Genomic DNA, 57,671 nt, shown 5'->3' with positions numbered 1-57,671 from the left:
TAATTTGGATTATAGGAGGTGTATCTGCTATAATTTCAACCGTAGTTATGAATCTTTTTGTAAGAAATGGTAAGGTAGCATATACGTTTCCATTTGTAGTAACGTGTTGGGTAACGTGTTGGGGGTTTAGCCACTTTGGGGTTATGGGGCTCGTTCAAACTACACCAGCACTTCCAGATTACACATCAACTATAGCTGCTATTCAATCGCCATTTTTTGCTTGGGCCGAAGTTAATTTTGGTGCCCACTTTATAACTGGTATTTTAATCTTTTTAGGTATTGCTATTGCTAATCCGCCAGCTGCAATGTATGCTACTGTTGCGGCTACCGTGGGAGCATTGTTTGCACATTATATCTTAGGTATAGACGCCAATACCCTTGCCAATGGTATCTATGGCTTTTCTCCAATATTGGTAGCTTGTGCATTTGTAGGTCCCAAAATTGCTGACTTTCTCTATGTTATCATAGGTACCCTGCTAGCGGTTTTAATTCACTATGCATTTAGCCAATTTATTGCGACCTATACCATAGGTTTTATTATTGCAAGTTGGATTATGCTTGTGGTAAGAGCAAATGTAGACAAATCGAATCCGGATACCACAAAATTAGTTAGAATGATGAATCCCTGATAGGGATTGTTGTAAAAACTGTAGTAACGCTACTTATTGAATTTATTAATTAACGAATTATTAATCATTTAAATTTTAGAATTATGCACTTAGTACCAAGAGAACAAGAGAAATTACTGCTTTATTTAGCTGGCACTGTAGCCGAAGACAGAAAAGCTAAAGGTTTAAAATTGAACCATCCTGAAGCTATTGCTTTTATAGCAAAAAGGCTTATTGAAGGCGCACGGGAAGGTAAAAAAGTGGCCGTCTTAATGAAAGAAGGAACTACTTATCTAAAACGTGCAGACGTTATGGACGGTGTTGCAGAAATGGTACATGATGTACAAATTGAAGCAACATTCCCTGACGGAACAAAATTAGTTACTGTACATAATCCTATTGCTTAACCATAAAAAAAAGAAATTATGAGCGCAAAAAAAAATTACATAATTCCTGGCGAAATTATTTTCGCGAAAGGGGACATTGAATTAAATGCCGGAAAAAAAGTTACTAAAATTAAAGTAACCAATACTGGGGACAGACCTATACAGGTAGGTTCTCACTACCATTTTGCTGAAACAAATTCTGCTTTAGAATTTGATAGAGCCGCTGCAGAAGAAAAAAGGTTAAACATACCTGCCGGTCTATCGATTAGATTTGAACCAGGAGAGACTAATGCTGACGTAGAGTTGATCAGATTTGGGGGTTCTTGTGTGATTAGAGGATTTAGTCTGAGACACGAACAACAGAAATTGAAATCTTTAAAATTAAAAAAATAATATTATGAGCAAAATAGATAGAAAAAAGTATGCGTCAATGTATGGCCCTACAACGGGAGATAAAGTTCGTTTAGGAGATAGTCACCTATTTGCAGAAGTTGAAAAAGATTATACAGTTTATGGTGAAGAAAATAAATTTGGTGGGGGTAAAACCTTAAGAGATGGTATGGCTCAGTCTGCTACGCACACAAGAGATGAAGGCGTATTGGATTTAGTAATTACCAATGCCTTAATTATTGATTTTTGGGGTATCGTAAAAGCAGATATCGGTATTAAGGATGGTAAAATTTCAGGTATTGGTAAAGCTGGTAACCCAAATACAATGGATGGTGTGACTCACGGTATGAATATCGGAGCCTCAACTGAAGCTTTAGGTGGTGAAGGTCATATTTTTACTGCTGGTGCGATAGATGCGCATATCCACTTTATTTGTCCACAGTTGATTGATACTGCTTTATATAGCGGTATTACAACTATGATTGGCGGTGGTACAGGACCTAACCATGGTACATTGGCTACTACGGTAACTCCTGGAGCTTGGCATATTCAGAAAATGCTGGAATCATTGGATGAATTACCATTGAACTTTGGTTTGTTCGGTAAAGGTAACTCTTCTTCTGAGGCTGCGATAATCGAACAAGTTGAAGCAGGTGTTTTAGGATTAAAATTGCACGAAGATTGGGGTTCTACGCCTTCTGCTATTGATTGTTGTTTAACCGTTGCGGATAAATATGATGTTCAAGTAGCAATTCATACAGATACGTTAAACGAATCTGGTTTTGTTGAAGACACTATTAAAGCTATTAATGGTAGAACTATCCATACTTTCCATACAGAAGGTGCTGGTGGAGGACATGCTCCTGATATTCTTACCGTTTCTGCTTTGCCAAATGTTTTACCTTCTTCTACAAACCCAACTAGACCATTTACTGTAAATACAGCAGATGAGCATTTAGATATGTTAATGGTATGTCACCATTTAGATAAAAACGTAAAAGAAGATGTATCATTTGCAGATTCCCGTATTCGTCCAGAAACTATTGCTGCAGAAGATATTTTACATGATTTGGGCGTGTTCTCCATGATGAGTTCAGATTCTCAAGCCATGGGTAGGGTTGGTGAAGTAATTTGTCGTACTTGGCAAACTGCCGATAAGATGAAGCAACAATTTGGTGAACTAAAGGAAGATAAGGGTACTGATAATGATAACTACAGGATAAAAAGGTATATTTCCAAATACACCATTAACCCGGCAATTTCTCACGGGATATCCAAATATGTAGGTTCTATAGAAGTTGGAAAAATGGCCGATTTGGTAATGTGGAGAGCAGACATGTTTGGTGCTAAACCGGAATTGATTATTAAAGGTGGGATGGTGTTGGCATCTAAGATGGGTGATGCCAATGCATCTATTCCAACCCCACAGCCTGTGATCAACAAGCCGATGTTTGGTTATTATGGTAAGGCAATGAAGAATACTTCTGCATTGTTTGTTTCACAAGTTTCTATAGATAAAGGGATCACTCCTGGATATGGTTTAGGAAAGAAAATCTTACCGGTAGTAAACTGTAGGGACATTAGTAAAGCTGATATGGTTCATAACCATGAAACTCCTAAGCTTGAGGTTAATCCTCAAACATATGAGGTAAAGGTTGATGGTAAAGCAATTACTTGTCCGCCTATTGATGTAGTGCCAATGGCACAGAGATATTTCATGTTCTAATAAATCCTTAATTGGATTATCGTGTAGCGTGCTGAATACGTGGAGTAGCGTATTCAGCATTGTTACACTATAGGAATTAATGATATTTTCTTATAGAGAAAGGAACAAGTTGTGTTGATCGCCATTTTGTAATACCAGAAACAATTGAAAAGATGGATTTTCACAAAAGACCCTATCATGATGGTAAGTGGAATTTTGTCACTGATGGAGATAAATTTTTCATTTAAGAAAAAATTAAAAATAGTCAAATGAAGCTTGAAACAGGCTCGTTTTAAACAGAAAAAAGGTATGGCTTACACTATCCTGCCAAAGTGATAATTTGGGTAAATAGCTATCGAATATTTAGTAATGGCGAATTTTCATGATACCTCTCAGGGGTAAGATTAGACGACATAAAACGCACCATTACAATGAGTTACAGGGCGTGTAGGTGTAAACCATCCAAAGTGGATTTATTTGCAATAAAACAATTTTTATACGTGAATGATAGACTAGCAATTGAAGATAATAGTAGTAGGGCGGAGCATCAACGTTGATGGCTTTAAATACGGGGTCTAAGTAGCTTAAAATCACCTTGGTCATTGGGATATGAAACGTATTGAATATAAAAAGAAATGAAACTCAATTTGCAACAGAAATTCCGTTTTATATGAAAGCATCGGTCTCCTATAGTTTTTAACAAAAACATTGAAAGCAATACGCTTTATATATAAATAGATATGAAAATTATTTCTGAAATATTAGGGAATTTAAAAAGTAGGAAGAGCATCTCAAAAGAAATAGATTTCTTTGATTTAGAGTGGTTCGAGACGACTCGAAAAATTTTGAGAAAAGAAACCAGGAATGGAGAAGAAGTGGCAATACGGATATTAAAGGAAAAATTTAGAATCAAGCATTTGGATATTTTCTTTGAAGACGACACTAAAGTTATTGTAGCCAATGTGCTACCTGCTGATGCAGTTGTTGTACAACCTGTTAATATGCGTGAGATGGGCACTATTTGCTATGAAATAGGAAATCAACACATTCCTATTTTTATTGAAAACAACGAGATCATCATACCATTTGAGAATCCCATTTATAATTTATTAAAGAGAGCGGGATATTCACCCCTAAAAGAAAAACGAATTTTTGAAAATATGCTAAAAGCTGCTCCAGTTCATTCAATTAATAATAACACAAAAATAGATATGGATAGCTTATTTAGTAAGGTCTTGCCAAAAACAAAATAAAGATATGAAGATAAATGCATTATTAAGTCTATTGCACGTGGCTGATCCTAATTTACCTATAGGTGGGTTTTCTCACTCAAATGGTTTAGAAACCTACGTTCAAAATAACCTAGTAACTGATCAGGAAAGTACCCTGTTATTTTTACAAAAAATGATGAAGAACAATATTTTACATAACGATGCTTCCTATGTAAAACTGGTGTACCATGCTTTGGAAGCCAACGATTTTAATCAAGTAATATTCTTGGACTCTGAGTGTACCGCTTTAAAAAGTCCAAAAGAAATTAGAGAAGGGAGTCATAAGTTAGGAACACGATTATTTAAAATCTTTAGATCTAAGAATGAACATCCTCTATTAAAAGAATTGGAAAGTTATATAGCTTCAAATAAAGAGGTTGCAAATTACGCGGTTATCTATAGTATAGTTTGTTTTATAAGCGAAATTTCCTTGGAAGAAACCTTAACAGCATTTTATTTCTCTACGGCATCTGGGATTATTACCAATGCGGTGAAGTTGGTACCATTGGGACAATTACAAGGACAGGAGATATTATTTAAAATTCAAGAAGAAATAGAAGATTGGGTACATCAAACTATTGCGTTGGATAGGGACCTTGTAGGGATTTCCAATGTAGGATTTGATTTGCGTTCCATGCAGCATGAACGCTTGTATTCTAGGTTATATATGAGTTAAATAATAAGATATTAATTAAAATATTCAATGATTATAATATGAGAAAATATGTAAAAATAGGGGTTGCTGGTCCAGTAGGAGCTGGAAAAACAGCATTGATAGAAACCCTGTCAAGAAAAATGGCTAAAGATTATTATATAGGTGTGGTCACCAATGATATTTTTACTAGTGAGGATGAAAAATTCTTACAAAAGAATAGTCTTTTAGATGCCGATCGAATTATTGGTGTAGAAACTGGAGGTTGTCCTCATACCGCCATTCGAGAAGACGCAAGCATGAATTTGGAAGCTGTAGATGAGTTGGCCGAGAGGCATCCTGATATGGAACTGTTATTTATTGAAAGTGGTGGCGATAACTTAGCTGCTACTTTTAGCCCTGAGCTAGTAGACTTTACAATATTTGTTACAGATACTGCCGCCGGAGAAGATATTCCTAGAAAAGGTGGACCTGGAAATACACGGTCAGACTTATTATTGATCAACAAATTTGATCTTGCTCCTTACGTGGGTGTCAATTTAGATAATATGAAAAGGGATGCCTTAAAAATGCGTAACGGTAAACCATTTGTTTTCACCAATATAAAAACAGGTGAAGGTGTAGATGCAGTAATTGGTTGGATTAAGAAGTACGCTCTTTTAGAAGATATCAACGAGCCTGCTTTTGCAAAATAATTTTTAACAATAGAATATTTCTACGTACGTCCATTTTTAAGACTAATAATAGGTGGCGTGGAAGTGATTTATAAATTTCCAATAACTAGTTGGAATAATAATAAAATAGGCACATGAAAAACATATGCGAATTGAAAATAACAACAGGGATTGTTGATGGATTCCATCGGTTGATGGAACCTTACTTTACAGTGCCTTTTGGATTGTTGCGTTTTGACGCTAGAACACCTCATGATCCGTGGTTAAGGTATATGATACGAAGTTCTTCTCCGGGAATATTGGCTGGCGATTTTTACGATATGGAATTTTACGTAGAAAAGGATACAGCTTTAGGATTGGAAACCCAAGCGTATCAAAGAATTTACGAAATGGACGAAGGTGGTAAAGCCAAACAAAGTATGAAAGTAACGGTTGAAGAAAATGGATTCTTGCATTTTATTCCGCATCCACTAGTACCTCACAAGAATTCAGATTATTCAGCTAAAAACACCATTCATTTAAAAAAATCATCACAATTAATCTGGGGAGAAATAATTACCTGTGGGAGGAAAGGATCAGGAGAAATCTTTGATTATAAAAGATTAATGAACCACACAGAGATCTTTGTGGATGATCAACTTATTTTTAAAGATAAGGTACTGTTTGAACCAAAGAAAATAGATGTATTAGGGATGGGTCAACTTGAGGGGTATACACATCAGGCCACATTGTTCTCGTATACTAATAAGATAGAGTCCGAAGAATTGTACTATTATTTATTGGAGCGTCTTAAAGGTGAAGAAAACATAGAATTTGGGTTGAGTACAACTTTAGGTGATGGTGTGATCATTAGAATAGTGGGGAATAGTGGCGAACAACTTTTTCATATTTTGAAAAGTATTGAAGAGCGTATTCTCGACACTGTTATTGCTGAATTAGTATAAATCAGTTATGATGAACATGTCCCTTCCATTTATTGCTGGCACTGTGGCTGCTACCTTACACGTTCTTTCTGGTCCAGACCATCTTGCAGCAGTGGCTCCATTTGCTATAGAGAGGGTTAAGAAGGCCTGGAAGGTTGGTATGCTGTGGGGTGTTGGACATTTATCAGGAATGCTTTTAATAGGAGTATTATTTCTCTTATTTAAAGATTTGATTCCTATTGAGGAAATTTCTAAATATAGCGAGAAGCTTGTTGGTTTTGTGCTTATTTTATTAGGAATATGGATTTTTGTAAAAATTCTGAGATCTAACAAGAAACGTCGTGATAAGCATATACCTGTCCATTCTAATGACAACCCATTGATACATGGCCATGAACACTCACATGAGGCCGATAAAGGTCATTTTCATGATCATAAAGAGGTTAGGAAAGGGAATGTAACCACCTATTTTGTCGGATTAGTACATGGTTTGGCAGGGATAGCCCATTTTTTATTGTTTCTACCTGTTATCGGGTTTGCCTCAAAAACTGAGTCTGTAAAGTACATCTTTGGGTTTGGTGTGGGTACATTATTAACAATGACCATTTTTGCTGTTGTTATGGGGCGGATAGTGGCGTTTTCAAAAAGAAATTATAATCAACACCTTTTTCAAGGTATTCACATGGGGAGCGCTGTATTTGCGTTTCTATTCGGAATATATTGGGTAATGGTAAATTAATTCTTTTTAAACGCTTTATTGAGAATATATAAATTCCCAGTCCAATTGATACATAAAAAAGAACATTATAAATCGAATAAATACTCTTGAAATTACCATTTAAATATCATTATAAAATTAGATTAATTATAAAATTAGAAGATTAAACTTATGAAAAAACAATTATTAACACTAGTGGCATTAACACTTTCTATTGTTCAATTTGGTTATAGCCAAGAAGCAGAAAAAGAAAAACAATTTGAAGTAAAATGGGGTGGTTACGTAAAAGGTGACTATATTTTGGACACACGTAGACTAAGTGATTCTAGAGAAGGTCAATACCTTGTAATACCTTTGGGAGAAAAACTTGATGCCAACGGAGATGACCTTAATAAAGAGGTTGGTTACAACAGTTTTGCTATTGAAACACGTTTAAAAGCTAGTTTTACAGGACCAGAGTTTTTGGGTATGCAAACTGCAGGTGTTATTGAGGCTCACTTCTTTGGTTCTAAAAGTTCAAACATAAATGGCCTTGGGTTAAGACATGCTTTCTTTACATTATCTAACGATAAAGTAGAATGGTTATTCGGTCAATACTGGCACCCTACTTTTGTTACAAACGTTTCTCCAGGTACTCATGCATTTAATGCAGGTGTTCCCTACCAACCATTTAGCCGTACTCCACAAATACGTTTTTCTACTAAAGGAGATGTGCGTTTTACAGCCGCTATTTTAACAGAAAGAGATTTTACTACAGCTAGTGGGAGAGGAGATGGTTATGGTGGAGCAGCAGTAAGATTTGCTGGGATACCTACTGTTCACGCACAATTACAGTTTGGTGATGATGACAATATTGTAGGGGGTATTGGAGCTACCGCTAAAACTGTTGATTTAAATGATAGGTTAGGCACTTCAGCTTTAGCTCAAAATGACAATAAGACAAGTTTATCTTTTATGGGGTATGCTAAAGCTAATTTAGGTGGTGTGGTAACTTGGAAACTATATGGTCAATATGGAGGTAACACCACTGAACAATTAATGTTTGGCGGTTATGGTAGAGAGTCTAATGGTGATATTTTAGATAGTAAAGTATTATCTGCTTGGACAGAATTTAGTGGTAAATTTGATGACAATTTAGGTTGGGGCCTCTTTGTAGGTTATACTAAAGATGCTGGTTTTGGGGATGATTATGATTCACTTATCACTTCTTCTGAGGTTGAGAATTCCTATAGAATTTCTCCACGTTTGGATTATACTGTTGGTAAAGTAAGATTTGGTGCTGAGTTAGGTTATACAACTGCCCAATATGCCAATGGTATTGATGCTACTAACGGAGATCTTATTACAGCGGGCGTAAAGGAAGTGGGTAACTTTAGATCTGCTTTTTCTGCAACTTATTTCTTTTAAAAGATTAAAATTTAAATACTAAAAATCGGAACCCATGGGTTCCGATTTTTAATTATTGGTTTAAAACGGGGATCAGAATTAAAAAGTTAGCGTGCAATACCATATTGCGTTTGAATACACTGCAAAAAGTATTTAAGTGAAATGAGTATAGTATAACAATTTTAAAAATTCTAAATAACAGTTAGAAACTTAAATAATTGGATCATGTGCCACGAAATAGATAAACCCCTAAGGCTTGGTTTTAGAAATCCGAAAATTTCCGATGATCTGGTTTCCAAAATTAAACCCTTACAGGGCTTATTTTAAGTGTCTGAGCAAGCTCTCTGAAGACTGAAAATTTTGTGTAATTCTAAAGTACAGTGATTTATTCCAGTAGAATGTTCAAAGGGATTTGTATTATTAAATTTTATGCCAATTATTAACAGTTGCGGTAAAAGAACAGGGGCTGAAGAAATTACAGATAAAAGGTTTTGCTCCACAAAAAATTAGAGATATTCCGGTGATAAATAACATGCATTAATCCCTAGCCATAAAGGAACTTTACCATATACAGAAGGTATTGTGATCTGTAAGCTACTAAAAAGGATTTAAATATTGTTAAGAAAAATTGATCAGGATTTTGGGGAAGTTCCTTTTTGGCGATCAGATCTGTTATGACTCTTGCTTTTTTTGATGGTTTATACACCAAAAATTAAACACCCATCCTAATGCCTATCAGTGGGATTAAAGGGAAATGAGAGATTCTTTAAGCAATGAGGTGTTGCGTTATGAAACGCGCCATTCAAAATTTGTATCAGCCATAACACGGTCTATAGCATCGTATTTTAATTGGGTGTATGAAAAAACTCAAATCCAAAACACGGGTAAAGTCAGGTCTTTTCAAGGTTTAATTGTGCATGCTTTTGTAAACTGACTGTTTGTTTTTTAAAGCCAATTTTAAACCTTAATTTGGATTAATACCAAAAGAAAATTAGAAATTGAACATAGCTAAAATTTTCGAAAACAAAAAAAAATGGGTTGTTGAGAAACTCAAAATTCACCCATATTATTTTAAAAATTTATTGAAAGATCAAAATCCGCAAATTTTATACATTGCTTGTCCGAATAGTCGCGTTTTGGACGGAAGAATCATTGTGTTCAGCCAGGTGACGTGTTGTTCATAGAAATGTTGCGAACATGATACCTACCACAAATTTAAATGTGATGTCTGTTATACATACAAATAATGAGTTAACTCTAAAAAAAATAACTTAGTAAACATGAAAAAGGGAGAATTTACGCCAAAATTTTTCACGCTTTTAAAAGCAGGAATTACCAGAAAACAATTGTCTAAGGATGTGATGGCTGGAATTATTGTGGGAATTGTTGCTTTGCCTTTAGCCATTGCTTTTGCCATTGCGTCAGGAGTTTCCCCTGAAAAAGGAATTATAACCGCTGTTATTGCAGGGATAGTTGTTTCTGTTTTAGGAGGTAGCCGCGTTCAAATAGGTGGCCCTACCGGCGCATTTATTGTGATACTTTATGCAATAGTTCAGGAACATGGCGTTAACGGTCTTACCATCGCCACAATTATGGCTGGATTTATAATCATGGGAATGGGTTTTATAAAACTTGGCAATTATTTAAAATTTATTCCATATCCTTTAATTATCGGATTTACAAGCGGCATTTCGCTCATCATTTTTTCCTCCCAAATCAAGGATTTATTTGGAATGCCAATTGAATCCTTGCCCGCAGATTTTGTTGATCAATGGGTAGTTTATGGACGTCATTTTACCCAAATTAATTGGGTTGCATTTACCGTTGCCGTGGCTACCATCTTAATTTCTCTCTTTTTTATTAGGATTACCGCTAAACTTCCCGGTTCTATAATTGCCATTATTTTAAGCACCGCCGTGGTTTACTATTTTGATCTTCCCGTGGAAACAATTGAAACTAAATTTGGTGAGATTCCTAATAGTATTTCCATGCCTGCCTTTCCGCATATTGATTTTGCGATCATCAAATCGCTTATACAACCTGCCATTGCCATTGCTTTATTAGGAAGTATTGAATCCCTTCTGTCTGCTGTGGTTGCAGACGGTATGATTGGCGGTCGGCATCGCTCTAATATGGAATTGGTAGCACAGGGTACCGCAAATATTTTCTCAGGACTTTTGGGGGGTATTCCTGCTACAGGAGCCATTGCCAGAACGGCTACCAACATAAAAAATGGCGGTAGAACACCAATTTCAGGAATTGTTCATGCGATAGTTCTATTATTGATCATGTTATTGATGGCACCTGTTGCAAAGTTAATTCCGCTTTCCTGCTTGGCTGGAATATTAATTGTTGTTGCTTGGCATATGGGAGAATGGCACCATTTTATTGCCTTATTTAAAAGTAACAAAATGGATGTCGTTGTGCTACTTACCACTTTCTTTCTTACTGTATTTTTCGATCTAATTTTAGCGATAGAAATAGGTGTGATTTTATCCAGTTTTATTTTTATGAAACGCATGAGTGAGGCCACATCCATAAAAAACACATCAAATTTTCTTGCTTCAAATGATAGTTTTGGCGATAGACTTTTTGAGGAAGAATTGTCCGAAATTCCTAAGGACGTCCTTTTGTACGAAATTAACGGCCCGTTGTTTTTTGGGGCTTCACAAAAATTTCAGGAGGTAATTACCGATTTAAACCAACAACCCAAAATATTGATTTTAAGAATGAGAAATGTCCCCTTTATTGATGCCACGGGTATACATAGGCTGAAAGAAATCTGTCGTCAGTTGCAGTCAAAAGGAACAACAATAATAATATCGGGTGCAAATCATGAAGTTAAAATGGAATTGCTAAAAGCTAATATGTATACAATGCTCAATAAATACAATATATATGATGATATTAACCGTGCCATAGAGCGTGCCAAAAATATTTTAGAAGCGGAAAGTCAGGGCAAACGCACCAGTTAAAATTAAAAAACACCTCTAATCATCTATAAATAAATTGTTTCGGCTCTATCATAAGTAAGCCTGATTTGACTATACTGATACAAAACAAAATGCCCTTACGTTAAATTCATGGACAATTTTACTTTGTTCTAGTGGGTCCTAAATTTCTCTCTTTGATACTCGTTGACCTTAGCACCTGACTCAATAATCTTGGCCTCCTTGTCACTAACAATCGGGTGGAGATTGTCCTTATAGAGGCTTACAATTCAATCTTTTTTCTCCGATGAGACAAAAACTGGCGTTGTGCTCAAGGATGTTTTTTATCGCTACATTTAGAACACCTTTTTGGTGTCTTAAGTTGATGCTCTTTTTCTAATCTGTAAAGTTGCCACATGTTGGGCTAGCTTTGGGGAATTTGATTGAAACGAGCGCCTAAAATCCATAGCCAATTGCTAAACCATAATTAACTGCCTCAGTTTTGCCAAAATCAAAATTGACAGCTGGTCCATAGGATAACTTCCAAATATGAAAGTCATAACCCACGCCTATCCGAAATAAAAAACTAGCCTCCTTTTTAGCCTCATGTCCTGTGGCAGTATGTTCCTCCGCAAAGGCAACTAAGGGTGCCGTAATAAATTTTAGTCCTTTATAAGGATGAACAAATGCCGCAACCCCTGCCAGAATTTCTTCTGATTCCGCTAGAATAAGCTCTCCTAGAACACCCAGTCCAATGAGTTTGGAAACTCTGTATTCGTAATCTAATCCAAGGGTATATGATGTTGATTGGTGGGTAAAATTTGTTGTGGCGCCATTGAATATAGCAAGATGATGTTTACCGGTGTGAGTTTGAGATTTTGTTCTTTTTTGTTCATCAATTTGTTGTGCATAACTAAAGGGACTCACTAAAGTAAGACAAAACAATAAAAATTGTGAGTATTTAAATTTCAATTTCATAGTGTTTGGATTTAATAAAAGTTATAGTATCCTTGGCGCATTCTAGGTCTTAACGCAACAAAGGGTGCTAATTGGTTATGATGCAATTTAATTTTTTGCTTCCAAAAAACCTAGTCTTTTTCAAGGCATTTTGGACAGAAAAAATTAGATAAAGTTTTGTTCTAAACTTGACTGGGTCTGTTATTGAGTTTATTTTGTATACTTTTTTTAAGTACATGACAAAAAACTAAAGAGGCTGAATTCTAGCGGCTTATTGCCCGTTAATAGGAATTTTTACAAACAATCCAATCCATATTTTGAATATGCTCACAGCTCTTCGTCCATGTTTTTTTATTGTTATTTTTTTTACGTTCTGATCCACAAAGTCACCGATTTTGTAACACCAGACAAAAGCAATTATGTTAACAGGAAGAGTTTTTCCAACCTGTCCAAATCGGTTACATGGGTGTCCCCAATATTGAAACCACTACTTTTCAGTCCCCTAAAAAGTGTTTCTATTTGCCATCTCTGCTTGTAATGAACCATTGCCATCTCGGGTTTATTGAATGAGACGATGATCAGGAATTCCATTTTACCATCTCTGTCAAAAGTTTTACTTCCGGTTAGATAACATTTCTGGCCATGGAGTGATACGATTTTTGGATAGTGATAAAACTCGCCAATTCTTAAATTGTTGAACAGCCAGAACGCTTTAATCTCTTTTTGTTTTTGATAAGAATAAATTTTGAAATTATTCCTGAGCCCAATGTAATATCTAATATTGTTCTCATTTAAAAATTCCAGCCATTTGTCCCCAACAAACTCTCTATCGGCCAGCAAACAATCTATGCTTTGTTTTCCAAACCATTCTACATATTGCCTGACCAGATCGATTCGTTCTTGCGTATCGGAATTTCCCCGCTTATCCAACATTTTAAACATCAAGGGAAATGCAACATTTTTATAACTGATTCCCAGCATTAAAATGTTGATGTTCTTGGTTCCGAACTTCCAGTTGGTCCTGTCCAGCACCAAAACCAAATTAGTTCTTACGGGCAACAAATTGAATATCAGTGATGAAACCAGCTTCATGGGGAAATCAAACTCCTTCATGAATCTTTGTATCCTTCTATAAGAACTGCCCTTATCTACTTCGGTATCGAATTCGGAGGCCAGTCTGTCATAATTAATTCTCTTTACCTTGCACAGGGCAGTTATAAATAAACAAATGGGCTTGAACCTGGCCAAATTGAATTCTCCCTTAAAATGGCCTTGTAAAACCGAAATTAACAGTGTACCTTTATCTTTAGGACTGGTGTTCTTCAATAGAAAATTATGTGGTAATAATCTTATAATGTAATGGACATGAGTCTTTTATGCAAATGTCTGACCAGCTATTTTATTGATTTATTAATGGATATATATATTTTTGTCATGTGCTAAATCAAAGTTTTTTAAATGGATTTTAGCTATAGCAACTTGTGCCAGTAATTCATTGTTTAGGCCAGTCACATATGATTCTGAATTGTTTTTTACGGTATTTATTGGAAATATAGCAGGAGAGAAAACCTTCCAGTTTTTATTTTTTATCAAGCTATTTTTAAATGCTGCTATAATTTCTGAGTCGTCTGTAGCGACATCAAAATTTTTAAAATCGGTATCAGTTTTGAAAAGTGACACCAAATTGACAACTGTTTTTAAAATACCTGTTGCTACGTAACCCGCCAAGAGTGGGTCAGTAAGAGTTTCGGGTTCCGACTGATAATCAAATGGTGGTTTCGGAACCGTTATAGCATCCTGATTGGCCTTTTTAAAGGTTTTGGACAAGACCTCCAGATCCATTTTAAATGCAACAAACTATTCCAGCCCTTGTATACCGACGTCATCGTATATAACAAATTGCAGCGTTTTATTGTGAAAGAAATCATCATCATTGAGTTTTTTATATAACTGTTCAAAGGCGATGTTTAAACTTCGAAGTGACAATATGTTGCTCTCAATAAAATCACCACTACTTGTAATATTACCCTCTAATGAATTAACTTCAGGTCCCTTAAAAAGTTCTCTTTTAGCAGTGATTGCAGCTGCTTGTGCTTCAGATTTTGCCTTTTCACTCTCGGATTTAGCTTTTTCATTTGCTGCGGCTATTGAAGTTTGAATAGTATTGTAAGCTTGAGCCGCAGCTAATTCTGATTGCGCGATTTGGTCTTTTAACGCTGCAATTACCGCTTCTTGTTCGAGTTTTATTTCTTCAGGAGTTTTCTCTTGATCTTGTGCTTTTCCATCTGTTGTCATAAAAACTGTAATTAATAATATGAACGAGAAAATAATTGATACCCTGAATTTCATACTTAAGATTTTGACTAGTTTTTGAAAAATAATCGCTAATAGTATTTGAATTTGTAATGAACTTTAAGCTATTAAATAGCGACATCTCAATGATATTTTTATTTTAAAAACAAAATTATATGATCAGGGGGAATTGTTCGGGGATATTATAAATATATAAAACACACTTTATAAGTATCTATATTACAGTTGTTTATTGTGAAAATTATTTTTTAAGTTCTGAAAAAAATTAATCTTTTTAGACTAAGGTTTGATAGGGAGATTAAAAATTCTGATTCGATGTCCTCGATGGTTGTGCAGTTATATGAAGTAATCTGGGATGATCAAAAAGAATGGAAATAGAACCATCTAAAAGTTGAACAATATTTGATTGAATTACTATTTGTTCATCTAAATGACACAAGGGCTTCGACCAGTCTGGGGGCTAAAGTACTGGGTATTTGTGAGGTTAAGCAAAAATTGTTGATAGAAAACAAGAACAATGGCTAAATATAGAAAGGGCACTTTTTAAAAAATGTAAAAAGTTTTTGTTGCCTTTTGAGGGTTAGGGTGCTTGAGGGTTTACCTCCAGCTTTGTTTTGGGGGCTTAGCTCGTGATAGGAAACTGGAACATAGGCCATAGCAGGGGAGTGAGAAAACAGGCCATAGAGAAGAATATTAATGATTGGATAAAAATTATAAATCAATATCAAAAGGTTGATCCTGCTTCCTCGCCCTTTTATTTCTACTGCTTCTGAAATTTCTGCTACGCTTGGTTAAGTAACTTACAAAAGTCATTGCAACAGAAATTAAAATGACTGCAATAATTATCTCGTATGCTTCGCTTGGAATGTTCATAGAATTAATATACGAAAAATATTTAACTCTTACGCCGATGTTGATGTTTTCCACCAACAGCTTTTCCAACTCCTTTATTTGATCTATAACCGTTTTTTAGTTGAAGTACTCTTTGTTTTGTTTTCGAGAAATAATTGGTTCCAAACAGCAGTGATTGAATGGCTCTTTTTGTATTCTAAGATTAAGTCAAGATTGTTGGTGAAAAACACCAACAATGGCGAATGTACCCTACAGTTAAGTGAAAATTGTTGGTGAAAAACACCAACAATGGCCAAAACTCTTACGCCGCTGTTGGTGTTTTCCACCAACAGTATTCCCAAACACCAACAATGGCCAAAATTCTTCAAATGATGATTTTATAAACAGAAAAGTGATTGTCTCGAGTTGTTGGATTTTTTATCAAAAATTAAATTTTGATGTGGCTATACTTCAAATAGGTGTTGTAGGTGATGCTTTTTTTGAATCTGATTAGTAAAACATCATAATTATATAAATTGAGTCATTATAATAATATGTATATTTAATTATTATGTCCGATAAAGAATTAAGACCGCTGCGCTTATAGAATAAAGAACAAAGATTTGATTATAACTAACTGATAAACAATAGTTATTCTAAATTAAATTTGCCCAATCACTCTTAGTAAATTGGTTTTAAAAAAAAGTGTCATTTTTTAAGATCTCGAAACGGGTCATGCTTTTATGGAGTTTGCAAACTTTTTACTTCTTTCACCGGACACTGCTGATATTTAATCAAAAAAATCAAATATTTGTTTTTGTTCAGCGTAAATCTGCGGGATAATTTTTCCATACGCTTATTTTTGTTTCCCGCTGGTTATGGAGATGTTCGAAGATTTTTTTACAGTAGGACAAAAAACGGATATGCAATAAAATTTATTATGAAAGAAAATAAGATCAAAACATCTTGGGAAATTAATGCTGAACAATGGATACATGTTATGGATAAACAAGAAATAGCTTCTCGAAAATTCACCAATGAAGCTATCGTTTCTGTTTTAAAAGCATCTGAAGCTAAAAAAATTGTAGATATTGGTTGTGGTGAAGGTTGGCTAACCAGAGCAATCACCGAAATGGGAAAAAGCGGCACAGGCATTGACGCCACAGTTTCACTTTTAGAAAACGCTAAAAAAAAGGGAAAGGAAGCCTATCATCACATCAGTTATGAAGACCTTGTAGAGGGCAAATTAATTCCCAAAGCCCCTTTTGATGCTGCCGTGTTTAATTTCTGTCTTTACCAAAATAAAGAGCTGATTTCACTTTTAAAACAATTGAAAAACAGTTTAATTTTTAACGGAGAGATTATCATTCAAACCTTGCATCCCCTCTATTTGACTCAAAATCAATTGCCATACACATCGCAGTGGATAGCCGATTCATGGAAAGGATTACCAGGAAGCTTTTTGGACGGACACCCATGGTATGCCCGAACGTTTGAACGTTGGCTCCTCGATTTTCAGGAAGCTGGCTTAATTGTAAATGCAATCATTGAAGTTAACAATCAAGATGCCATTCCTATTTCTGTAATATTTAAAACACAGGTAAAATGACAATCTATAAAATATTAGGGTTAGTGTCTGGTATGCTTTAGTCGATTCTCGAGTTTTATCTGCTGATAAGTTGTTGCACTTACGCCGCTGTTGGTGTTTTCCACCAACAGTATTCCAGCCGGGCAGTAACAATTCATTACGGAGTCAAAATTGTGAACAGCGTCCGCTATATCGGAATGCTTATAAATGTTGTCAAGAGAATAGCGCGATGTCTTCCAGAATGCTTATCACCCGTTACCAGCATTCTCATGAATTAACTTATTTTTTATAAAGCTCAATCTCCCGTTCAGATGCCATAAAACAAAAAGAACAGGACAACTAAGTGTGACCTGTTCTTTATTTTATTTCCGAAATTAGTAATGAATGTTTCTAAGCTAAAACTTATGCCTCACAACTGGCACAGTCTTTTTTCTGGGCAAACTTTTGGGCGGCATTCATACTATGTTGGTAATAGAGAGATTTCAATCCGAGTTTCCATGCGGTAACGTGAATTTTATTGATCTCCTTAACTGGCATATCTGGATGAACTATAATATTTACCGACTGGCCTTGATCAATATGATTTTGACGGTTAGCCGCTTGGTAAATCAAATCTAATTGATCGATTTCTGAATAGGTTTTAAAAACATCTTTCTCTTCTTCAGTCAAGAAATCAAGATGCTGGACGGAACCGTCGTAATCACGAATGTCTCTCCATACTTCTAATGTATTCATACCTTTCTCTTCAAGCAGTTTCTCTAAGAATGGATTTTTAATGGTCGTCTTTATCTTGGCGATATCTTTTACATACACATTAGACCAGACAGGTTCAATGCCTTGTGATACCTGTCCTAAAATGAAAGCCGATGACGTGGTTGGAGCAATCGCGTTTAAGGTGGCATTACGTCTTCCGTAACCCTTGAGAACTGTGGGTTCACCAAATTTTTCAGCCAATTCTTCAGAGGCTTTATATGATTTTTCTTGGATCACTTTAAATATCTCACTGTTTAAATCATATGCTTTTTGACTGTTTAAAGGAAGCATTTTAGATTGTAATAACGAATGCCATCCCAAAACGCCAAGTCCTAAAGCACGATTGTCCTTGGCAAAGTTATAGGCGCGTTCCATAAACAGGAAGGTTTGCCTGTCTTCTCGGCGATCAGAGTCGCGGTAGGCTTCTAGTTTATCAATGAACTCGGTAATAACGGCATCTAAGAAATAGACCATGGTTTCAACCGCGTCAGTATTCTTCCATTTATCATAATGCAATAAATTAACCGAAGACAGAACGCATACAAAAGACCAGTCGTCATTTGATGGCAACATTATTTCGGTACAGAGGTTACTAGCATAAATTTGTAGGTTTTTATCCTTGTAAACATCTGCGGCAGAATTATTGGCATTGTCTTTAAAGAAAATATATGGGTAACCCATTTCCCCTCTTCGCTGTAGTACTTTTGCCCAAATAGCACGCTTTTTTTCATCGCCATCTATCATCTCCTGCATCCATTGGTTGGTTACCGTTACACCATGGGTGAGCTCCTGAATAGGATTTCCTTCTGTACCGATTTCCAAAAACTCCATGATATCTGGATGTTCGACCGGTAAATACGGTGAAAAACGGCCACGCCTTACAGATCCTTGACTCACAACGTCCACCATAGATTCAAACAATTGCATAATATGGACCGCACCGGAAGCCTGCCCGTTGTTTTTTACTTCCGCCCCACGATGGCGAATCTTTCCAAAATACCCTGAGGTTCCTCCCCCAAGTTTAGACATCATTCCCACTTCAGATTGGGTGTAGAGGATGTTGCCCATATCATCACCAATATGCGACCCGAAACAACTGATGGGAAGGCCTCTTTCTTTTCCGAAATTTGACCAAACAGGAGATGCTAATGAGTAGTAACCTTCAGACATATAGTTGTAAAACTTATCTGAATACCCTGGGATTCCCAAGATGTGTTCAGCTCTATCTGCTATTTCACGGATGCGCACCTCTGCAGCTACGCCTGGTGACAGATAACCTGACGCCAAAAAGTTACGGCTATGCTCATTAAGCCATTTGAAGCCTTGGGGTTCATTTTTTTCCGTTTGATGGAGCGCTTCTTTTCGAGCGTTTACAAGGTTGTCAGTTTCGGAAATTGTTTTTGAAGTCTGTGTGTCGAGAGTTAGATTTTGTTCGTTCATTTAAAATAGGTCATCACTGGTTATACTTTGGGTTCTTTTACTGTAGTTGATAGAGCGTTTGACGAAGAAGTCGCCATGTTTGGTGCCAATAATCTCATCGTCAAACCATTCGGTTTGTGCCAATAGGGTTTCGTCTATCTCAAATATTTTTTCAATCCCTATACTTTCAAGAGAATTGTTGAAGCGGTTTTTAATAAATTCATTGACCACATTCTTAGGCAAGAAGTCCAATTCTCCTTCCTCAAAAATCCAATCGACGATCCTACTTTCAGAGGTAAAGGCTTCTCGACATACTTCTTGGATCATGCCATTGTAACTTTCATCAAACCATTCTGGGTTTTCTTGTTTGATGATTTTGATAATATCAATTCCAAAATCACCATGGATTTGCTCTTCCTTGGATGTGGCCTCTACAACATTTGAAATGCCTTTAAGCATATTTTTATGCTTGTTGAATGCCATAATGATCAGAAATTGTGAGAATAGCGACACGTGTTCTATAAAAAGGGAAAACAAGAGAATAGATTCGGCATACTCCTTATGATCCTCACTTTTGGCATTTTTAAGAGCAGTTTCCAAATACTGAATCCGCATCATGATGGCCGGCTTTTTCTTTAGGTCCTTAAACTCTTCGTTGAGACCTAATATTTCGAGTAAATGGGAATAGGCATCGTGATGGCGCACCTCGCTTTCCGCAAAAGTGGCACCTACTGAACCAATCTCTGGTTTTGGCATCCTGTGATAAATGTCGCCCCAAAAACTCTTAACAGCCACTTCAATCTGTGATATGGCCAGCATGGTATTTTTAATGGCACTGCGCTCAACTTCTGAAAGTCGGGTTTTGAAATCCTGTATATCACTTGTAAAATTGAATTCGGTATGTATCCAATAGGAATGTCGTATTGCAGGAACATACTCATAGAGTGCTGGATATTCATAAGGCTTTAAATTGATTCGCTTCTCGAATATGTTCAGCTTCCGTTTTTGGGTCTGTTGATTCCTGAAGAGGATATACCCTTTGGCCACATCAAAAAATCCGCTTTCCATTAATTTAGTTTCCACAAAATCCTGAACCTCCTCCACGGTAGGAATATAATTGGCATCCAATCGTTTTCTTTCTAAAAGTGCTTTATGGACGTTCTCAGAAATGCGCTGCGCATCTTCGACTACACCGTGTTTTGCAGCGCTCATGGCCTTTAATATTGCATCTGTAATCTTTTCTAAGTGAAAGGGTTTTGTGCTAAAATCTCTTTTTAAGACGTGGGTAATTTCCATTGGGATAAGGCTAATAATTATAAATGTATGTGAAGTGTAAAGATGGAAAATATAGCAACATCTTTCGATTGAGACTTTATATTGTTGTCAAATGGTTATTAACAATTGAAAAAAAACTGAGGAATAATCGGGAGGTGACTACGTAATGAATCTGTATCAATTTAAAAAAAGAAGCAGCACCGGCATTTAGGAAGTCCAAGAAAAACAACGCTCAACAATTTCAAAGGCCCCTTAAGGAGAGGAGTTTTAAGGATTGGATAACACTAAAATTTTATATAATTGCCATATTTTTCAAAATGGAAGATCTGACTGAAACAGGGGGAGCCACCCTAACCGAGATAGCTAAAGCTGAAGAATTGGGATGTGAGATTGTAAAATTATTTCCTGGTGATGCTTACAGTCCGAATTATGTAAAAGCCATAAAAGGTCCGTGTCCTTGGACGAGTATCATGCCAACAGGCGGCGTGGCGCTAACAGAAGAGAGTTTGGCGGCTTGGTTTGGTGCAGGTGTAACCTGTGTGGGTATAGGGTCTAAGCTTATTTTGAAGGATACGAATGGGAATTTTAACTATCCTGAAATAGAACGGTTGACCAAGTTATCTATTGACTATATCAAGCAGCTTAAAAGTTAAGATCTTTAAAATCACAGATTAGCAAACTGATTGTTTTATACTTATGACTACTAATGAGGTCATCAATTTTTTTAATTATACCTAACATCCGCAAGTGATGTTAACAAGAAAGTGGAAAAGTCAATAAAACCAGAGTCTTAAAGCCTTTTCCCTTTCAAATATTTTCACCAATTTAGGTGAAAACATCCTTGCAGATGAAAATTACACTTTCTTCCGATAATATCAAGTCTTTTGGTGGTCTTAATTTTATTTCAGCCGAATTCGACAACTCACGACTTCCGGCATTAATTACGAAACACCTTGGAGAACGCTCGCCACAGGCCCAATTCAGTTTTAGCGATGCAATAAAAAATATGTGGTCGATCATCTTTGCAGGTGGAGATTGCGCCGAGGATATTTGTGCAAACCTAAGAGAAGAATTTTTGCAGATTGAAAATCTCAAGGTTTGCTCTCCCGATACACTTCTTCGCCTTCAAAAATCTTTATCCCTGGACAAGGAAGTTCACATTGGCAAGTCCGGCTCGGTAAATGACATTAGCAGGCATGCCACGCTGAACGGACTAAATTTAGACATGCTGTTGCAGTTAAAGACCCTGGTTCCCAATAAATCGTATGATCTTGACTTTGACCATCAGTTCGTCCCTTGCGAAAAATATGATTCCAGAAAGGGCTATAAAATGGAAAAGGGCTATTTCCCGGGGGTGGCAAGCATTGGTAAAGAGGTCGTTTACATAGAAAATAGAAACGGTAACAGTAATGTAAAGTTCAAACAAGCTGATACACTAAAAGATGTGTATTCAATGCTAAAAAACAAGCGCATTAAAATTGATAGAAGCCGCATGGATTGTGGCTCCTTCACAAAAGAGGTCATAGAAATAGTAGAAGCCAATAGCGAAAGATTTTATATCAGGGCCCAACGTTGCAGCGAACTCTCCAACAGGGTAAAGGATATGAAAGATTGGAGAACTGTGCGAATCGGATTATTTGATGTGGAGGTATGCAGTATTGATCATACTCCCTTTGGAGGAGAAAAAACATATAGATATGTAGTTGGCAGGCAAAAGAACGGCACAGGACAAACAGATGCTTTTTTTGGGGACGACTTCACCTATAGAGCAATAGCAACGAATGACCGAACTTCCACCGACAGGGAAATTATTGAATATTACAACCAAAGAGGCGCAACTGAAAAGATATTTGATGAAATGAACAATGATTTCGGTTGGAAAAACCTGCCTTTTTCATTTTTAGAAGAAAACACGGTCTATATGATCTTGACTGCCATGTGCAGGAATTTCTATTTGACGATCTTAAAGAGAATAGCTGAAAAAGTATCGTTTGTAAAGCCTTATTTCAGGATTAAGAAATTCATATTTAGATTTGTGACAGTTCCTTTTAAATGGATAAAAAGAGGACGACAAAAAATACTCAAACTGTTCACCGATAAGTCGTACCATTTGTTGTTGACATAGGGATTGGAAAGTCCAAAAGCCTATGCCATGGGGAAGGTACGCCCTGATGTGGCTCTAAAACCCCCTAAATGCGTTGAATTGGGAGATATTAAATTAAAAAGACCGACGGCTTCGCAAAAATAAGGCATGCCGAAAAAAAGAAGGGATAGACGATCAAAAAACAACTGAAAACCGGTTTGAAATGACGTTTTTTGACTTAAAGAATAAATTTTAAAAAAGCAAATTAGGAACTTGCGGATTTAAGGTGTAATTAGATACAAAAAAACATATATATATCCATAATAATTTTCAATTGAATATCATTAAAGAATTAGCATGAAAATTAAAAGTATTTATGTTTAAACTATTTAAAATCCTTTAGCTATTACTATAAAAATGGACATCAAATATAATTAGATTAAAAATTTTTAGTACATGACAAAAATTAAAAATGTTTGAAAATGCAAGAAAATAACCGCTAAAAATATCAAATAAAAGACTGGAATTCAGTGTATTTGTTAAAATCAAATATATGACTAAAAGAGATGTCGAAATTCCACTAAATTACTTATAATTTATACTTTAATGACGTTTGGTGTTCTATAACAATCGGTTTTTCAAATTCTCAAATGTCTGAAAATGATTTTTTAAATTTGGAAATTCGAGGTCTAAAGCATTAGAAACCAAGACTAACTATATTTGCCACATAATTTCCGCATACTTTTAGGAATTTTAATCTGAATTTGAAGATTCAAAAAAATCATTGAAGAACAACAATTGATATTTTAAAGAATTTGGCCAGTAGTTCCAATTATGTTTTCCTGGGCGTTCAATATAATCATGTGGAATATTTCTTTCAAGTAATTTCTCGTGAAATCTTTTGTTGCCATCGTAAAAGAAGTCATCAAAACCACAATCCAATATTAATTTTAAGTTGTCCCCTTTCAACAGATAAACCATATTCATCACTGTGTTTTCTTCCCAGTTATTTTTGTGTTCTGAATAATTTCCTAATCGCTTATGTAGATCCCAATTGTTTGGGAAAGGACGAAAATCTAAACCTCCACTCATGCTCCCTGCTGCGCCCCAAATATCCTGATGTCTGAAACTAAGGTAAAATGCGCCATGCCCACCCATACTCAAACCTGTAATGGCCCTTGCCGAACTTTTTTTAAGAGTATTGTATTTTTTATCGATGTTGTCGATTAGTTCTTTAGAAATATAGGTTTCATATTTTATATTTGGGTCTACAGGACTGTCTAAATACCAACTTGTAGAACCGCCATCAGGACAAACAATGATCATGTTGTAAGTGTCTGCATACGCTCTCAGTTCTGGAGCCTTTGTAAGCCAATCTGTATAATCTCCACCAGCACCATGTAGCAAGTATACGACTGAAAAACCGTTTTGTTGAGTTGTATAATTGTCTGGCAGGATGACAATATTAGGAATAAATTTGTTCATGGATTTGCTCTCGACCATTAGGGTGTCCACCTCTGATGCGAATGCATTTATGCAGTTAAAAAATAATAAAAAAGCTATTAATTTAATTTTCATCTGGTAATTATTTAATAGGTGTAACCTGTTTTTATGTTCGGTAAATTACAAAATTAATGGAGCTAATTCTCCGTAAAACCCAATCAAATAGATGTTTGGCTTGTTATACGAGGATGTTGGTTTAAGGTCCCTCTTATGTTAAATCTCTCTTAGCAACATTCGTGCGACCCATATAGCATAATTTGCGTTACCAATTCTATCCTCTTTATGATGCCCCCAAAACTTTTGAAATTTATTATGCTATAGTCACCTTGATGCCTTTTTCTTCAATCTTTTTCTTAAGAATTTGCGAAAGCCCCTTATCAGTGATAAGTTCATGAATTTGATCGAAGTCGCAAATTTTAGCAAAGCTCTTTTTTCCGAATTTGGAAGAGTCGGCTAAAACAATAATTTTCTGTGCAGAGGCCAGCATTTTTCTGTTTAATTGTGCTTCCTCCAAATTTGTTGTGGAAAGACCAAAATCTAAATTTAGCCCATCAACACCCAAGAACAGTTTGCTACAGGAAATATTATTCAAGATATGTTCGGCATAGGATCCTATGACGGAACCCGAAGAATGCCTGATATAGCCACCAAGTTGAAGGATTTCAATGTTTTTGTCGTGTATGAGATGCATTACCACATAAAGTGAAGACGTTATAACCGTTAGTTTGTGTTTGGGTTTGATAAACTTAGATAGCGCTTGTACCGTGGTACCTGAAGCAATCATGATAGAATCATTTTCATCAATCAATTGGGCAGCACACGCCGCAATACCGTTTTTCTCCTCAACGGAAATTTTCTCTTTTTCTCCAATCGCCTTTTCATTGATGTATGGATTCTCCAAAGAAGCTCCCCCGTGCGTTCTGAATAATAAGCCCTTTTCTTCCAGCGATCTTAAATCTTTACGGATAGTTACCGCTGAAACATTGAGAATTTCACAAAGATCCAATACTTCAAGATGTTTCTCTTTAGCTAATTTTTCTAATATGGTTTGATGTCTTTTCATTTATTTAAAATAGTTTCCTATAAGCTTAATCGCTGTGCTTCTAATAAAATTTTCGCAAATCACCTTCGCAAATATAATTAAATGAATGGTTTCCATAAAAAATCCCAACAAGGGTTTCTTTATGGATATCCATTTGTAGTGTTGGTTTCAAAATTCTATGACTCGGAGAATTTTGAATAATTAAAACGATGATCAAAAAGAAGACCAACGCAATGATAATATTAATAATAGCGAAAGAAGTCTTCTGATTATTTTATCTGGAATTTAGAATCCTAGGCAGATTGTACCATCTGAAGCCCTAAGTAGTGCTGAATATAATTAAATATAACGTTCGTTATATTACATATTGCTTTAAATAGTTTCATTTTATTTGCGAGATTACGAAATTTTGTCTATTATTGAGTAATAAATAACAAAGTGAAACATTATGATATATAATTTGAAAGCCGTTAAATTTACGCTTAACGTTAATATATAATCAAAAAAAACCATCATTATGGGAAAGCACAAAGTACTAAAATCAGACTGCAGCAATTTAAAGCATAATATTAGTTTAACCTTGAAGGCAGCTGAACTACCTATTTTTGAATTTAATAAAATGAAATTCGTATGAAAAAAATTACTCAATTTTGTAGCTTATTGATGTTATTTGGACTGGTGTCAAATATACATGCACAAAGCATAACAGGTACTGTTTATGCAGATGGTGGCCCGCTGCCGGGCACTACGGTTATGGTAAAAGGGACGACCAAAGGTGTTGTTACTGATTTTGATGGAAAGTTTAGTGTAAAAACCGATACCGGAGATGTGGTATTGGTTTTTTCCTATATAGGATATGTGACACAAGAGGCTGTCACTAGATCTGGCGCTTTTTTAGAGATCGTTATGCAAGAGGATACCAGTGCTTTGGACGAAGTGGTCGTAACCGCTTTGAATATTTCAAGAGAGGAAAAGTCTTTAGGGTATTCTATATCAAAAGTTGACGGAGAGGAAATAACGAAATCTGTAACAGGCAATTGGTTAAATGGGATGTCTGGCAAGGTTGCCGGTTTGACTTTTGATCAGGCAGGTTCCGGGCCCAGCGGATCGATTAGGGTTACTCTGCGGGGTGATCAATCCTTGAACTATGGCAATAATGAAGCCTTATTTGTAGTTGATGGTGTTCCTATAACGTCAGGAGCTACTGCAACAAGGGGTGTTAGTAATTATGCTCAAGGAGATGCTCCGATTGATTTTGGAAATGGAGTAAGTGATATCAATCCTGACGATATTGCTTCGGTATCTGTATTAAAAGGTCCTGCAGCAGCAGCCTTGTATGGTTCAAGAGCGGCCAATGGCGCTATTTTGATAACCACCAAAACGGGCAAAAAGAACAAAGGTCTGGGAGTGTCTGTTAGCTCTTCGGTAACATTTGAAAGAGCAGGCTATTTTCCTGATTTTCAAAAAGAGTATGGAAATGGCTCGGACTTAGGTGAAAATGAATTTTCACTGTGGGAACTTACTCCAGAAATGACCCAAGACGGCATGAGTGTTCCTAGGCGTTATTCGCGATATACCTTTGGTGAAAAATTTGATCCTGAAAAGCTCCGTTATTTATATGCTTCCAAAAACTGGGACACTGGAGAGTTTACAAAATTACCTTTTGTGTATCAGGATGATTGGTATACAGGTTTATTTAAAAATGGACTGACCACAAGCAATACCGTAAGCCTAAGCGGAAGTAATGGAAAGGGAACCTCTACACGCTTCTCTGCAACCGATTTCAAAAATGATTGGATTTTGCCAAATACCGGATTCAACAGAAAGTCGGTTTCTCTATCGTTTAACACGCCTGTAACTGAAAAGATAAAGTTAAGCGCCAAAATTAATTATTACCTAAAGGAAAGTGATAATATGCCTGGCGGCGGTTACAATGAAAATAATCCAATGTATGCTTTAACCTGGGGTTTTAATGTCAATAGTATCAATGAATGGAAAGAGGAGTATTTTGAAGGAAGATACAATTATGCCAATTGGTTTGCCCAAGGAGAAAATGGTCAAGGATTAGTATATCCTTCTACAAACGGCTTTAATCCTTATCGCACACTTTATGAGGAGTTGAACGCCCAGAAAAAAAATCGGGTTTTTGGTAATATTGATTTTACCTTTGATTTAATGAAAGGCCTTGAGCTGCAAGTGGGCTCAGGATTGGACTGGTCAGACGAATTTAGAACACAACAAAGACCTTTTTACACAGCTGATTATCAGAATGGTTTTTATCGTGAACAGACTGTTCGGGTTATTGAGAACAACAATTCCGTCATGTTGCGTTACACCAATAATGATTTTGTAGATGGACGATTTGGTCTATTGACAATGGTAGGTGCAAATAATAGAATAAATGAGTACCACAATAGTAAAATAACATTGAGTCAAATTGGGGAAGAAAATATATACCATACCACCAATCTTCCAACTGGTGTAATTCCTGATCCTTATAATTACAGAAGTAACAAAATAGTCAATAGTATTTATGGCTTGGCATCTTTAAGTTGGGATGATACCTATTATTTGGATATTACAGGACGTAATGATTGGTCAAGTACGCTTTCTAAAGGAAATTGGTCTTTCTTTTACCCATCGGTTGCTGCAAGTATTTTGGCAAATGAAATCTTTGATTTTAAAGAGAATGTGCCTTGGGTAGATTTTACAAAATTACGTTTATCTTGGGCTAATGTAGGTAATGACACTTCACCTTATTCGTTAGATCAATATTACGGAAACTCTTCATATCCCGGAGGCTATACCTTGCCAGGGACAATCCCTGACCCACTTATCCAACCTGAAAACGTAGAGAGTTGGGAAGTTGGTATAGAGGCAAAACTTTTCAAAAATCGTATTGGTTTTGATGTGACCAAATATTATTCATCCACTACAAATCAAATTGTTTCAGTAGATGTTGATCAAATTACTGGTGCTACTGGTTTAAAAATCAATGCAGGCGAAATTACTAATGAAGGTTTAGAGGTCTCCCTCAATTTGGTGCCTATTCGGACTCCAAATTTTGAATGGTCATTTGATGTTAATTGGTCAAAGAATAAAAATAAGTTAGTCAGCCTCCAAGAAGGTTGGGATCCGGAAGAACCACTCCAAACGGATATGGGAACAACCATTGGAGGAAGGGTTTACGTCTATTCATATGTAGGTCAGGAAATGCATCAGCTTTATGGCCGTGGTTTTCAAAGAGCTCCGGAAGGTTCTACCTATACTGACGAAAACGGGACAGAGATAGATGCTTCAGGAATGCATTTGGTGAACGCTGATGGTTATCCAATTCTTGATGAATCGCCAAACCGAAAACTGGGTAGCGTAAACCCTGATTGGAGAGGCGGTATGGTACAGCGCTTTAGATACAAGAATCTGACCTTATCAGCTACCTTTTCAGGCCAAGTGGGCGGAAATACATTTTCAGTAACCAACTTTGCTCTTTCTTACCAGGGAAAACTTACAAACTCTTTGGAGGGTAGGAATGATGGCCTTGTTCATGAGGGTGTCAATGTCGTAGAAAGTACTGATGGCACAGTAACCTATACAAAGAATACAAATGTTACCAAGGATATTCAAACCTATTATAATTCGTATGTCTGGAACCGTAATAATGCCGAATCCAACACCTTTAGCAACTCTTATTTGAAATTAAAGGAATTGCGTCTTAATTACAGAATGCCACAGGCAATAATGGAAAAAACTGGTTTTCTCACGGATTTGACTTTTGGCGTATACGCTACAAATGTATTTACAATTACTGATTTTCCGCAATACGATCCTGAAACAGGAATGCTCAATGGTTCTGATATTTATAAAGGGATTGAATCCATGTCTTTCCCTATGACAAGATCCTATGGCTTTGACGTCAAATTTTCATTCTAATCATTTTAAAAATAGTGATATGCACAAAATAAAAATTATAATAATTGGATTTCTAACAGTGATGATATCTTGCACCACCGATTTTGAAGAAACAAATACGAACCCTAACACCACCAATGTTGGTCAAATTAAAGCCAGCGGTATGTTCGAGCCATTATTATACAATGGCGGCAATTTTTGGCTGAATTATACATGGTATTGGAACAACGAATTAGTGCAGTTTACGGCTTTCACAGGAGGGACTACACGCCAAGAACATCGGTATTTTATCAGTGATGCCAATTGGCAAAGTGTATGGAACGCCTATAGTCGCTATGGTAACAATGTCACCCATATGTATGATTTGAGTGTGGAGCAAGAGGACCGCTCTTTAGAGGCCATAGCAATGACTTTAAAGGTACTGTACATGTCCAACCTTACTGATATGTTTGGCGATATCCCTTACTCAGAGGCTTTTAATGCTAGAAAGGCAAATGGCACAACAAAGCCAAAGTTTGAATCTCAAAAAGAAGTTTATGAACAAATGTTTGAGGATCTAAATACTGCGAATGCTATTTATGCCACTAATCCCGTATTTGAAAAACCATCATTGGATGGTATGTATGGGGGATCAATGGACAAGTGGCGAAAATTTAATAACTCGTTATACTTACGATTGCTGATGCGGGTGAGTGGTCGTCCTGAAATGAATGCAGGAACAAAAATAAGTGAAATATTAAATAACCCTTCCTTATATCCCATTTTTACATCCAATGCAGATAATGCAACCGTTGTATTCTCGGGCAATGACCCTTATAGGAGTCAATTTGCGGATACCAATGAAGGTACGCTGACCAGTTCAGGCAGAAAACTAACGGAACAACTTATAAAAATGACCGTCATAAAAGATATCAATGATGAGCAAACCTATGTTGATCCTCGCCTTCCAATCATAGGAAAGAAAAACCCAAGTCTAAGTACCAATCCCAATAACATATGGAAAGGAACCATTGCTGGGGTCTCTGAGCAAAACCAAAGTGCTGCTGACCGTGGGAGTTCATGGTTAAATACAGCAGTACTAGCTAGAGTAAATGCCCCTGCGACTTTTATGGATTATGCCGAGGTGCAATTTATATTGGCTGAAGCATCCTTAAAAGGTTTGATCCCAGGTGGTCCTACAGAAGCAAAACAATATTATGAAAATGCAGTGACAGCTTCCGTTCAAAAATGGGCAGAATACGGTCAGTTCAGTGAAACTCCTGTGACCATTACGGATAGTGACATTACTGAGTTATTACAATCTGATTTGGCATCATGGGACAAGGCGACCAATACCGCAGAATTAATAGGCAACCAAAAATATCTTGCCTTATTTTGGATTGGTATGGAAGCCTATCATGAATATCGTCGTACGGGCTATCCTGTCTTAACCGTTGGAGATGGTGCCATATTCAATGATTACATTTTGCCTACAAGATTTGCCTATCCTACAACCACTTTGGCAACAAATTCCAAAAACGCTCAAGAGGCAATTGATAGAATGGGGCCAAATACTATGAAAACACCTGTATGGTGGAGTAAACAAGCTATTTCTGGAGGAAATTAAAAATTGTGAAAAAATCTAAATATTATGAACACAAAAATTATTTTAAATATAAAATCAGTAAGACTGGTATTTGCATCTCTCTTATGTCTATGCGCTCTTGTATTTATATCTTGTAGTGACGATGATGACGTGATTGAAAGCGAATCGTATTTCAATATCGAAGAAAATCCAACTGGAATTGTAACAGACATTAAAGGAGTTTCTAAATCTTATACTGTACGTTCCAACGGTGCTTGGCAAATTGTGGCACAAGAAAATGTAGATTGGGTAAAGGTGTTTCCTTCAGAAGGTAAGGATGATGGGATTTTTAAATTTACAGTTAAGGAAAATACAACTTTTGATGCACGAAGTGTGAATTTTGCTTTCATAGTAGACGGAAAAGAACAGCCTATTCTCTTTCGTGTAGATCAAGAGGCAAATGTTCCTTTTATTATTCTACAAGATGCTGCGGATGGCATTTCAATTCCTTCGGCAGAGGGTAATGTCGCTATTCCTGTAAAAGCAAACGTTGATTGGAATTATACATTAGAAAACGGTGATTGGTTGAGCGAAGTTGAAGTCTCTGAAACTAAAATCGTACTTCTTGCTTCCAAAAACAGAGGTGATGAACGTAGCACTAAATTAATTATCAGTTCTGCAGGCTACCCTGATTTGACTAAAGAGGTTTTGATTACTCAATCTTCTGGAAATGTGATATTAGAAGAAAATTTTGATTGGTTAAACTACGGTAGTACCATATTTTATACGACTTCAGGAGAAACTAGAATGGATTCTTGGACAGCTGATGAGATGGCTAGAGGATGGAACAGTACTGTCAGTGAAGATGCGGGCAATCAAAAAGTAGTATATGCACGTACTGGGTTTCTTAAATTAGGTAAAACAGGTTATGGCGGCGATTTAATTTCACCGGCTCTCTCAGCCCTGACAGAACCTACCAATGTTAAGGTCACTTTTAAAGCGGTTCCTTATAAAACAAAGGGTGGTACAGAAGACGACAATAATTTGAAGGTAAGTGTGGTAGGGCCTGGGACTACGAGCGTTAACTCATTTACAGTTGATAATTGGCCAGATTATGATGAAGATCCTGATAGTACCGACATTTGGTTAAAGGAAGAAAGCACTTATGAGTTTATAATTATGGGTGCCACTGCTGAAACCCAATTGAGGTTTCTGGGAGGTGATTTTAATCTTGTGGGAGTTGGAAAAGGTAAGAATCGTATTTTTCTTGATGATATTAAAGTGAAAATCATAGAATAACAAAAAGATATCATAAATGGAGAATAGTAGAAGAAAATTTCTTAAGGTAGGCAGCCTCACTACATTTGCTGGAATAAGTGGTATGGCATTTACCAACTGTAGCAAAAATGGGGTTGATGACATTGACCAAAATATTGGTCTGAATATTTCAGAAGTTTCAATTCCCTCAAATATTGATGTCGTTGAAGGAGGTGCTGTAATTTTTAGTGGAAGAGGCTTTAAAATAGTAGATACTTTTAAATTTGTCTCAATTTCAGACGCTAGCATAACCTTTACCAGTGATGCCTCGGCCGTTTCTGATAAAGATGTAAGTTTCATTTTACCGGCAACATTTACTACCGGAAATTATAAGATTTCAGTCACTCGGGGCACCTTGAGCTTAGTGTTAGGATCCACCCTGTTTAACCTGATTGCAGATACTAATATTCCTGATATTGGTGGCATGACGGTAAAGGGGATGGTATTCTCTGATGGAGAAGGTATTGCAGGGGTAGTTGTTTCAGATGGGTATGAAGTTACGGTCACAGATGATAAAGGGATCTATTATCTTCCTTCCCTTAAAAAAACGGGATTTGTATTTATTTCAATTCCTGGTAACTATGAGGCAACCACCGTTGGAAATATACCCCAATTCTTTAAGCGCTTAAGTAATAGCGTAAGCACCGTTGAACAAAAAGATTTTTCTTTGATTAAGGTCGATAATGAGAAGCACGTGGTTATACCTATGGCTGATTGGCACTTGGCCAATCGCAACAATGATATTGATCAATATACCGGTAAGGTTCTTCCAGATGTCAATGCAAGTATTGATAAATATTCCGCAGATGGCACCAAAGTGTATGTACTGACCTTAGGTGATATGACTTGGGATACCTATTGGTACAATAATAATTTTGCCCTGAAAGAGTATGTACCGTATATGAATATGCTCAATTGTCCTGTTTTTAATTTAATAGGGAACCATGATTATGACCCTTATTTTGCCAATGATTGGGAAGCTGAAAATGAATACAGGGAAGTTCTTGGGCCAACGTATTATTCGTTCAATTTAGGTAAGATCCATTATGTTGTGCTGGATAATGTTGAATATATAAATACGGGGGGCTCCCCAGGAACTGTTGGCAGTCGTAATTATAATTATTCCATTGATTCTGAACAGATCAAATGGTTAAAAAAAGATCTTGCAGCCATAACAGACAAAGGTACCCCTGTTGTAGTGGCGATGCATGTCCCATTATATAGTAAGCCAACCCTTGATGTAAATGGTAATCAGATTAATAAAGTTAACCTGGACAATGGAAGTGCTTTGATTGACGCCTTACATGATTTCTCTACAGTCCATGTATTGACCGGCCATGTCCATGTAAATTATAGAGTAGAGGAAGCGTCAAATTTAATGGAGCACAATACAGGGGCTATATGTGCGACTTGGTGGTGGACAGGTAAAAACGGTTATGCCGACAATCATATCTGTAAAGACGGTAGTCCCGGAGGTTATGGTGTTTGGAGAATGAATGGAAAAAATCTAGATTGGATCTATAAGGGAATTGGACATAATGAGGATTATCAATTTCGAACTTATGATTTGAATTCTGTACACATTACCGCTGCTAATTTTGCGCCTAAAGCTACAGATGCTGATTTGGCCCCCTATGTGGAATCTTATGGACAGCCAAATAATAACAATGAAGTTTTGATTAACGTTTGGGCCTTTGAAAAGAATTGGAAAATTGAAGTTAAAGAAAATGGGATAGAACTGTCAACTAAAAGGATAAATGCAAAAGATCCATTACATATTATTTCCTATGATGCGCTGCGTTTAAATGCTGGAGCAGTTCCAACCGAAGCTTTCGTAACTAATAAAACCCCACATATATTTAAGGTCACCGCTTCGGCACCCAATACTACATTGGAGATTAAAGTAACAGACCGTTTTGGCAATGTATTTCGTGAAAGCATGGTTCGACCAAAAGCTTTTACTTATGATATGATCTAATTATATAAGTTATCCTTGTTTGTGAGCATTTTTAGATCTTGATTGGCTCTATTACTGGCATCAAAATAATTTTAATAAAACACCTATGACAAGAACTATTTTATCTTTTAAAACCTATTCAAGAATGGCATTATTACTCGTTTTCTTAGTGATGCTTGCCAGTTGCAAAAGTGTTAATAATCCCGTTATTGCCCATAGGGGAGCATGGAAGGCCTCAGGCTTACCAGAAAACTCAATTGCTTCCCTTAAAAAAGCTATATCGCTAGGGTGTTATGGATCTGAATTTGATATCCATCTTTCAAAAGATGATATAATGGTTGTAAATCACGATAAGGACTTTATGGGGATTGATATTGAAACCTCCACTTATAGCGAGCTATTGGTTAAGGAACATACCAATGGTGAGAAGATACCTACCGTTAAAGCATATTTGGAGGAAGGCCTTAAACAAAAAAAGACCAAATTGATCTTGGAAATTAAAAAGGCCCCTGCTGGTTTGGAAAGAACATTGAAATTAACAGAAATGGCTGTGGATATGGTGAAAAGTTTAAACGCACAGTCAATGGTAGAATATATTTGCTTTAGCTATGAAGCTGGTCAATTGATAAAAAAACTAGACCCAAAAGCTAAGGTAGCATATCTTAATGGTGATAAAACCCCGGCCGAAGCTTTTTTGGTGGGTTACACAGGAATAGATTATAATTTTAAAACCTTCTTAAAAAATCCCCATTGGATAAAGGAAGCTCATGATTTGGGCATGACGGTCAACTATTGGACGGTAAATAAAGAAGAAGATATGAGGACTTTGTTGGACAACAAAGTAGATTATATTACCACCAACGAACCAGAATTGCTTTTTAAAATTTTAAACAAAAACTAAACTGTCATTATGAAATTTTTGACCAAGTGTAACAAATTATTACTGCTTCCATTTTTCTTATTATGTTTCGTATCCGCATATACACAATCTTATAAACCAATTGATAGTTGGCCATTAGATACCAACCAAAAAATTAAAAGCTTCTTAAATTCCACCTTAATTATCAAGGAGCGCAAAGTGGCTGTGTTGGATTGTGACGGTACATTGTTTGGACAAGCCCCCCATTATTTAGCTGATGAAGCCATGTACGCCTTTGCTAAAGACAGATATGCCAATGGAAATGATAGTATATCAAAAGCTAAAATGGCGATTATAAAAAATTTATCGGAAGGTGACAATGTGGGTACGAATTATGTCACCAATCGAATTAAGTTCTTTTCTGGCTTATCTCCAGATGAAATGGAAGCCGTTGGCAATTATTATTTTCATGAAATGTATCAGACAAAATTCTATCCTGAAATGCGTGAGCTTTTAGCTAATCTAGAAACATATGGGTTTGAAATTTGGGTATTAACCGCATCTCCAGAAGTTTTATATCAAAAATTTGTCAGTGAAAATTTAGGAATACCTGTTAATCGAATCATAGGTGTTAAATCTGTTATTAGCCATGGTAAGATAACCGATAACATGGTCTATCCAATTCCACAGGATTACGGTAAGGCAGAAGCAATACAAACCGTTATAAAGTCCCGTCCTTTATTTGTTGCAGGAAATAGCAGGGGCGATCTAGAAATGATGAACGAATCCGTTGGAATTAAAATGATTGTAAATCCTGATGACAGTAAAGTTGAAAAAGGGGAACATGCAGGAGCCATGGATGGATATACTGTTAAGAAATATTGGGACAAGTACGGAGGACTTACGGTGTACAGCAATGACATTCCAACAGGTGATTATGAATATATATCCCAAGAAAGACGTATAAAGCCTAATAAGAGTAATCCAAAAGTTAAGCCCTAAAACTTCACAATAAAAGAATTCTATGGACATTTTTTAAAATAAAAATTCTGACTCTTATATGATTTTAAGTAAGGATCAAAAGTCATGAAAATGAGATTTTTAGAAAAAAAATGGTCTTTAGGAACCCGTATTTTTAAATGAAAAGAAAGTAATAGTACTAAATACAAGCAAATTGTTCAGTAGAGAAACATTATTAAAACAAATAGTTGACAACCAAGATTGGGATGTTATTATCGTAGGTGGTGGTGCTACGGGTTTGGGCGTAGCATTGGACAGTGCGACTAGAGGGTTTAAAACACTTCTCTTGGAGCAATCCGATTTTGCAAAAGGTACATCCAGCAGAAGTACGAAACTGGTTCATGGTGGTGTACGTTATTTGGCTCAAGGTAATATTGACTTGGTCAAAGAAGCTCTGTATGAAAGAGGTTTGATGCTCAAAAACGCATCTCACCTCGTTAAAAATCAGTCGTTTATTATTCCAAACTATAATTGGTGGGACACCATTCTTTACACGGTAGGTCTGAAAATTTATGATTTGTTAGCGGGTAAGTTGAGTTTTGGCTCCTCCATCCGTATTTCAAAAAAGAAAACTTCCAAACGGCTTTCTACCATCCAAACCAATCATCTTAAAGGCGGGGTGGTCTACCACGATGGTCAATTTGACGATGCCCGATTGGCAGTCAACATTGCCCAAACCTGCATTGAGCAGGGGGCGACGGCTTTAAATCATTTTAAGGTTTGCAAATTGCTAAAAAACAAAGAGGGAAAAGTGAGTGGGGTCATGGCAAGAGATGCAGATGGTGGTGTTGATTATCAACTCAATGCTAAAGTGGTCATTAATGCCACTGGCGTATTTACCGATGAGATCCTTCAGATGGATAAATCAGATGCGAAAAATACGGTCAGGCCAAGCCAAGGCATTCATTTGGTGTTGGATCGCTCTTTTTTGCCTGGTGAAGATGCCATTATGATCCCTAAAACGACCGATGGTCGGGTGCTTTTTTTAGTGCCTTGGCATAATCGCGTCGTGGTGGGAACGACAGATACCTTATTGGACAGTCACAGTTTGGAGCCAAAGCCCTTGGAAAAGGAGATTGATTTTATTTTGGAAACGGCGAATGCATATTTGAATAAAACGGTTTCAAGAAGTGATGTCCTGAGCATATTTGCCGGATTGCGTCCCTTGGCAGCTCCAAAGGACGCTTCAGAAAAAACAAAGGAAATTTCAAGGAGCCACAAGGTCATAGTATCCGACTCTGGGTTGATGACGATCACTGGCGGTAAGTGGACTACGTATAGAAGAATGGCGCAAGACACCATGAATAAGGCAATATCATTGGGAAAATTACCCCATAAAGATTGTCGGACGAAACATCTGGCTATTCACGGAGCCGATGGTTCAGCTGATGATTCAGACCATCTTTATATATATGGTACTGATCAAAAAGCCATTGAACAACTGATATCAACATCTCCAGAATTGGGTGAAAAATTACACCCACGGTTAGAATTTTTAAAGGCGGAGGTGGTCTGGGCCGTTACTAATGAAATGGCGCGAACGGTTGAAGATGTCCTAGCACGACGCGTACGAATTTTATTTTTGGATGCTAAGGCAGCCCAAGAGGTCGCGCCCTATGTGGCTGAAGTTTTATCACAGTATTTAGGTAAAGCTGACGGATGGAAGGAAGCACAGATAGAAGAATTTAGGCAATTGGCAAATCAATATATACTATAGTTGATATCATTCTTAAGTATTTGGGAATGTTCTAAATCTATTTATAAACTTAAAAACAATTTAATATGGCGGAATACATACTTGCTTTAGACCAAGGTACAACAAGCTCCAGAGCTATCATCTTTAATAAAAAGGGTGCGATAATTTCAATTGCTCAAAAGGAATTTACCCAATATTTTCCCAAGCCAGGTTGGGTAGAACATGATCCATTGGAAATTTGGTCCACACAAACAGGCGTTGCGGCAGAAGCAATTGCAAAAAAAGGTTTAAACATAGAGAATATTGCGGCCATCGGAATAACCAATCAGCGTGAGACCGTTGTGGTTTGGAATAAAAAAACTGGAAAACCTATATATAATGCTATCGTTTGGCAGGATAAAAGAACCTCCGGTTATTGCGATGATCTGAAGAAACAAGGTAAGAACGATCTCATTAGAGAAAAGACGGGGCTTGTTATTGATTCCTATTTTTCTGGTACAAAAGTGAAGTGGATCTTGGATAATGTGAAAGGTGCAAGGGAAAGTGCGGAAGCGGGAGATCTCATTTTAGGAACCATTGATTCTTGGTTGGTATGGAATTTTACCAAGGGAGAAAAGCACATTACGGACGTTACCAATGCATCCAGAACAATGCTTTTCAATATTAATACTATGGACTGGGATGATGAACTGTTGGAACTGTTGAGCGTTCCAAGAAGTATGTTGCCTGAGGTAAAGGCATCCAGTGAAGTTTATGGACATACCAATTCTACATTTTATGATGCGAAAATTCCGATAGCAGGAATTGCAGGAGACCAACAATCAGCTTTATTTGGTCAAATGTGTACTAAACCTGGAATGGTGAAGAATACTTACGGCACGGGTTGTTTTATGCTCATGAATATTGGCGATAAACCAGTCGTATCCAAGAACAATCTCTTGACAACTGTAGCATGGAAAATTAATGATAAAACCACATATGCCTTTGAAGGCAGTATATTTATTGCTGGTGCCGTGGTACAATGGCTTCGTGATAGTCTGAAAATCATCAGGACTTCTTCTGATGTTGAAAAATTGGCAAGTTCAGTTGAAAGCTCAGAGGGCGTGTATTTTGTTCCTGCTTTTGCCGGTCTTGGTGCACCACATTGGAACCAACACGCCCAGGGAACAATTTTTGGCTTGACCAGAGGCAGTACAGATGCACATATTGCACGTGCGGCGTTGGAATCTATTGCCTATCAAGTTATGGACATCCTAAAAGCTATGGAAGCAGATTCAGGAATTTCCATAAAGGAGCTTCGGGTAGATGGTGGTGCAACCATCAATGATATGTTGATGCAGTTTCAGGCCGATGTACTTAATACAGAAACTGTCCGTCCAAAAATTGTCGAAACCACAGCCATGGGGGCGGCGTTTTTAGCTGGATTGGCCGTAGGTTATTGGGAGAACCCGGAAGAAATTCAACAAATTTGGCAGACCGACCAACGTTTTAAACCTAAAGAAAAGAGAGATGACATAGAGAAAGATATCAAGGGCTGGTATCGGGCCATTGATGCTTTGGAATATTGGACGAAGGAAAAATAACCTAAATTGTTAGTTGGGAAATTGATGATTCTTTTAATCAAAAAACAACTTTCCCGTGATGGACATTAATAATCAATACTAAGTAACATAAAGAATGACACCATTTATATCAGAAATTATAGGAACCGCTTTATTAATCCTTTTGGGAGGGGGCGTCGTTGCAAATGTTGTGTTAACTAAAACAATCGGAAACAACGGTGGGTGGATTGTTATAACCACTGGATGGGCATTGGCGGTTTATGTGGCCGTTGTGGTGGCATCACCTCACAGTGGAGCCCATTTAAACCCCGCCGTAAGTATAGGTCTGGCAGTTGCAGGTATATTTCCATGGGAAGATGTTCCTACCTATGTGTTGGCTCAAATGCTTGGCGCCATGATGGGCTCCGGAACCGTCTGGTTGGTCTATAGACATCATTTTATGGCCACAGAAGATCCACAGGCCAAAAAAGCGGTATTCTGCACTGCGCCAGCTATTAGAAATGTGTTTTCAAATTTTCTAAGTGAGGGCGTTGGTACTTTTGTATTGATATTTTCAGTTCTTTATTTTACCGATGCGTCAATTGCAGAGTCGGAAACTGTTATTGGACTGGGGTCTTTAGGTGCTTTGCCTGTAGCATTGGTGGTGTGGTCAATTGGTTTGTCATTAGGTGGTACAACGGGCTATGCCATCAATCCCGCTCGTGACTTGGGTCCAAGAATTATGCATGCCATCTTACCCATCCAAAATAAAGCTTCCAGTGACTGGACTTATTCATGGATTCCTGTTTTAGGACCTATTGCAGGTGCTTCTTTAGCTGCATTCTTGATGCTGGTTTTGTCTTAAGTTTTTGTTAGAACATTGTATTGAAAATAGCCTTTATTTTTTCGTAAGGGGCATTCATTTAATAGTTGGTAGCCATGCCATTTTTTACAAATTCTGAAGTTTTACTTTTGAATCATTCAAATAAAAATCTGATCCATTCCACTATAATGTGGTCTTAATAACCCTTATGATTGTTATGTTTTTCACCTTATTTGAAGAGGGAATGAGATGTAAAATTTCACTAAAATATTCTAACCTCTGATATTATTTTGGTATCTATAAGAAGTGAAATCTGAGCCTCCAGATCACATGTTTACATGGATAATCAGAAAATTCTTTGGAATTCTGCAACTCCAATGGGCTATTGACGAAATCAATTTAACAGCTCAAAAATCAATTCACCTTAATAGTCGGTCCCTGATAAAAAAAAATCATTAAAAGTGGGACAGGAACAAATATTTTAATAAGTTTGTCCTGTAAACTTTAGGGGTGTTCTAAATATTTGGAACTGAGAAAGACCCTTTGAACCTGATCCGGTTAGTACCAGCGAAGGGAAAAGTAACAAAACACACTCCTAATTGTGTGGACCTGCTTTTTATAATTGTACGCCATCTAAGGCTGTACTTTCATTTCAAATTGATCCTTTCTCAAACCTTTTAATTTTTACAGCATATTTAAAATATACTGTACTATGATCAAATTACGGGTTAACGAGAAATCTATAGAAGTCAACAACGATTTCAACATCCTTCAATTACTTAATCAAATAAACTCACCTCAAGATGGTATTGCCGTCGCAGTTAATAATACCATTGTTGTAAAAAATTCATGGGAATCTAAAACATTGTTAGAAAATGACACTGTTTTGATAATTCAAGCTACTCAAGGTGGGTAATACCTTCATTCAATACAAACAGATTCACTTAATATCATTCCATTATGAAAAATAAGGACACCGCACCAAAACAAGGAACAATTACAAGACAGTCTTTTCCAAATTCTAAAAAAATCTACGTACCAGGTAAAATGCACCCGAACATCAAAGTTGGAATGCGTGAAATATCTTTGAGTGATACAAAAGATTCTTTAACAGGAAAAATGACTTCCAATGAATCGATAACCGTATATGACACCTCCGGCCCATATACAGACCCTAACAAGGATATCGATATACATCAGGGTATTGAAAGAATCCGCGAGCCATGGATTTTAGATAGAGATAATGTAGAAGAATTAGAGGAGTTTTCTTCAGACTATTCTAAGCAGCGTTTAAACAACAAAGACTTGGACCATATGCGTTTTTCATTGTTGAAAAAACCACTACGCGCAAAAGAGGGGCAAAATGTAACACAGCTACATTATGCCAAAAAAGGAATTATTACACCAGAAATGGAATATATCGCTATTCGTGAAAATCAACGAATTGATGAAATGACTGAAATTAGAAAGCAGCACAAAGGAGAACACTTTGGTGCCTCTATTCCAGCTAAAATCACTGCAGAATTTGTGCGAGATGAAGTTGCCAGAGGTCGTGCCGTCATTCCATCCAATATCAATCATCCAGAGGCTGAACCAATGATTTTGGGACGAAATTTTTTGGTGAAAATTAACGCTAATATCGGTAATTCTGCTACGACATCCTCCATTGAAGAAGAAGTTGAAAAGGCAGTTTGGGCCTGTCGATGGGGAGCAGACAATATTATGGACTTGTCCACCGGTCAAAACATCCATGAAACCCGAGAGTGGATTATCCGTAATTCTCCGGTACCCGTGGGAACGGTGCCAATTTATCAGGCCTTGGAAAAAGTAAATGGCATTGCTGAAGATTTAACATGGGAAATTTTTCGCGACACTTTGATTGAGCAAGCGGAACAAGGCGTTGATTATTTTACAATCCATGCCGGCGTACTGTTGCGTTATGTGCCTATGACCGCCAATCGGGTCACAGGAATCGTTTCTAGAGGAGGTTCTATAATGGCAAAATGGTGTTTGGCGCACCATAAGGAAAGTTTCCTATACACCCATTTCGAGGATATTTGCGAAATATTAAAAAAATACGATGTTGCGTTCTCATTAGGTGATGGCTTACGTCCTGGTTCTATTGCCGATGCCAATGATGAAGCCCAGTTTGCCGAATTGGAAACTTTGGGAGAATTAACAAAAATAGCGCGTAAACACGAGGTACAATGTTTTATTGAAGGACCGGGACACGTGCCCATGCATATGATCAAGGAAAATATGGAGAAGCAAATCGAAGTCTGTGACGAAGCGCCATTCTATACCTTGGGCCCATTAACTACCGATATTGCTCCCGGCTATGACCATATCACTTCTGGTATTGGTGCGGCCATGATTGGTTGGTTTGGCTGTGCCATGTTATGCTACGTTACTCCGAAGGAACATTTAGGATTGCCCAATAAGGAAGATGTACGGGTAGGGGTAATTACCTATAAAATAGCCGCGCACGCTGCTGATTTGGCAAAAGGTCATCCAGGGGCGCAGCATAGGGACAATGCGTTGAGTATGGCACGTTTTGAATTTCGATGGGAAGACCAATTTAATTTAGGTCTCGACCCTGAGCGCGCGCTGGAATATCACGATGAAACCTTACCTGCAGATGGTGCAAAATTAGCCCACTTTTGTTCGATGTGCGGCCCCAAATTCTGTTCCATGAAAATATCACATGAAGTAAGAAATTTTGCCGCTAATAATAACATTGTGGAAAATGAGGTCATCCAAAAAGGAATGGATCAAAAATCGCAAGAATTTAAAGATAAAGGTTCAGAGGTATATTTGTAATGATTTGGAAGTTCCCACGCTTAAAACTAGTTAAGGTCGGCGTTTCTTTAAAATCTTTTGCAGAAAAAGCAAAAGGTTGCCACTTCAACCCCTAACACAGAAGAGGCATAATATCAGACATATTTCAGTAACTTTTATAAAAAACAATAATCTATTATGATAATTCTAATAGCTCCAGAAAAGGATACCGCTCACGAAATAGAAATTCTACACCAATTATTTGAAGAGGGATTGGAATGGTACCATCTTAGAAAACCGTTTAAAAATTTCGATGAGCATGTGTCGTATTTAAATAAAATAGATAAGAAATACCATAACCGAATTGTCGTGCACAGTTTTCATGAATTAATAAATGCCTTCAATTTAAAGGGCATTCATTTTCAGGAACAAATGAGAATAGATAATATAGACAATCCAGGACGGTATTTTAAAAACTTGGAAATGTATGGTAAAACTATTAGCTCCTCCTTTCATGAACCGGAAGCTATAGAAGATTGCTATTTCGAGTTTGATTACCATCTATTAAGCCCCGTATTTTCATCGCTATCCAAACAAGGTTATAAAGGTCGTGGCTTTGATGTGAATCATATTGATAAAACCATCATCGGAATGGGCGGTGTAAGTTCAGGAAACATCGAATCTTTTAAAACTTTAGGTTATAAAGGTGTGGGTGTTTTAGGAGGGGTCTGGAACAGCGCTCATCCTGTGGAGGCTTTTAAAGACATAAAAAAACTATTTTGAGCAAACACAAATTCATACTAACCATTGCCGGGCATGATCCTAGCAGCGGTGCAGGGATTACTTCAGATATAAAAGCCTTTGAAGCTCATGGGCTTTATGGTCTGTCAGTATGTACCGCGATCACCGTTCAAAACGATATTAAATTTAAATCTTGTAGCTGGGTGACTACTGATACTGTTATGGCTCAAATTGACATCCTCTTTGAGCAATTTGAAATCCATGTTGTAAAAATCGGAATTATCGAATCTTGGCAAACTTTACTGCTTATTTTAGAAAAACTTCATGCCCTAAACCCTGAAATAAAAGTCGTTTTAGATCCCATTCTTACAGCAAGTGCGGGATTCGATTTTCATTCCAATGAAGAACAGAGTGTGCTGGATAATATTTGGCAACTTTGCTATATAATAACGCCTAATTATAATGAAATTCAGAATTTATATCCTGAAATGACCATTGAAGAAACACTTAACCACATCAGTAATTTGACAAATGTCTATCTAAAAGGTGGGCATAGGGCGGATAAAAAAGGATGGGATGAACTGTACCATAGTAGTATTGTGGTTGTCAATATTCCGCCTAATACAGCTGAGGTTTTTGAAAAACATGGAAGCGGTTGCGTCTTTTCCTCCGCTTTGGCCAGCAATATTACTTTAGAAATTGAATTGGAGGATGCTTGTAGAAATGCTAAACTTTATACAGAACAATTTTTGAATTCTCACACTTCGCTACTAGGGATACACCATAAAACAGTATTAACATGATATCAAAATTACAGTATATATCACAGGGCGATAGTCCAAAAGACCATTTGGATAATATTACAAATGCATGTAGATCAGGTGCCGACTGGGTGCAGTTGCGTCTAAAAAATTTGGAGTATGAAACGCTTCTAAAAACAGCAGAAAAAGCAAGAGAAATCACCAATCATTATCAAGCCCGATTCATTCTAAACGACCACTATAAAATAGCCAAAGTAGTAAATGCTGACGGCGTTCATTTGGGAAAAACAGATGCGTGCCCTATAGAGGCCAGAAAGCACTTATACAGTTGGCAACTCGTTGGAGGAACAGCAAATACCAGTCAAGATTGCAAGAAGCTTATAGGTAAAGACGTAGATTATATAGGATTGGGACCTTTTAGATTTACGAATACCAAACATAACTTAAGTCCTATTTTAGGCTTGAATGGCTATATAAACTTACTGCAATCTCTTAGGATCGAAATTCCCATTATAGCAATAGGAGGAATAACCCTAAATGATGTTTCTGTAATTATAAAAACCGGTGTTTATGGTATTGCGGTATCTCAAGAAATCACCCAAGATTTCAACCAAATTAAATCATTCCAGAAGCTTCTAGGAATTTCAAAACTACAAGAAGACCTATGGAATACAAATCAAAATTCAATATGAAAGATGTGCTAAAAATAGCCGATAAAACCTTCAATTCCAGATTATTTACTGGGACGGGTAAATTCAGTAGTTCGCAAGTAATGCAAGAGGCTATTGTTGCTTCTGAAAGCGAATTAGTTACGGTGGCCTTAAAAAGAGTAGAATTGGATAACGAGTCTGACAATATATTGGTGCACCTCAAAGAAAAACACATGAATGTGTTGCCAAATACATCCGGAGTAAGAACAGCCAAAGAAGCTGTCTTTGCTGCGCTATTGGCCAGAGAAGCCTTAGGAACACATTGGATAAAATTAGAAATTCATCCAGATCCTAAATATTTATTGCCAGATCCGATTGAAACATTAAAAGCAGCCGAAGAGTTGGTCAAGTTAGGTTTTGTTGTCATGCCTTATGTTCATGCAGATCCTGTGTTGTGCAAGCGTTTAGAAGATGTGGGAGCACAATGTGTTATGCCTTTAGGAGCTCCAATAGGCAGTAATAAAGGGATCATGACCAGCGATTTTTTAGAAATTATTATAGAGCAAAGTAATGTCCCTGTAATAATAGATGCTGGCATTGGAGCACCATCGCATGCAGCGTACGCTATGGAATTAGGTGCAGATGCAGTTTTGGTTAATACCGCTATTGCCGTCAGTCAAAATCCCATTCAAATGGCTATCGCTTTTAAATTAGCTGTACAAGCAGGTAGAATGGCTTACAAAGCAAAACTGGCCTCTAAAAAACAATATGCAGAAGCAAGCAGTCCTTTAACATCCTTTTTGAATGCGTAGTTTTAAAAATACTTTCGATTTATACGATTGGGATACCCTAGAACAAGACATTTATAATATTTCTTCAAATGATGTTCAGCGCGTATTAGGAAAAGAGAAGATCACATTGGAAGATTTTAAAGTGTTGATTTCTCCGGCCGCTAAACCATTTATTGAACAAATGGCACAGCGTAGTCAAGCGCTCACAAAAAAGCGTTTTGGAAATACCATCCAAATGTATCTCCCTATGTATCTTTCTAACGAATGTCAAAATATTTGTACCTACTGTGGATTTAGTATGACAAATAAAATAAGGAGAAAAACACTTTCTGATAAAGAAATTCTTAAGGAAGTAGCCCACATTAAACGCTTGGGTTATGATCATATACTTTTAGTTACGGGAGAAGCTAACAGTACAGTTGGTGTTTCATATTTAAAAAATGCCATTTGTTTAATTAGAGCACATTTTTCCAACATTAGTATTGAAGTACAACCTTTAGATCAAGACGACTATGAATCTCTTATCGAAGAAGGTCTGTACGGCGTATTGGTATATCAGGAAACATATCACAAAGCCACTTACAAAACACATCACCCGAAAGGGAAAAAATCAAATTTTGATTATAGGATGGACACTCCTGATCGCTTAGGGAAAGCTGGAGTCCATAAAATTGGAATAGGAGCGCTGTTTGGTTTGGAAGACTGGAGAGTTGATAGTTTTTATACCGCATTACATTTAAAATATTTACAGAAAACCTATTGGAAGACAAAATATTCCATCTCATTTCCAAGACTTCGTCCGCACGAGGGCAATGTGGAACCTAAAGTTGAAATGACAGATGCCGATTTGGTGCAATTAATTTGTGCTTACAGATTGTTAGATGAAGATGTAGAATTGTCCATGTCCACACGCGAAAGCGCCAACTTTAGAAACAATATCATCAATTTAGGGATTACATCAATAAGTGCGGAGTCTAAAACCAACCCTGGTGGTTACGCTGTTGCTCCAGAATCATTGGAACAGTTTGAGATTTGCGATGCACGCAGTACTGAGGAAATCAAACAAATGATACAATTCCAAGGTTATGAAGTTGTTTGGAAGGATTGGGATGAAACATTTTCAAAATCAGTTTAAAATGAATTTATCCGCAGAAGAACAGGAACAATACAGCAGACATTTACGTCTTGATGAGGTCGGAATAGCTGGGCAATTAAAATTAAAGCAAGCAAAGGTGTTGGTCATTGGCGCCGGCGGACTGAGTTGTCCTGTGCTACAATATTTGTCAGCAGCGGGCGTGGGTACGATTGGCATTGTAGACGATGACATTATTGAGCATTCCAATCTCCAGCGGCAAATACTCTACACTCATAAAGATCTTGGCAGGTATAAGGTAAAATCGGCTGTTGAACGCTTGCAAATGTTGAATCCGTATATCCAATATAATGCTTATCAAACAAGATTAACAAAAGACAATGCTCTTGAATTATTCGCAGACTACGATATTATTGTTGACGGAACGGACAACTTTCCTACACGTTACCTAATTAATGATGCCGCTGTATTACTTGGCAAACCAGTAGTCTTTGGATCTATTCATAAATTTGAAGGACAAGTATCCGTTTTTAACTTTAGAAATGGGGCAACCTACCGCTGCTTATATCCAACACCACCAAAAGATAACGAAGTTCCTAATTGCTCAGAAATTGGAGTATTAGGTGTCTTACCTGGCATTATCGGGAGTTTACAAGCCAATGAAGTCCTAAAAATAATCTTAGGTCTAGGAAAAATACTGTCAGGGCAACTATTGACTTTTGACGCGCTGTCCTTAAAGCAGACGCTGTTTTCTGTTGAAAAGAATATATCGATTAACATCACAACTTTGGAAGATGATTACCAAGCATTTTGTGGCATTCCCAAAGATATCGAAGAAATCAGTTATCAGAAATATGAAGAACACATATCAAGTTTTAATCTACTCGATGTGAGAACACAAACGGAGCGAGATGCATATTACATTAACAGCATTCATATTCCGTTGGATGAATTGTCCGAAAGATGCCATGAAATACCTGATAATAAGAACTTGTTGGTATGTTGTCAATCTGGAATCCGCAGCAAATTAGCGATTGGAATACTAAAAGAAAAGAGATTTGGGAGAGCACTTGTGAATTTAAAAGACGGATTAAAAAGTCGAAGCTCATGACTATAGAAAACAGAAAATCTGTTCTATTGCAGCGACTTTAATTGCCATAAAAAAAAGAACAGGTGCAAATTTGCTTTGACCTGTTCTTAAATGTATTTGGTAACTTATTATGTGCCTATTTCACAATAACTACTATGCTTCACAACTTGCACGGTCTTTTTTCTGAGCAAACTTTTCGGCAGCATTCATACTATGTTGGTAATAGAGAGATTTTAATCAGAGTTTCCAAGCGGTAACGTGAATTTTATTGATCTAATTGATCAATTTCGGAATAGGTTTTAAATACGTCTCTTTCGTTTTCTGTCAAGAACTCAAGATGCTGTACTGACCCATCATTGTCACGAATATCTCGCCAAACCTCAGGAGTGTTTTTTCCTTTTTCTTCCAGCAACTGTTCTAAATACGAGTTTTTTATGGTTGTTTTTATCTTGGCAATATCTTTTACATACACATTGGACCATATTGGTTCTATGCCTTGTGAAACCTGACCTAAAATAAAACCTGAGGATGTGGTTGGAGCAATTGCAGTATCTTTCCATGTATCAAAATGCAATAGGTTAACCGACGACAGAACACATACAAAAAATATCACTGAGGTGAAGCACACACTTGAGATGAATGCAAAAGGCAAAGGGATCTTAATTTGGACGTTTGCTGTACGGTCTTTACACAATGCATTAATTGAAGATGGATTTGATAAACTTGAAAACAATTTTTTAGAAAACCAAATATCTAGTAAATGGAGTTTGAGGGTGAAATTTGTCAGAAAACAGATGGCGAAAAAAAGAGGAAAATAATAAAGAAGTATACAAAATAGCTAAAAAATAACGTGGTACAATTACTAAGAATTCGGCTCGCTGATAGACAAGAGCTGCATATTGTGTTGACAAAGTCGGTGGAAAAAACCGCAAATAGGCATTTAGTGATATAAACCTTTATCCAACGATTCTATCAATTTTTACGATGGACAGACTTTTTGGCTTTTAAAAGACATTAGTTGCTGTATAGCATTACCGTTAAAGTGAGGGAAAGCCAGTAAGCGTGACAGCAAGAAAACCACCAATAATTATATGGATCAGGGTTGAAAAGGATGTGGCCTATGCGATTCCTGAATGGTGCTCATATTTGGATCAGAAAAGAAAACTGGGTTTGACTAATCGATTTAGAAAGCAAATTGATACATTAGGTCTGATAAATGAAGAGTTGGTCTTGAATTTAGTGCGAAATTGAAGACTTTTTTGATAATGTTTGTCAAAACCTAAAGAAGGCCCTTGGATGAATATAACGTTGACCGAATACATCAAGAAAAGAAATGGCGTATCTTTAGGAAGTCCAAAATCATTGAGAAATAATCTCCATCGTTCATTGGGAGCTAAAAACTTTTCTACGTTCTGGAACTATTGGAACCCGATTTTTGGATACTATTTGGGAATATATGTGTTTAAACCCCTTAAGAACGTTTTTCCGAATGCGGTTGCGTTAGTTCTAACCTTCATTTTTTGCGGATTGTTACATGATGCTGTTACCACATTATATCGTGGAAAAATATCATTGTTCTTTACAATTTGGTTTTTGATAATGGCAATTGCTGTTTTAATAACTCAATTTTTAAAACAGAATTATTCGAAACATATATGGATTATTCGTGCCGTAGTTAATTTGGGCATAATCGGTATTTGTTTTTTATTGACTGTTTATATCACAAAAATTCTAGTTGTTTAAATTTATATTTTCAGTCAATTACTGTACAGATAAAAAAAGACGCCTCTTAACGGTAGAAATTTTTTGGAAATCTTCAGTTGAAAGTATTTAAAAAACGGGCCATACAAATAAACATGAAACTAAAATCTCTCAATACCTTATAATCATTAGAATTCCTCGATGTTCTGTATCAGTGGGATTAGAGAAAAGTTTGAAAACAAATGGTTTTTTGAAGATATTAATACTATCTTCCGTTGGATACCTCCAAAGCTCTACCTTGTGTTTTATGGTTCCAATGGTTACATTTTTAGCTTAAAATCAACACTCAAAAATCTATGAACAAACCTTTACATCAATTCTTCGAAAACGATCATCGCCAGATTGATATATTCTTGAATAAGGCAATTGAGCAACCAAACGACATTGAAATGAAGTATTACCATCAATTTCGAACCCGATTATTGCGACACATTAAAATGGAAGAGAAAACACTTTTTCCGGCAGCTAAAAAAGTAGACCCTGAAGTAATAAAGAAAGTCATTCCACAATATCGACTCGAACATGGCGCAATTACTGCATTAATGGTGCCTCCGCCTACGGTATCTCTAATAAAAGTGATTAGGTATATCTTAGAAAAGCATAATAGGGATGAAGAGGAGCCAGGAGGATTATATGATATTTGTGAAGCATTGACTCAGGGACAAACCCAAGAACTTCTAGACGAACTTAAAGCTACAAAAGAAGTTCCCGTGCAACCTCCAAATCCTGCACCGATTGCTATAGCAGCGGCCAAAAGAGCATTAGCAAGAGCAGGTTATGATTTTGATGAAATTGTTCGCCTCACTCATAAATAATAGATTGACCCATTCTATGGTGTAAAAAAATAGGGAGCCGTATGTGACTCCCTGGAAAAGATTAGTTTTTGGTCTTGATCACCCTTACTTTCCACTCTTCGGGACCTTTAATAATATATTCCCATTTAAACGGATCTTTGCTTTCTGCTTCCATTTGATAGTAAAGAGGCAAAGGATCATGATCGTTAATAAACTCAAAAGCTTCTCCAGGTTTTATATCGGCAAAGCCTTTATAAAACATTTCGTGGCGTTCTGTTGGAGGGAAAGGTCGCAAATCAAACTCATTTACTACGGAAAATCCATCAACTCCTAGACCACTTTTGACTTCTTTAATGATGTGTACTACAACTTCATTGTGCGCTTGCTTTTTGTATATCCAAGAATGTTGTCCTTCAAATTTATTCACGAATATGGCATGAATTTCCTTAGGGTCTTCCGCGGCAATAAGTTCCATGACATCTCCTTGTTCCATCATCCCATAACGATGAAATACAATTTGTTTCCATTCTTTTTCTTCAGCTTTTCGAAGATCGAGTAAGGTTGATATTTCCGTAAACTCTCTGCCCTGAGAAGCTTCGGTGCGGGTCACTTTTACCTTCCATTCCCGTCCGCCACGATTTAGATATTCCCATCCAACCACATCGCCATATATAGAACGAAATTCATAATACAGCGGAATCGGATCATGATCATTGATAAAAATAAAACTCTCCTCTACAGGCAATTCTTTGAAGAGTTGAATTAGCTTTCTATGCCGTTCTATAGGAATATGTACGCGCATGTCTAGCGCTTCTGTTTGGGTTTTAGTATCCATAGTAGTTTAAGATATAAAGATGTTGTTATTAATAAAGGGCAATTTTAAGGCTTTATTTTGAGAAAATTAAACTAAAAACCTTTTATTAAAGAAAAAAAGTACTTTAATACTTTTATTGCAAATTTATTTTTAATTTTGACTAAAATTTATTAACAAATATTACTCCTGGCCGGTTTAAAAAACTGCCGGATCTTTAAAATCCCTATAAAAAATGGAAACAACACTTGAGAATATCCTAAATGTTACTTTACTAGAACCACAACAAAAACACCCCACCATATTTAACCGTTTTAATGAATTAAAAGAAGGAGAGAGTCTGATCATACACAATGATCATGATCCAAAACCACTTTACTATCAGTTATTGGGACAAAAAGGAAATATATTTACTTGGGAGTATTTGGAAGAAGGTCCGGCATGGTGGAAAATAAGAATCAGAAAACGCGTTTCTGGCGAGAATGAAGAAACACTTGGAGCTTTGGCTGCAAAAGATTTACGTAAAGCAGAAGTGTTCAAAAAGTATGGTTTGGATTTTTGTTGTGGTGGTAAAAAAACAGTACAAGAAGCTTGTGCTGAAAAAGGTCTGGATCTAACCAAAGTAGAGCAAGAACTACAACAGATTGATAAGGTGCCTTCATCGCGCCCAATGCCTTATGATGAATGGGAATTAGATTTCCTTTCAGATTATATTGTGAATGTCCATCACCGTTACGTGAGAAAAAATTTACCCGATCTTACAGCGTATGCTGAAAAGGTCATGGAGGTTCATGGGGAACGCCATCCGGAATTGGTTGAAATAAAGAATCTGGTAAAAGATGTAGGTGCAGATATGCTGGCGCACATGGAAAAAGAAGAACAAAGATTGTTTCCTTTAATTAACTCCATGATAAAGGGAAGTAAAGAAACTCCTTCACAAAAAACTCTAAGTTCTAAAGAATTTCAAAATTTTATAACACATCACGAAGCAGAACATCTGTCCGTTGGAAATGAAATGGATGACATTAGAAAACTGACCAACAATTATACCTTACCCGAAGACGCTTGTGCCAGTTACACTTTACTATATCGTTTGTTGGATGAGTTTGAAGAAGATCTTCATTTACACATTCATTTAGAAAATAACATCCTTTTTCCTAAAGCCATAAAATTAGAAATTCAATTACAACAAAGCGATGAAACCCATTAATGCAAATACAAAAATTGCGCACCTGCTTAAAGCACATCCAGATGCCATGGAGGCGATAATTAGCATCGACCAAAAGTTTGATAAACTAAGAAATCCACTGCTCCGGAAACTGCTTGCCGGCAGAACCAGTATTGCTATGGCATCTAAGATGGCCGGCTGTCAGGTAGATGATTTCTTTAGCAAACTCAAACCCTTAGGTTTTGAAATTGATACTGAGACCGTAGCCGTTGTTGAAGACAAAAAGGAATTACCTGCATTTATCACGACACTAACCAAAAATCAGATAATTGATTTTGATGTACGTGAATTATTGGCATCTGGTAAAGACCCCTTGACTTTAATTTTAGATAAGATGAAATCTATTCAAGCAGGGGAGGCCTTAAAGGTTATCAATACTTTTGAACCGGTGCCTTTAATAAAAATGTTGGAGAAACAAGGATTTGATGTTTATGCGGATATCATAAGTAATGAGTTGGTAGAAACCTATTTCTATAAGAGATCCGATAACACTCCTGTTGAAGTTAAACCAAAAGATGGTGCAGACAGTGGGTGGGATAGTGTTATGCAGCGTTTTATTGACAAGTTGGTTACTGTAGATGTGCGGGAATTGGAAATGCCCCAGCCTATGCTTACCATCTTGGCAGAACTTGATAAACTACCAGTTGACGAAGCACTTTATGTATACCATAAACGCATCCCAGTGTTCTTACTTCCTGAATTGTCAGACAGAAAGTTTGACTATCGTATAAAGGAAATCAGCGAAGGAGAGGTTCGTCTTTTAATTTTTAAAAGCTAAGATGATTGTCGCCGGAACTAATAGCGCTATTAAAAACACTTCCTATAAAGTAGTGTTACCTTTTTATGGCTATGCTGCACTTTCTTTTCTAATTGCCACTATTTTAATACTAACCAATACTACCGCATTTACCCAACATTATTTTAATCCGCCTACCTTGGCCATTACGCATACCATGGCTCTTGGATGGGGAACTATGATTATTTTGGGTGCAAGTCACCAATTGTTTCCTGTAATGATAGAAGGAAAGTTGCACAGCAACCTATTGGCTTACTTGTCGTTTGTCTTTGCGGCTATTGGTATCCCATTATTGGTTTTTGCATTTTATGAGTTTAATATGGGCGTAGTGGCCATGATAGGCGCTATACTTATCAATCTTTCGGTTATCAGTTATTTGGCCAATTTGTGGTTAAGCATATACCATAGTAAAAGCCGAAATGTACACGCTGTATTTGCGTTTACGTCGGTTTTGTATCTATTTATGACTACTTTGCTGGGGCTTTTATTGGTTTGGAATTTTTCTACCAATGTCCTATCACAAAGTTCTATTGATTTTCTCTCACTCCATGCCCATTTAGGAATCATTGGCTGGTTCTTACTGATGATTATTGGTGTAGGATCGCGGTTGATACCCATGTTCCTCATTTCAAAATATGAAAATCAAAAACGGTTATGGCTGGTTTATGTACTTATTAATCTGGGACTGATCAGTTTTATCATTATGTTTTTCTTATCTGTAAAAGTAGAGTTGTATTTTATTCCGATTGTGTTAATTGGATTAAGTGTTATACTCTTCGGAAATCATATCTACTGGTCTTATACCAAGCGTATTCGCAAAAAGGTGGATGAACAAGTAAAGATTTCTATACTATCAGTCGCTTTAACCATTGTTCCAGTAATTGTATTGATTGCCATCATTATCATGTTCGCAACAGTTAGCAGTTCTCAGTTGGTAATGTTGTATGGATTCACCATTTTTTTCGGTTGGATCACAACCATAATATTGGGAATGACCTTTAAGACCTTGCCTTTTATTGTTTGGAATAGAGTTTATAGCAGAATCGCGGGATTAGGAAAAACTCCAAATCCTAAAGAACTTTTTAACAATAAAATTTTTATTATGAATGGCGTGGTCTATCTGGTTGGTTTTATAATCTTCGGATTGGGGATTGTTCTAACAAATGTTTTACTTTTAAACATTGGTGCCGTATTTCTTTTAATTACTGCGGTACTGTATAACTTTAATGTATTTAAAATTCTCTTTCATAAAGCAAAATTAAATGAATATAAAAACAAATAACCCCGAGAAAAACGAACTTGCTATAACTGCTTTATATGAGGTTATGGACCCTGAGATCGATTTAAACATAGTTGATCTAGGCTTAGTATATGAAACTGATTTCAAAGAAGAAAGTAATGACGTTATCGTCATCATGACTTTGACCACTAGGTTTTGTCCGATGGGTGAATCTATCGTAGAATCAGCCACACAAGCGATGCAACAATCGTTTCCTGAAGATAAAATACAAGTAAAACTAAGTTTTGAACCACCTTGGGATCAAAGTATGATTTCTGAAGCAGGTCAATCATTTTTAAACACATAAAGATGTTAAGCAATACATGTAAAACTGCCATAAAAGCTGTTATTTATCTCGCTTCCAAAGAAGAAGCTGGAGAAAAGCTGGGTGTAAAGGAAATTTCCCAGTATATCAATGCCAGTGAACATACCGTGAGCAAAATATTGCAAAATTTAGTGCGCCAAAAGATAATTATGAGCATTAAGGGGCCCTCTGGGGGATTTTACATTACAAAGGAGCAACAATTGCAGCCTATTATAACTATTGTGGACACCATAGATGGAAAGGATCTATTTGAAGAATGTGGTTTAGGTTTGAGCAAATGCTCTTCGTCACACCCTTGCCCCATTCATGATGACTATAAAAAGGGGAGAGAAATTATTCAAGAATTATTTAAGACCAAAACTATTAATGTGCTTTGCGAGCCAGTAGGGAATGGACTGGCATATTTAATTGGTTGATTATAGAACACTATGGAGTAATAAAAAAATCCATAACACCGACCGTCCTTGTCCAATGCATTTCGAATATTCAAACCATGGTTTTTGATGCTGAAATGGTTTCAAGAGAGGAGGATTGATAGCTTAGCAGAGAAATTATTGGGTGGCAAATCTTATTTGACAAGTGCGAAGTGGTTGAAAGAATGAAAAGATATTTTTCTTTTTATAAAGGACAATTTTATACTCTAGGAGATTTTAATATAGCCGAAAAGAAAATCCAAGCGAATTTAATCATTAAAAACATTAAAAACAGATGATACTTGCAATCGATTCTGGCAAAACGACGATTGGTAAAAATTTTCAAAACAAGGTGGAATTATCATTTTCCGGAAAAATAAATCGCAGGGATTTTGGGTTGACTTGGGCTGGAAAAAATGCGGCAGGAGTCCTAATTGTTGGTGATGAAATTAAATTAAGTGCCAGGGTTCAATTCGTGAAACAAGGGCAATATGCGACTGAGCAACTCAATGAATGTGTGCTATAAATTAGCTTTAACACTAAATTTATGATCCATTCCAGGAAAAGAAAGAATATTAACAGCGCTTTACAATAATGATGTTGTCACCTATAAATAATTGTTGAATCCCATTTAATTGAAAAAGAATTCCTCAAAGCTCTACCTCGAGATTTTTATTGGAATTGCCATTCTTGTAAAATCGGAAGATTCATGAATTCATTATCATAAAATTCCAAATTGTGAATCAATCAGTTATCAAAATAGAGATTATAGGAATGACCATGCTTACACTTTTATGAAAATTTCAATCCATAATGCCTAACCAAAAATCTATACTTATGCAAGCTCCAAATTCCAAGTTACAAATCCAGCAAGAACTTGTAAATAGTATTATACATGGCTTCGGAATTATTTTTGGTATCGTAGGGATTCCTATCCTGATAGCCTTAGCCATAAAAAGCGATAATACACCTGGCATTATCGGCGCAGCAATTTATGGATTTTGCTTTTTACAACTTTTTACGTCTTCCACACTCTATCATGGTTTTCAACATGTCGAGGCAAAACGGGTTCTACAGATTCTTGACCACATCAGTATTTATTTCCTGATAGCTGGCACTTATACGCCGTTTTTATTGATCTATATGAACAATACTTTCGGTATTACATTGCTAACTGTACTTTGGAGCCTGACCGCCATCGGAATTATTTTTAAGATTTTTTTTACCGGCAAATGGAATATTATTTCTACGCTCGCTTATATTGCAATGGGAGGTATTATGGTTGTGGGGGGACGGACATTCTTTGATGCAATTCCCACTGGGGTATTGGTAATGATCCTTATAGGAAGTTTGCTTTATCTTTTGGGTGTTATTTTTTACCTTTGGAAAAAATATCCCTATAACCATGCCGTCTGGCATTTCTTTGTATTGGCAGCGGCAGTTTGCCACTATGTGGCCATTTTAATGGCCGTGTAAAGGTTGATAAAATAACTAAAACAACTTTCTACAGTAAATTATTTGTTGAATATAACCTTACCTGTTTTCTTAATTGCTAAGCTCGATTAAGTAATGCGAAAAAAATGACTTTAAAAAAGATTGAATTACTATCAGAATGACTGGTTGTGTTTTCTATGGCTGAAGATGATGCCAGTATTACAAGGTTTTTAATTGGTATCGTTGAAGAACGACCCAGCGCATCTTTTAAATCGGTAACGTATAAAACATTACTCGAGAAATTTGAAGAGATGCCTGAAAGAGTATTCAATTTTATGATTTTTCCGTTCTTCGGAGACAACGACCATAATTTCAACTTTACAGTGTTTATAGGGCTTCCCAAAGGAGTGGTTTTTAGAGGTCACCGAATTGGTCTCGATTTAACAAAGTTTAACGTTTGTGTTGTCTCCAGAATGTGAAAATGAACCAAAATATTTCAAATTTTATTTTTTCGATTTGTGAATTGCGAATTGATTTAAAATTGATTCGGTAATTAAGGGTGTTTATTAAAATCTGAGATACAAATACATAAAATTATAAACATATTCAATTATCATCATATGTAATTACGCTATATAGATGATATCACCGATTATGATCTTGTCATGTTCGCATTTCTTTTTTCAGATAACAAATGAGATAATTTAACTCTCTTTATTTTGCTTTCTATCCAAATAAGAAAATCAAAGTACTTTAAGGTTTGTTTCTCGTAAATATCTTTAGAGATAAGTTTGAACTTCTCTTCTTTTTCCGACCAAAGTTTTGATCGTTTT

52 protein-coding genes, 1 pseudogene and 1 riboswitch (2 of these 54 cut by a window edge) are annotated in these 57,671 nt (G+C 36.6%); of the genes and pseudogenes, 42 read left to right on the top strand and 11 right to left on the bottom strand.

Annotated features, from left to right (window positions below; all coding sequences use genetic code 11):
- The 12 genes from JEM65_RS15365 to JEM65_RS15310 form a co-directional block, all read left to right on the top strand.
- Positions 1-629 carry the 3' portion of an urea transporter gene (locus tag JEM65_RS15365; protein WP_199601330.1) on the top strand. Its footprint begins 280 nt before the window's first position, so only the last 629 of its 909 coding nucleotides appear in the window; its start codon lies off the left edge, out of view; it ends in the stop codon at positions 627-629.
- 83 nt (positions 630-712) lie between these two features.
- Positions 713-1,015 carry an urease subunit gamma gene (gene ureA / locus JEM65_RS15360; protein ID WP_199601328.1) on the top strand — a complete coding sequence of 101 codons (303 nt, stop codon included), beginning with the start codon at positions 713-715 and terminating at the stop codon, positions 1,013-1,015.
- An 18-nt stretch (positions 1,016-1,033) separates the two neighbouring features.
- The gene (locus JEM65_RS15355; protein ID WP_233530678.1) at positions 1,034-1,387 is read left to right on the top strand and encodes an urease subunit beta; all 354 of its coding nucleotides are present in this window, start codon (positions 1,034-1,036) and stop codon (positions 1,385-1,387) included.
- Positions 1,388-1,391: 4 nt separating this feature from the next.
- Positions 1,392-3,110 (top strand): urease subunit alpha, encoded by a 1,719-nt coding sequence (gene ureC, locus JEM65_RS15350; RefSeq protein WP_199601326.1) that lies wholly within the window; start codon positions 1,392-1,394, stop codon positions 3,108-3,110.
- A 719-nt stretch (positions 3,111-3,829) separates the two neighbouring features.
- Positions 3,830-4,342 carry an urease accessory protein UreE gene (locus JEM65_RS15345; RefSeq protein WP_199601324.1) on the top strand — a complete coding sequence of 171 codons (513 nt, stop codon included), beginning with the start codon at positions 3,830-3,832 and terminating at the stop codon, positions 4,340-4,342.
- 4 nt (positions 4,343-4,346) lie between these two features.
- Positions 4,347-5,036: an urease accessory protein UreF gene (locus tag JEM65_RS15340; RefSeq protein ID WP_199601316.1), complete on the top strand. Its 690-nt coding sequence runs from the start codon at positions 4,347-4,349 to the stop codon at positions 5,034-5,036.
- 38 nt (positions 5,037-5,074) lie between these two features.
- Positions 5,075-5,707 (top strand): urease accessory protein UreG, encoded by a 633-nt coding sequence (gene ureG / locus JEM65_RS15335; RefSeq protein ID WP_199601314.1) that lies wholly within the window; start codon positions 5,075-5,077, stop codon positions 5,705-5,707.
- Positions 5,708-5,820: 113 nt separating this feature from the next.
- Entirely contained in the window at positions 5,821-6,630 is an 810-nt protein-coding gene (locus JEM65_RS15330) for an urease accessory protein UreD (RefSeq protein WP_199601312.1), read from the top strand.
- Positions 6,631-6,637: 7 nt separating this feature from the next.
- A complete protein-coding gene (locus tag JEM65_RS15325; protein ID WP_199601310.1) occupies positions 6,638-7,348 on the top strand; it encodes an urease accessory protein UreH domain-containing protein in 711 nt (236 codons plus the stop codon).
- Between the two features lie 150 nt (positions 7,349-7,498).
- A complete protein-coding gene (locus JEM65_RS15320; RefSeq protein ID WP_199601308.1) occupies positions 7,499-8,734 on the top strand; it encodes a hypothetical protein in 1,236 nt (411 codons plus the stop codon).
- Between the two features lie 733 nt (positions 8,735-9,467).
- Positions 9,468-9,647 carry a hypothetical protein gene (locus JEM65_RS15315; RefSeq protein WP_199601306.1) on the top strand — a complete coding sequence of 60 codons (180 nt, stop codon included), beginning with the start codon at positions 9,468-9,470 and terminating at the stop codon, positions 9,645-9,647.
- 346 nt (positions 9,648-9,993) lie between these two features.
- The gene (locus tag JEM65_RS15310) at positions 9,994-11,688 is read left to right on the top strand and encodes a SulP family inorganic anion transporter (protein ID WP_199601304.1); all 1,695 of its coding nucleotides are present in this window, start codon (positions 9,994-9,996) and stop codon (positions 11,686-11,688) included.
- 411 nt (positions 11,689-12,099) lie between these two features.
- Here JEM65_RS15310 and JEM65_RS15305 read toward each other — a convergent pair whose 3' ends face one another.
- From JEM65_RS15305 to JEM65_RS15290, 4 genes are all read right to left on the bottom strand, one after another.
- Complete coding sequence (locus JEM65_RS15305) at positions 12,100-12,621, bottom strand: hypothetical protein (RefSeq protein ID WP_199601301.1); 522 nt, start codon at positions 12,619-12,621, stop codon at positions 12,100-12,102.
- A 396-nt stretch (positions 12,622-13,017) separates the two neighbouring features.
- A complete protein-coding gene (locus tag JEM65_RS15300; protein WP_199601299.1) occupies positions 13,018-13,926 on the bottom strand; it encodes an IS4 family transposase in 909 nt (302 codons plus the stop codon).
- Positions 13,927-14,010: 84 nt separating this feature from the next.
- Positions 14,011-14,427: a hypothetical protein gene (locus tag JEM65_RS15295; protein WP_199601297.1), complete on the bottom strand. Its 417-nt coding sequence runs from the start codon at positions 14,425-14,427 to the stop codon at positions 14,011-14,013.
- A 30-nt stretch (positions 14,428-14,457) separates the two neighbouring features.
- The gene (locus JEM65_RS15290) at positions 14,458-14,895 is read right to left on the bottom strand and encodes a hypothetical protein (RefSeq protein ID WP_199601295.1); all 438 of its coding nucleotides are present in this window, start codon (positions 14,893-14,895) and stop codon (positions 14,458-14,460) included.
- A gap of 1,789 nt (positions 14,896-16,684) precedes the next feature.
- Between JEM65_RS15290 and JEM65_RS15285 the strand changes: the two genes are divergently transcribed.
- Entirely contained in the window at positions 16,685-17,353 is a 669-nt protein-coding gene (locus JEM65_RS15285) for a class I SAM-dependent methyltransferase (protein ID WP_199601293.1), read from the top strand.
- A 381-nt stretch (positions 17,354-17,734) separates the two neighbouring features.
- Here the strand turns inward: JEM65_RS15285 and JEM65_RS15280 are convergent, their stop codons facing one another.
- Together JEM65_RS15280 and JEM65_RS15275 are read right to left on the bottom strand one after the other, a co-directional pair.
- Positions 17,735-19,525, bottom strand: a complete 1,791-nt coding sequence (locus JEM65_RS15280) for a ribonucleoside-diphosphate reductase subunit alpha (protein WP_199601291.1) — start codon at positions 19,523-19,525, stop codon at positions 17,735-17,737.
- On the bottom strand, positions 19,526-20,800 hold the full coding sequence (locus JEM65_RS15275; RefSeq protein ID WP_199601289.1) for a ribonucleotide-diphosphate reductase subunit beta: 1,275 nt from the start codon (positions 20,798-20,800) through the stop codon (positions 19,526-19,528). It abuts the gene before it with no gap.
- A 296-nt stretch (positions 20,801-21,096) separates the two neighbouring features.
- Here JEM65_RS15275 and JEM65_RS15270 point away from each other — a divergent pair, with 296 nt between their 5' ends.
- Positions 21,097-21,432 carry a hypothetical protein gene (locus tag JEM65_RS15270; protein ID WP_199601287.1) on the top strand — a complete coding sequence of 112 codons (336 nt, stop codon included), beginning with the start codon at positions 21,097-21,099 and terminating at the stop codon, positions 21,430-21,432.
- A 194-nt stretch (positions 21,433-21,626) separates the two neighbouring features.
- Entirely contained in the window at positions 21,627-22,904 is a 1,278-nt protein-coding gene (locus JEM65_RS15265; RefSeq protein ID WP_199601285.1) for an IS1380 family transposase, read from the top strand.
- A 711-nt stretch (positions 22,905-23,615) separates the two neighbouring features.
- Here JEM65_RS15265 and JEM65_RS15260 read toward each other — a convergent pair.
- Positions 23,616-24,440, bottom strand: a complete 825-nt coding sequence (locus tag JEM65_RS15260) for an alpha/beta hydrolase (protein ID WP_199601283.1) — start codon at positions 24,438-24,440, stop codon at positions 23,616-23,618.
- Positions 24,441-24,675: 235 nt separating this feature from the next.
- Positions 24,676-25,428: a DeoR/GlpR family DNA-binding transcription regulator gene (locus JEM65_RS15255; protein WP_199601281.1), complete on the bottom strand. Its 753-nt coding sequence runs from the start codon at positions 25,426-25,428 to the stop codon at positions 24,676-24,678.
- A 609-nt stretch (positions 25,429-26,037) separates the two neighbouring features.
- On the opposite strand from JEM65_RS15255, the gene JEM65_RS15250 reads away from it, so the two are divergent.
- The 17 genes from JEM65_RS15250 to JEM65_RS15170 all read left to right on the top strand — a co-directional run bounded on the left by JEM65_RS15250 (position 26,038) and on the right by JEM65_RS15170 (position 48,018).
- The gene (locus tag JEM65_RS15250; protein WP_199601279.1) at positions 26,038-29,337 is read left to right on the top strand and encodes a SusC/RagA family TonB-linked outer membrane protein; all 3,300 of its coding nucleotides are present in this window, start codon (positions 26,038-26,040) and stop codon (positions 29,335-29,337) included.
- Positions 29,338-29,356: 19 nt separating this feature from the next.
- A complete protein-coding gene (locus JEM65_RS15245) occupies positions 29,357-30,922 on the top strand; it encodes a SusD/RagB family nutrient-binding outer membrane lipoprotein (protein WP_199601273.1) in 1,566 nt (521 codons plus the stop codon).
- A 24-nt stretch (positions 30,923-30,946) separates the two neighbouring features.
- Positions 30,947-32,179: a BACON domain-containing protein gene (locus tag JEM65_RS15240; RefSeq protein WP_199601271.1), complete on the top strand. Its 1,233-nt coding sequence runs from the start codon at positions 30,947-30,949 to the stop codon at positions 32,177-32,179.
- A 16-nt stretch (positions 32,180-32,195) separates the two neighbouring features.
- Positions 32,196-34,175, top strand: coding sequence for a calcineurin-like phosphoesterase C-terminal domain-containing protein (locus tag JEM65_RS15235; protein WP_199601269.1), 1,980 nt, complete (start codon positions 32,196-32,198; stop codon positions 34,173-34,175).
- Positions 34,176-34,260: 85 nt separating this feature from the next.
- Positions 34,261-35,055, top strand: coding sequence for a glycerophosphodiester phosphodiesterase (locus JEM65_RS15230; RefSeq protein WP_233530677.1), 795 nt, complete (start codon positions 34,261-34,263; stop codon positions 35,053-35,055).
- A gap of 9 nt (positions 35,056-35,064) precedes the next feature.
- Positions 35,065-36,015 carry an HAD family hydrolase gene (locus JEM65_RS15225; protein WP_199601267.1) on the top strand — a complete coding sequence of 317 codons (951 nt, stop codon included), beginning with the start codon at positions 35,065-35,067 and terminating at the stop codon, positions 36,013-36,015.
- 172 nt (positions 36,016-36,187) lie between these two features.
- Positions 36,188-37,750: a glycerol-3-phosphate dehydrogenase/oxidase gene (locus JEM65_RS15220; protein WP_199601265.1), complete on the top strand. Its 1,563-nt coding sequence runs from the start codon at positions 36,188-36,190 to the stop codon at positions 37,748-37,750.
- Positions 37,751-37,815: 65 nt separating this feature from the next.
- Positions 37,816-39,312 (top strand): glycerol kinase GlpK, encoded by a 1,497-nt coding sequence (gene glpK, locus JEM65_RS15215; RefSeq protein WP_199601263.1) that lies wholly within the window; start codon positions 37,816-37,818, stop codon positions 39,310-39,312.
- Between the two features lie 94 nt (positions 39,313-39,406).
- Positions 39,407-40,135 (top strand): MIP/aquaporin family protein, encoded by a 729-nt coding sequence (locus JEM65_RS15210; RefSeq protein WP_199601261.1) that lies wholly within the window; start codon positions 39,407-39,409, stop codon positions 40,133-40,135.
- A 454-nt stretch (positions 40,136-40,589) separates the two neighbouring features.
- A riboswitch (TPP riboswitch) is annotated at positions 40,590-40,686 on the top strand.
- A gap of 119 nt (positions 40,687-40,805) precedes the next feature.
- Positions 40,806-41,009: a sulfur carrier protein ThiS gene (gene thiS / locus JEM65_RS15205; RefSeq protein WP_199601259.1), complete on the top strand. Its 204-nt coding sequence runs from the start codon at positions 40,806-40,808 to the stop codon at positions 41,007-41,009.
- 44 nt (positions 41,010-41,053) lie between these two features.
- A complete protein-coding gene (gene thiC / locus JEM65_RS15200) occupies positions 41,054-42,913 on the top strand; it encodes a phosphomethylpyrimidine synthase ThiC (protein ID WP_199601257.1) in 1,860 nt (619 codons plus the stop codon).
- A 156-nt stretch (positions 42,914-43,069) separates the two neighbouring features.
- The gene (locus JEM65_RS15195; protein ID WP_199601255.1) at positions 43,070-43,654 is read left to right on the top strand and encodes a thiamine phosphate synthase; all 585 of its coding nucleotides are present in this window, start codon (positions 43,070-43,072) and stop codon (positions 43,652-43,654) included.
- Positions 43,651-44,415 (top strand): hydroxymethylpyrimidine/phosphomethylpyrimidine kinase, encoded by a 765-nt coding sequence (locus JEM65_RS15190; protein ID WP_199601253.1) that lies wholly within the window; start codon positions 43,651-43,653, stop codon positions 44,413-44,415. Before JEM65_RS15195 ends, JEM65_RS15190 begins: the two co-directional genes overlap by 4 nt.
- Positions 44,412-45,065 (top strand): thiamine phosphate synthase, encoded by a 654-nt coding sequence (gene thiE / locus JEM65_RS15185; protein ID WP_199601251.1) that lies wholly within the window; start codon positions 44,412-44,414, stop codon positions 45,063-45,065. The genes JEM65_RS15190 and thiE overlap by 4 nt, the downstream gene beginning before the upstream one ends.
- On the top strand, positions 45,062-45,835 hold the full coding sequence (locus tag JEM65_RS15180) for a thiazole synthase (RefSeq protein WP_233530686.1): 774 nt from the start codon (positions 45,062-45,064) through the stop codon (positions 45,833-45,835). The genes thiE and JEM65_RS15180 overlap by 4 nt, the downstream gene beginning before the upstream one ends.
- Entirely contained in the window at positions 45,828-46,949 is a 1,122-nt protein-coding gene (gene thiH / locus JEM65_RS15175; RefSeq protein WP_199601249.1) for a 2-iminoacetate synthase ThiH, read from the top strand. The genes JEM65_RS15180 and thiH overlap by 8 nt, the downstream gene beginning before the upstream one ends.
- Position 46,950: 1 nt before the next feature.
- The gene (locus tag JEM65_RS15170; protein WP_199601247.1) at positions 46,951-48,018 is read left to right on the top strand and encodes a ThiF family adenylyltransferase; all 1,068 of its coding nucleotides are present in this window, start codon (positions 46,951-46,953) and stop codon (positions 48,016-48,018) included.
- A 132-nt stretch (positions 48,019-48,150) separates the two neighbouring features.
- Here JEM65_RS15170 and JEM65_RS15165 read toward each other — a convergent pair.
- Positions 48,151-48,544: pseudogene (locus JEM65_RS15165) on the bottom strand (ribonucleoside-diphosphate reductase subunit alpha); the annotation flags it as partial.
- Between the two features lie 70 nt (positions 48,545-48,614).
- On the opposite strand from JEM65_RS15165, the gene JEM65_RS15160 reads away from it, so the two are divergent.
- Entirely contained in the window at positions 48,615-48,815 is a 201-nt protein-coding gene (locus tag JEM65_RS15160; RefSeq protein WP_199601245.1) for a hypothetical protein, read from the top strand.
- 1,239 nt (positions 48,816-50,054) lie between these two features.
- Entirely contained in the window at positions 50,055-50,573 is a 519-nt protein-coding gene (locus JEM65_RS15150) for a hypothetical protein (protein ID WP_199601241.1), read from the top strand.
- 61 nt (positions 50,574-50,634) lie between these two features.
- Here JEM65_RS15150 and JEM65_RS15145 read toward each other — a convergent pair whose 3' ends face one another.
- Positions 50,635-51,387: a DUF2249 domain-containing protein gene (locus JEM65_RS15145; protein WP_199601239.1), complete on the bottom strand. Its 753-nt coding sequence runs from the start codon at positions 51,385-51,387 to the stop codon at positions 50,635-50,637.
- Between the two features lie 211 nt (positions 51,388-51,598).
- On the opposite strand from JEM65_RS15145, the gene ric reads away from it, so the two are divergent.
- From ric to JEM65_RS15105, 8 genes are all read left to right on the top strand, one after another.
- Positions 51,599-52,573, top strand: coding sequence for an iron-sulfur cluster repair di-iron protein (gene ric / locus JEM65_RS15140; RefSeq protein ID WP_199601237.1), 975 nt, complete (start codon positions 51,599-51,601; stop codon positions 52,571-52,573).
- A complete protein-coding gene (locus JEM65_RS15135; protein ID WP_199601235.1) occupies positions 52,560-53,369 on the top strand; it encodes a DUF2249 domain-containing protein in 810 nt (269 codons plus the stop codon). Before ric ends, JEM65_RS15135 begins: the two co-directional genes overlap by 14 nt.
- Position 53,370: 1 nt before the next feature.
- Positions 53,371-54,669, top strand: coding sequence for a hypothetical protein (locus JEM65_RS15130; protein ID WP_199601233.1), 1,299 nt, complete (start codon positions 53,371-53,373; stop codon positions 54,667-54,669).
- Positions 54,650-54,973, top strand: a complete 324-nt coding sequence (locus JEM65_RS15125; protein ID WP_199601232.1) for a metal-sulfur cluster assembly factor — start codon at positions 54,650-54,652, stop codon at positions 54,971-54,973. Before JEM65_RS15130 ends, JEM65_RS15125 begins: the two co-directional genes overlap by 20 nt.
- A gap of 2 nt (positions 54,974-54,975) precedes the next feature.
- Positions 54,976-55,407: an RrF2 family transcriptional regulator gene (locus JEM65_RS15120; protein ID WP_199601231.1), complete on the top strand. Its 432-nt coding sequence runs from the start codon at positions 54,976-54,978 to the stop codon at positions 55,405-55,407.
- Between the two features lie 292 nt (positions 55,408-55,699).
- Positions 55,700-55,930, top strand: coding sequence for a YceI family protein (locus tag JEM65_RS15115; protein WP_199601230.1), 231 nt, complete (start codon positions 55,700-55,702; stop codon positions 55,928-55,930).
- A 311-nt stretch (positions 55,931-56,241) separates the two neighbouring features.
- Positions 56,242-56,880, top strand: coding sequence for a PAQR family membrane homeostasis protein TrhA (gene trhA / locus JEM65_RS15110; protein ID WP_199601228.1), 639 nt, complete (start codon positions 56,242-56,244; stop codon positions 56,878-56,880).
- A 155-nt stretch (positions 56,881-57,035) separates the two neighbouring features.
- Complete coding sequence (locus JEM65_RS15105; RefSeq protein WP_199601223.1) at positions 57,036-57,317, top strand: hypothetical protein; 282 nt, start codon at positions 57,036-57,038, stop codon at positions 57,315-57,317.
- Between the two features lie 173 nt (positions 57,318-57,490).
- On the opposite strand, the gene JEM65_RS15100 is transcribed toward JEM65_RS15105, so the two are convergent.
- A protein-coding gene (locus JEM65_RS15100) for a hypothetical protein (protein ID WP_199601221.1) crosses the window boundary here: on the bottom strand, positions 57,491-57,671 show its 3' end. The gene runs 1,352 nt beyond the window's last position; only the last 181 of its 1,533 coding nucleotides appear in the window; the start codon falls outside the window, past its right edge — the gene reads right to left on this strand; the stop codon is at positions 57,491-57,493.

This window comes from Gelidibacter salicanalis, assembly GCF_016469035.1.
GTDB classification, from domain to species: Bacteria; Bacteroidota; Bacteroidia; order Flavobacteriales; family Flavobacteriaceae; genus Gelidibacter; species Gelidibacter salicanalis_A.
The sequence above is the reverse complement of the archived record's forward strand: the minus strand, read 5'-3'. Positions and strand labels throughout refer to the sequence as shown.

Excerpts from the sequence above, each read along its gene's own strand:
- ureA (WP_199601328.1), top strand. The coding sequence starts at position 713 with ATGCACTTAGTACCAAGAGAACAAGAGAAATTACTGCTTTATTTAGCT.
- JEM65_RS15355 (WP_233530678.1), top strand. The coding sequence starts at position 1,034 with ATGAGCGCAAAAAAAAATTACATAATTCCTGGCGAAATTATTTTCGCG.
- ureC (WP_199601326.1), top strand. The coding sequence starts at position 1,392 with ATGAGCAAAATAGATAGAAAAAAGTATGCGTCAATGTATGGCCCTACA.
- JEM65_RS15345 (WP_199601324.1), top strand. The coding sequence starts at position 3,830 with ATGAAAATTATTTCTGAAATATTAGGGAATTTAAAAAGTAGGAAGAGC.
- JEM65_RS15340 (WP_199601316.1), top strand. The coding sequence starts at position 4,347 with ATGAAGATAAATGCATTATTAAGTCTATTGCACGTGGCTGATCCTAAT.
- ureG (WP_199601314.1), top strand. The coding sequence starts at position 5,075 with ATGAGAAAATATGTAAAAATAGGGGTTGCTGGTCCAGTAGGAGCTGGA.
- JEM65_RS15330 (WP_199601312.1), top strand. The coding sequence starts at position 5,821 with ATGAAAAACATATGCGAATTGAAAATAACAACAGGGATTGTTGATGGA.
- JEM65_RS15325 (WP_199601310.1), top strand. The coding sequence starts at position 6,638 with ATGATGAACATGTCCCTTCCATTTATTGCTGGCACTGTGGCTGCTACC.
- JEM65_RS15320 (WP_199601308.1), top strand. The coding sequence starts at position 7,499 with ATGAAAAAACAATTATTAACACTAGTGGCATTAACACTTTCTATTGTT.
- JEM65_RS15315 (WP_199601306.1), top strand. The coding sequence starts at position 9,468 with ATGAGAGATTCTTTAAGCAATGAGGTGTTGCGTTATGAAACGCGCCAT.
- JEM65_RS15310 (WP_199601304.1), top strand. The coding sequence starts at position 9,994 with ATGAAAAAGGGAGAATTTACGCCAAAATTTTTCACGCTTTTAAAAGCA.
- JEM65_RS15305 (WP_199601301.1), bottom strand. The coding sequence starts at position 12,621 with ATGAAATTGAAATTTAAATACTCACAATTTTTATTGTTTTGTCTTACT.
- JEM65_RS15290 (WP_199601295.1), bottom strand. The coding sequence starts at position 14,895 with ATGACAACAGATGGAAAAGCACAAGATCAAGAGAAAACTCCTGAAGAA.
- JEM65_RS15285 (WP_199601293.1), top strand. The coding sequence starts at position 16,685 with ATGAAAGAAAATAAGATCAAAACATCTTGGGAAATTAATGCTGAACAA.
- JEM65_RS15280 (WP_199601291.1), bottom strand. The coding sequence starts at position 19,525 with ATGAACGAACAAAATCTAACTCTCGACACACAGACTTCAAAAACAATT.
- JEM65_RS15275 (WP_199601289.1), bottom strand. The coding sequence starts at position 20,800 with ATGGAAATTACCCACGTCTTAAAAAGAGATTTTAGCACAAAACCCTTT.
- JEM65_RS15270 (WP_199601287.1), top strand. The coding sequence starts at position 21,097 with ATGGAAGATCTGACTGAAACAGGGGGAGCCACCCTAACCGAGATAGCT.
- JEM65_RS15265 (WP_199601285.1), top strand. The coding sequence starts at position 21,627 with ATGAAAATTACACTTTCTTCCGATAATATCAAGTCTTTTGGTGGTCTT.
- JEM65_RS15260 (WP_199601283.1), bottom strand. The coding sequence starts at position 24,440 with ATGAAAATTAAATTAATAGCTTTTTTATTATTTTTTAACTGCATAAAT.
- JEM65_RS15255 (WP_199601281.1), bottom strand. The coding sequence starts at position 25,428 with ATGAAAAGACATCAAACCATATTAGAAAAATTAGCTAAAGAGAAACAT.
- JEM65_RS15250 (WP_199601279.1), top strand. The coding sequence starts at position 26,038 with ATGAAAAAAATTACTCAATTTTGTAGCTTATTGATGTTATTTGGACTG.
- JEM65_RS15245 (WP_199601273.1), top strand. The coding sequence starts at position 29,357 with ATGCACAAAATAAAAATTATAATAATTGGATTTCTAACAGTGATGATA.
- JEM65_RS15240 (WP_199601271.1), top strand. The coding sequence starts at position 30,947 with ATGAACACAAAAATTATTTTAAATATAAAATCAGTAAGACTGGTATTT.
- JEM65_RS15235 (WP_199601269.1), top strand. The coding sequence starts at position 32,196 with ATGGAGAATAGTAGAAGAAAATTTCTTAAGGTAGGCAGCCTCACTACA.
- JEM65_RS15230 (WP_233530677.1), top strand. The coding sequence starts at position 34,261 with ATGACAAGAACTATTTTATCTTTTAAAACCTATTCAAGAATGGCATTA.
- JEM65_RS15225 (WP_199601267.1), top strand. The coding sequence starts at position 35,065 with ATGAAATTTTTGACCAAGTGTAACAAATTATTACTGCTTCCATTTTTC.
- glpK (WP_199601263.1), top strand. The coding sequence starts at position 37,816 with ATGGCGGAATACATACTTGCTTTAGACCAAGGTACAACAAGCTCCAGA.
- JEM65_RS15210 (WP_199601261.1), top strand. The coding sequence starts at position 39,407 with ATGACACCATTTATATCAGAAATTATAGGAACCGCTTTATTAATCCTT.
- thiS (WP_199601259.1), top strand. The coding sequence starts at position 40,806 with ATGATCAAATTACGGGTTAACGAGAAATCTATAGAAGTCAACAACGAT.
- thiC (WP_199601257.1), top strand. The coding sequence starts at position 41,054 with ATGAAAAATAAGGACACCGCACCAAAACAAGGAACAATTACAAGACAG.
- JEM65_RS15195 (WP_199601255.1), top strand. The coding sequence starts at position 43,070 with ATGATAATTCTAATAGCTCCAGAAAAGGATACCGCTCACGAAATAGAA.
- thiE (WP_199601251.1), top strand. The coding sequence starts at position 44,412 with ATGATATCAAAATTACAGTATATATCACAGGGCGATAGTCCAAAAGAC.
- JEM65_RS15180 (WP_233530686.1), top strand. The coding sequence starts at position 45,062 with ATGAAAGATGTGCTAAAAATAGCCGATAAAACCTTCAATTCCAGATTA.
- thiH (WP_199601249.1), top strand. The coding sequence starts at position 45,828 with ATGCGTAGTTTTAAAAATACTTTCGATTTATACGATTGGGATACCCTA.
- JEM65_RS15170 (WP_199601247.1), top strand. The coding sequence starts at position 46,951 with ATGAATTTATCCGCAGAAGAACAGGAACAATACAGCAGACATTTACGT.
- JEM65_RS15150 (WP_199601241.1), top strand. The coding sequence starts at position 50,055 with ATGAACAAACCTTTACATCAATTCTTCGAAAACGATCATCGCCAGATT.
- JEM65_RS15145 (WP_199601239.1), bottom strand. The coding sequence starts at position 51,387 with ATGGATACTAAAACCCAAACAGAAGCGCTAGACATGCGCGTACATATT.
- ric (WP_199601237.1), top strand. The coding sequence starts at position 51,599 with ATGGAAACAACACTTGAGAATATCCTAAATGTTACTTTACTAGAACCA.
- JEM65_RS15135 (WP_199601235.1), top strand. The coding sequence starts at position 52,560 with ATGAAACCCATTAATGCAAATACAAAAATTGCGCACCTGCTTAAAGCA.
- JEM65_RS15130 (WP_199601233.1), top strand. The coding sequence starts at position 53,371 with ATGATTGTCGCCGGAACTAATAGCGCTATTAAAAACACTTCCTATAAA.
- JEM65_RS15125 (WP_199601232.1), top strand. The coding sequence starts at position 54,650 with ATGAATATAAAAACAAATAACCCCGAGAAAAACGAACTTGCTATAACT.
- JEM65_RS15120 (WP_199601231.1), top strand. The coding sequence starts at position 54,976 with ATGTTAAGCAATACATGTAAAACTGCCATAAAAGCTGTTATTTATCTC.
- JEM65_RS15115 (WP_199601230.1), top strand. The coding sequence starts at position 55,700 with ATGATACTTGCAATCGATTCTGGCAAAACGACGATTGGTAAAAATTTT.
- trhA (WP_199601228.1), top strand. The coding sequence starts at position 56,242 with ATGCAAGCTCCAAATTCCAAGTTACAAATCCAGCAAGAACTTGTAAAT.
- JEM65_RS15105 (WP_199601223.1), top strand. The coding sequence starts at position 57,036 with ATGGCTGAAGATGATGCCAGTATTACAAGGTTTTTAATTGGTATCGTT.